The 56,366-nt window shown below is 66.3% G+C and carries 53 protein-coding genes (2 of these 53 only partly in view); 32 read left to right on the plus strand and 21 right to left on the minus strand.

What is annotated here, in order from left to right:
• Positions 1-304 carry the 3' portion of a hypothetical protein gene (locus tag J2S45_RS02170; protein ID WP_296929464.1) on the plus strand. 50 nt of this gene lie to the left of the window's left edge, so 304 of the gene's 354 nt are visible here — the last part of the coding sequence; its start codon lies off the left edge, out of view; it ends in the stop codon at positions 302-304.
• Positions 305-338: 34 nt separating this feature from the next.
• The gene (locus tag J2S45_RS02175; RefSeq protein ID WP_307634401.1) at positions 339-806 is read left to right on the plus strand and encodes a GNAT family N-acetyltransferase; all 468 of its coding nucleotides are present in this window, start codon (positions 339-341) and stop codon (positions 804-806) included.
• Positions 807-823: 17 nt separating this feature from the next.
• On the opposite strand, the gene J2S45_RS02180 is transcribed toward J2S45_RS02175, so the two are convergent.
• From J2S45_RS02180 to J2S45_RS02190, 3 genes are read right to left on the minus strand one after another with little or no spacing between them, the layout of a single operon-like run.
• Positions 824-1,612, minus strand: a complete 789-nt coding sequence (locus J2S45_RS02180; protein ID WP_296929460.1) for an ABC transporter ATP-binding protein — start codon at positions 1,610-1,612, stop codon at positions 824-826.
• Between the two features lie 6 nt (positions 1,613-1,618).
• The gene (locus J2S45_RS02185; protein WP_307634402.1) at positions 1,619-2,689 is read right to left on the minus strand and encodes an ABC transporter permease; all 1,071 of its coding nucleotides are present in this window, start codon (positions 2,687-2,689) and stop codon (positions 1,619-1,621) included.
• Between the two features lie 33 nt (positions 2,690-2,722).
• Complete coding sequence (locus J2S45_RS02190) at positions 2,723-3,709, minus strand: ABC transporter substrate-binding protein (RefSeq protein WP_296929456.1); 987 nt, start codon at positions 3,707-3,709, stop codon at positions 2,723-2,725.
• 306 nt (positions 3,710-4,015) lie between these two features.
• On the opposite strand from J2S45_RS02190, the gene J2S45_RS02195 reads away from it, so the two are divergent.
• From J2S45_RS02195 to J2S45_RS02205, 3 genes are all read left to right on the plus strand, one after another.
• Complete coding sequence (locus J2S45_RS02195) at positions 4,016-4,483, plus strand: putative periplasmic lipoprotein (protein WP_270975018.1); 468 nt, start codon at positions 4,016-4,018, stop codon at positions 4,481-4,483.
• Between the two features lie 81 nt (positions 4,484-4,564).
• Positions 4,565-5,155, plus strand: coding sequence for a nitroreductase family protein (locus J2S45_RS02200; protein WP_307634403.1), 591 nt, complete (start codon positions 4,565-4,567; stop codon positions 5,153-5,155).
• Positions 5,156-5,300: 145 nt separating this feature from the next.
• Positions 5,301-6,761, plus strand: coding sequence for a purine-cytosine permease family protein (locus J2S45_RS02205; RefSeq protein ID WP_307634404.1), 1,461 nt, complete (start codon positions 5,301-5,303; stop codon positions 6,759-6,761).
• A gap of 294 nt (positions 6,762-7,055) precedes the next feature.
• On the opposite strand, the gene mscL is transcribed toward J2S45_RS02205, so the two are convergent.
• Positions 7,056-7,439 (minus strand): large conductance mechanosensitive channel protein MscL, encoded by a 384-nt coding sequence (gene mscL, locus J2S45_RS02210; RefSeq protein WP_307634405.1) that lies wholly within the window; start codon positions 7,437-7,439, stop codon positions 7,056-7,058.
• A 274-nt stretch (positions 7,440-7,713) separates the two neighbouring features.
• Here mscL and def point away from each other — a divergent pair, with 274 nt between their 5' ends.
• A complete protein-coding gene (def, locus tag J2S45_RS02215; protein ID WP_296929448.1) occupies positions 7,714-8,283 on the plus strand; it encodes a peptide deformylase in 570 nt (189 codons plus the stop codon).
• A 3-nt stretch (positions 8,284-8,286) separates the two neighbouring features.
• Here the strand turns inward: def and J2S45_RS02220 are convergent, their stop codons facing one another.
• A complete protein-coding gene (locus tag J2S45_RS02220; protein ID WP_307634406.1) occupies positions 8,287-8,898 on the minus strand; it encodes a cation transporter in 612 nt (203 codons plus the stop codon).
• Positions 8,899-9,010: 112 nt separating this feature from the next.
• Positions 9,011-9,421 carry a DUF4870 domain-containing protein gene (locus J2S45_RS02225; protein ID WP_307634407.1) on the minus strand — a complete coding sequence of 137 codons (411 nt, stop codon included), beginning with the start codon at positions 9,419-9,421 and terminating at the stop codon, positions 9,011-9,013.
• Positions 9,422-9,530: 109 nt separating this feature from the next.
• Between J2S45_RS02225 and J2S45_RS02230 the strand changes: the two genes are divergently transcribed.
• The 3 genes from J2S45_RS02230 (at position 9,531) to focA (ending at position 12,941) form a co-directional block, all read left to right on the plus strand.
• Complete coding sequence (locus J2S45_RS02230) at positions 9,531-10,160, plus strand: TIGR03085 family metal-binding protein (RefSeq protein ID WP_307634408.1); 630 nt, start codon at positions 9,531-9,533, stop codon at positions 10,158-10,160.
• 93 nt (positions 10,161-10,253) lie between these two features.
• The gene (locus tag J2S45_RS02235) at positions 10,254-11,870 is read left to right on the plus strand and encodes a hypothetical protein (protein WP_307634409.1); all 1,617 of its coding nucleotides are present in this window, start codon (positions 10,254-10,256) and stop codon (positions 11,868-11,870) included.
• A gap of 189 nt (positions 11,871-12,059) precedes the next feature.
• Positions 12,060-12,941 carry a formate transporter FocA gene (gene focA / locus J2S45_RS02240; protein WP_307634410.1) on the plus strand — a complete coding sequence of 294 codons (882 nt, stop codon included), beginning with the start codon at positions 12,060-12,062 and terminating at the stop codon, positions 12,939-12,941.
• Here the strand turns inward: focA and J2S45_RS02245 are convergent.
• Entirely contained in the window at positions 12,910-15,114 is a 2,205-nt protein-coding gene (locus tag J2S45_RS02245; protein WP_307634411.1) for an NADP-dependent isocitrate dehydrogenase, read from the minus strand. The two genes, focA and J2S45_RS02245, sit on opposite strands and share 32 nt — an antisense overlap.
• Before the next feature lie 203 nt (positions 15,115-15,317).
• On the opposite strand from J2S45_RS02245, the gene J2S45_RS02250 reads away from it, so the two are divergent.
• The 4 genes from J2S45_RS02250 (at position 15,318) to J2S45_RS02265 (ending at position 19,463) form a co-directional block, all read left to right on the plus strand.
• Positions 15,318-15,788, plus strand: coding sequence for a protein-tyrosine phosphatase family protein (locus tag J2S45_RS02250; protein ID WP_270974999.1), 471 nt, complete (start codon positions 15,318-15,320; stop codon positions 15,786-15,788).
• A gap of 3 nt (positions 15,789-15,791) precedes the next feature.
• Positions 15,792-16,559 (plus strand): alpha/beta hydrolase family protein, encoded by a 768-nt coding sequence (locus tag J2S45_RS02255; RefSeq protein ID WP_307634412.1) that lies wholly within the window; start codon positions 15,792-15,794, stop codon positions 16,557-16,559.
• Between the two features lie 71 nt (positions 16,560-16,630).
• Entirely contained in the window at positions 16,631-17,908 is a 1,278-nt protein-coding gene (locus J2S45_RS02260) for a M18 family aminopeptidase (RefSeq protein ID WP_307634413.1), read from the plus strand.
• Entirely contained in the window at positions 17,901-19,463 is a 1,563-nt protein-coding gene (locus J2S45_RS02265; RefSeq protein ID WP_270974996.1) for a class I adenylate-forming enzyme family protein, read from the plus strand. Before J2S45_RS02260 ends, J2S45_RS02265 begins: the two co-directional genes overlap by 8 nt.
• Before the next feature lie 128 nt (positions 19,464-19,591).
• On the opposite strand, the gene J2S45_RS02270 is transcribed toward J2S45_RS02265, so the two are convergent.
• Positions 19,592-20,629 (minus strand): lipoyl synthase, encoded by a 1,038-nt coding sequence (locus J2S45_RS02270; RefSeq protein WP_307634414.1) that lies wholly within the window; start codon positions 20,627-20,629, stop codon positions 19,592-19,594.
• Positions 20,630-20,672: 43 nt separating this feature from the next.
• Positions 20,673-21,419 carry a lipoyl(octanoyl) transferase LipB gene (lipB, locus tag J2S45_RS02275; protein WP_307634415.1) on the minus strand — a complete coding sequence of 249 codons (747 nt, stop codon included), beginning with the start codon at positions 21,417-21,419 and terminating at the stop codon, positions 20,673-20,675.
• Between the two features lie 218 nt (positions 21,420-21,637).
• Between lipB and J2S45_RS02280 the strand changes: the two genes are divergently transcribed.
• From J2S45_RS02280 to J2S45_RS02305, 6 genes are all read left to right on the plus strand, one after another.
• Positions 21,638-22,648, plus strand: coding sequence for an ABC transporter permease (locus J2S45_RS02280; RefSeq protein ID WP_270974993.1), 1,011 nt, complete (start codon positions 21,638-21,640; stop codon positions 22,646-22,648).
• Positions 22,648-23,646 (plus strand): ABC transporter permease, encoded by a 999-nt coding sequence (locus tag J2S45_RS02285; RefSeq protein WP_270974992.1) that lies wholly within the window; start codon positions 22,648-22,650, stop codon positions 23,644-23,646. The genes J2S45_RS02280 and J2S45_RS02285 overlap by 1 nt, the downstream gene beginning before the upstream one ends.
• Positions 23,647-23,666: 20 nt before the next feature.
• Positions 23,667-25,787 (plus strand): dipeptide ABC transporter ATP-binding protein, encoded by a 2,121-nt coding sequence (locus tag J2S45_RS02290; RefSeq protein WP_307634416.1) that lies wholly within the window; start codon positions 23,667-23,669, stop codon positions 25,785-25,787.
• Between the two features lie 208 nt (positions 25,788-25,995).
• Positions 25,996-27,717 carry an ABC transporter family substrate-binding protein gene (locus tag J2S45_RS02295; RefSeq protein WP_307634417.1) on the plus strand — a complete coding sequence of 574 codons (1,722 nt, stop codon included), beginning with the start codon at positions 25,996-25,998 and terminating at the stop codon, positions 27,715-27,717.
• Between the two features lie 119 nt (positions 27,718-27,836).
• Positions 27,837-29,798 carry an ABC transporter transmembrane domain-containing protein gene (locus tag J2S45_RS02300; RefSeq protein ID WP_307634418.1) on the plus strand — a complete coding sequence of 654 codons (1,962 nt, stop codon included), beginning with the start codon at positions 27,837-27,839 and terminating at the stop codon, positions 29,796-29,798.
• On the plus strand, positions 29,795-31,525 hold the full coding sequence (locus tag J2S45_RS02305; protein WP_307634419.1) for an ABC transporter ATP-binding protein: 1,731 nt from the start codon (positions 29,795-29,797) through the stop codon (positions 31,523-31,525). Before J2S45_RS02300 ends, J2S45_RS02305 begins: the two co-directional genes overlap by 4 nt.
• Here the strand turns inward: J2S45_RS02305 and J2S45_RS02310 are convergent.
• Positions 31,522-32,145 (minus strand): PH domain-containing protein, encoded by a 624-nt coding sequence (locus tag J2S45_RS02310; protein WP_307634420.1) that lies wholly within the window; start codon positions 32,143-32,145, stop codon positions 31,522-31,524. The genes J2S45_RS02305 and J2S45_RS02310 overlap by 4 nt on opposite strands.
• Before the next feature lie 143 nt (positions 32,146-32,288).
• On the opposite strand from J2S45_RS02310, the gene typA reads away from it, so the two are divergent.
• From typA to J2S45_RS02340, 6 genes are all read left to right on the plus strand, one after another.
• On the plus strand, positions 32,289-34,226 hold the full coding sequence (gene typA, locus J2S45_RS02315) for a translational GTPase TypA (protein WP_307634421.1): 1,938 nt from the start codon (positions 32,289-32,291) through the stop codon (positions 34,224-34,226).
• Positions 34,223-34,594, plus strand: coding sequence for a hypothetical protein (locus tag J2S45_RS02320; RefSeq protein ID WP_307634422.1), 372 nt, complete (start codon positions 34,223-34,225; stop codon positions 34,592-34,594). Before typA ends, J2S45_RS02320 begins: the two co-directional genes overlap by 4 nt.
• A 75-nt stretch (positions 34,595-34,669) precedes the next feature.
• The gene (locus J2S45_RS02325) at positions 34,670-36,715 is read left to right on the plus strand and encodes a VanW family protein (protein ID WP_307634423.1); all 2,046 of its coding nucleotides are present in this window, start codon (positions 34,670-34,672) and stop codon (positions 36,713-36,715) included.
• Positions 36,716-36,769: 54 nt separating this feature from the next.
• Positions 36,770-37,093, plus strand: a complete 324-nt coding sequence (gene fdxA, locus J2S45_RS02330) for a ferredoxin (protein ID WP_270974982.1) — start codon at positions 36,770-36,772, stop codon at positions 37,091-37,093.
• 2 nt (positions 37,094-37,095) lie between these two features.
• Positions 37,096-38,220 carry a succinyldiaminopimelate transaminase gene (gene dapC, locus J2S45_RS02335; protein ID WP_307634424.1) on the plus strand — a complete coding sequence of 375 codons (1,125 nt, stop codon included), beginning with the start codon at positions 37,096-37,098 and terminating at the stop codon, positions 38,218-38,220.
• Between the two features lie 103 nt (positions 38,221-38,323).
• The gene (locus J2S45_RS02340; RefSeq protein WP_296929376.1) at positions 38,324-39,655 is read left to right on the plus strand and encodes a citrate synthase; all 1,332 of its coding nucleotides are present in this window, start codon (positions 38,324-38,326) and stop codon (positions 39,653-39,655) included.
• Between the two features lie 12 nt (positions 39,656-39,667).
• Here the strand turns inward: J2S45_RS02340 and J2S45_RS02345 are convergent, their stop codons facing one another.
• The 3 genes from J2S45_RS02345 to J2S45_RS02355 are packed head-to-tail and all read right to left on the minus strand — an operon-like array spanning position 39,668 to position 42,524.
• Complete coding sequence (locus tag J2S45_RS02345) at positions 39,668-40,225, minus strand: NUDIX domain-containing protein (RefSeq protein WP_307634425.1); 558 nt, start codon at positions 40,223-40,225, stop codon at positions 39,668-39,670.
• Positions 40,222-40,845 carry a Maf family protein gene (locus tag J2S45_RS02350; protein WP_307634426.1) on the minus strand — a complete coding sequence of 208 codons (624 nt, stop codon included), beginning with the start codon at positions 40,843-40,845 and terminating at the stop codon, positions 40,222-40,224. The genes J2S45_RS02345 and J2S45_RS02350 overlap by 4 nt, the downstream gene beginning before the upstream one ends.
• Positions 40,842-42,524, minus strand: coding sequence for a DUF885 domain-containing protein (locus tag J2S45_RS02355; RefSeq protein ID WP_307634427.1), 1,683 nt, complete (start codon positions 42,522-42,524; stop codon positions 40,842-40,844). Before J2S45_RS02355 ends, J2S45_RS02350 begins: the two co-directional genes overlap by 4 nt.
• A 329-nt stretch (positions 42,525-42,853) precedes the next feature.
• On the opposite strand from J2S45_RS02355, the gene J2S45_RS02360 reads away from it, so the two are divergent.
• The 3 genes from J2S45_RS02360 to J2S45_RS02370 all read left to right on the plus strand — a co-directional run bounded on the left by J2S45_RS02360 (position 42,854) and on the right by J2S45_RS02370 (position 45,976).
• A complete protein-coding gene (locus tag J2S45_RS02360) occupies positions 42,854-43,894 on the plus strand; it encodes an adenylate/guanylate cyclase domain-containing protein (protein WP_270974976.1) in 1,041 nt (346 codons plus the stop codon).
• 84 nt (positions 43,895-43,978) lie between these two features.
• On the plus strand, positions 43,979-44,656 hold the full coding sequence (locus J2S45_RS02365) for a response regulator transcription factor (protein WP_296929366.1): 678 nt from the start codon (positions 43,979-43,981) through the stop codon (positions 44,654-44,656).
• Between the two features lie 3 nt (positions 44,657-44,659).
• Complete coding sequence (locus J2S45_RS02370; RefSeq protein WP_307634428.1) at positions 44,660-45,976, plus strand: sensor histidine kinase; 1,317 nt, start codon at positions 44,660-44,662, stop codon at positions 45,974-45,976.
• 24 nt (positions 45,977-46,000) lie between these two features.
• Here the strand turns inward: J2S45_RS02370 and J2S45_RS02375 are convergent, their stop codons facing one another.
• The 3 genes from J2S45_RS02375 to J2S45_RS02385 are packed head-to-tail and all read right to left on the minus strand — an operon-like array spanning position 46,001 to position 49,035.
• Positions 46,001-46,468, minus strand: a complete 468-nt coding sequence (locus J2S45_RS02375; protein ID WP_296929364.1) for a GtrA family protein — start codon at positions 46,466-46,468, stop codon at positions 46,001-46,003.
• Complete coding sequence (locus J2S45_RS02380) at positions 46,469-47,857, minus strand: LCP family protein (RefSeq protein ID WP_307634429.1); 1,389 nt, start codon at positions 47,855-47,857, stop codon at positions 46,469-46,471.
• Positions 47,857-49,035 carry an LCP family protein gene (locus J2S45_RS02385; RefSeq protein ID WP_307634430.1) on the minus strand — a complete coding sequence of 393 codons (1,179 nt, stop codon included), beginning with the start codon at positions 49,033-49,035 and terminating at the stop codon, positions 47,857-47,859. Before J2S45_RS02385 ends, J2S45_RS02380 begins: the two co-directional genes overlap by 1 nt.
• Before the next feature lie 95 nt (positions 49,036-49,130).
• Between J2S45_RS02385 and J2S45_RS02390 the strand changes: the two genes are divergently transcribed.
• Positions 49,131-49,991 (plus strand): glycosyltransferase family 2 protein, encoded by an 861-nt coding sequence (locus tag J2S45_RS02390; protein ID WP_307634431.1) that lies wholly within the window; start codon positions 49,131-49,133, stop codon positions 49,989-49,991.
• Here the strand turns inward: J2S45_RS02390 and J2S45_RS02395 are convergent.
• The 4 genes from J2S45_RS02395 to J2S45_RS02410 are packed head-to-tail and all read right to left on the minus strand — an operon-like array spanning position 49,988 to position 53,026.
• Positions 49,988-50,905: a glycosyltransferase family 2 protein gene (locus J2S45_RS02395; protein WP_307634432.1), complete on the minus strand. Its 918-nt coding sequence runs from the start codon at positions 50,903-50,905 to the stop codon at positions 49,988-49,990. The two genes, J2S45_RS02390 and J2S45_RS02395, sit on opposite strands and share 4 nt — an antisense overlap.
• The gene (gene rfbB / locus J2S45_RS02400; RefSeq protein ID WP_307634433.1) at positions 50,905-51,900 is read right to left on the minus strand and encodes a dTDP-glucose 4,6-dehydratase; all 996 of its coding nucleotides are present in this window, start codon (positions 51,898-51,900) and stop codon (positions 50,905-50,907) included. The genes J2S45_RS02395 and rfbB overlap by 1 nt, the downstream gene beginning before the upstream one ends.
• On the minus strand, positions 51,897-52,316 hold the full coding sequence (locus tag J2S45_RS02405) for a DUF2304 domain-containing protein (RefSeq protein WP_270974964.1): 420 nt from the start codon (positions 52,314-52,316) through the stop codon (positions 51,897-51,899). Before J2S45_RS02405 ends, rfbB begins: the two co-directional genes overlap by 4 nt.
• Before the next feature lie 2 nt (positions 52,317-52,318).
• Complete coding sequence (locus J2S45_RS02410; protein ID WP_270974962.1) at positions 52,319-53,026, minus strand: glycosyltransferase family 2 protein; 708 nt, start codon at positions 53,024-53,026, stop codon at positions 52,319-52,321.
• 64 nt (positions 53,027-53,090) lie between these two features.
• Here J2S45_RS02410 and J2S45_RS02415 point away from each other — a divergent pair, with 64 nt between their 5' ends.
• Genes J2S45_RS02415 through J2S45_RS02425 form a run of 3 tightly spaced genes read left to right on the plus strand, consistent with a single transcriptional unit; the run spans position 53,091 to position 55,777 of the window.
• Complete coding sequence (locus J2S45_RS02415; protein WP_307634434.1) at positions 53,091-53,690, plus strand: acyltransferase; 600 nt, start codon at positions 53,091-53,093, stop codon at positions 53,688-53,690.
• Positions 53,691-54,791, plus strand: a complete 1,101-nt coding sequence (locus tag J2S45_RS02420) for a DegT/DnrJ/EryC1/StrS family aminotransferase (protein ID WP_307634435.1) — start codon at positions 53,691-53,693, stop codon at positions 54,789-54,791.
• Positions 54,791-55,777 carry a Gfo/Idh/MocA family protein gene (locus J2S45_RS02425; RefSeq protein WP_307634436.1) on the plus strand — a complete coding sequence of 329 codons (987 nt, stop codon included), beginning with the start codon at positions 54,791-54,793 and terminating at the stop codon, positions 55,775-55,777. The genes J2S45_RS02420 and J2S45_RS02425 overlap by 1 nt, the downstream gene beginning before the upstream one ends.
• A 73-nt stretch (positions 55,778-55,850) precedes the next feature.
• Here J2S45_RS02425 and J2S45_RS02430 read toward each other — a convergent pair whose 3' ends face one another.
• Positions 55,851-56,366 carry the end of a glycosyltransferase gene (locus tag J2S45_RS02430; protein WP_307634437.1) on the minus strand. It continues 729 nt past the right edge of the window, so only the last 516 of its 1,245 coding nucleotides appear in the window; its start codon lies beyond the right edge, outside the window — the gene reads right to left on this strand; its stop codon occupies positions 55,851-55,853.

Below are 56,366 nucleotides of genomic sequence, written 5' to 3' on the forward strand. Positions count from 1 at the left end.
GCCGGCGATCATCGTGGAGGTGGCCCGCACGGGCTTGAAAGTCAACGACGTCCCACAGTACGACATCTACCACCGCGTCACCCCGTCGCGTTCCCCGGAGTTCATTGGCAAGTTTCGGACGCTTGTCCAGCCAAATATGCTGTCTCATCTTGAGGTGGGCAGGCCCATGGTCGTCAGGTATGACCCGGCCAACCCCGACGACCTCCTCCTCGCCGACAAGGTCACCGTCCACTACCTGCCCAGCCACCCGCAGGCCTACGTGGTCCTCTGGGATGAAGAGGAATACCGGAAGAGCCTGTTCTAGCAGCGGCGCGCCCATGGGGTGTTAACTGGTGACCATGAGTAGCGTTCCTTGGCTCGCCACCCGCGATCAGCCCCTTCCCGACGACGTCGCCCGGCTTCTCGACACCCTCCCCGAATGGTTTGGGATCGCGGAGGCCAACGCGGGCTACGTTGACGCGGCACGCACGATGGAGACGTGGTCGGTCCGCGACTCTGCGGGTAGGGTCCTCGGCGTCACGCTCGTCGATCGCCACTTCCCGCATGTCGCGGAGATCCACCTCATAGTGGTCGACCGGGAGGTGCAAGGTTCCGGCGTCGGGACTGCGATGCTGGAGGCCATTGAGGCCGACGCCGTTCGCCGCGGCGTCCGCATGCTCGAGGTCAAGACCCTGGGTGCTTCCGACCCCGATGCCGGCTACGCCCGAACTCGCCATTTCTACGAGAAGTTCGGCTTCCTCGCGCTGGAAGAGACGGATCTGTGGGGCGAGGAATCGCCGTGTCTGATCATGGTCAAACCGCTCTAAAACCGCGCCCCCGTGGCCTACCCCAGGAGTGTGCGATCCGACAGCGCGCCCTTCGCCGATGCGAAACGTTCGAGCAAATCGGCCACGCTCATGGAGGCCTTCTCCTTGCCGGCGACATCGAAGATGATGTGCCCTTCGTGCATCATGATGAGCCGGTTGCCGAGCGCGAGGGCCTGCTCCATGTTGTGCGTGACCATGAGGGTGGTGAGGTTGTCGCGGGCCACGAGCTCCTCGGTGAGCCGAGTGACGAGCTCGGCGCGCTGCGGGTCCAACGCGGCGGTGTGTTCGTCGAGTAGCAGCACTTGCGGCTGGGTAAACGTCGCCATGAGCAATGACAGTGACTGGCGTTGCCCGCCAGACAGAAGCCCCACCCAGTCATCGAGTCGGCCCTCCAGGCCCTGCTCCAGGATCTGCAGCTGCTCGCGAAACAGTGCGCGACGCTTGCCTGTCAACGCCCAGGCCAAACTGCGTCCATGCCCGCGCCGGTAGGCGATTGCCAGGTTCTCCTCGACGCTCATGTGTGGGGCGGTGCCCGCCTGTGGATCCTGGAAGACTCGGCCCACGAAGCTTGCGCGCTGGTGGTCGTTCAGCTTGGTCACGTCCCGCCCGTCGATGCGGACTGTGCCCGAGTCTGTGCGGATCGAGCCGGAGATGAGGTTCAGGAGCGTGGACTTTCCGGCGCCGTTGGAGCCGATGATGGTCACGAATTCACCGCGCTCCATCGTGAAATCTAGGTTCGTCACGGCTCGCCGCTCGTTGACGGTGCCGGGGAAGAAGGTCTTCGATACGTTCGTCAGTTCCAGCATGTGTGCCTACTTTCCAACTTCGGGCCCGTCGGCTGCGTCTCGGCCGCTCGCGCCCACGACGTCGCCCGGATCAGCCGCGCCCACGACGCCGCCCGGATCAGCCGCGCCCACGACGCCGCCCGCGCCGGTCTCGCCGGCCGTGACACGTGCCGCGAGGTCGTCGGGCAGGATGCTTGGATTTTGTAGCGCGTCCTCGCTCTTGGGCCTGAATGCTTTGGGTACACGCCGCAGGAAGCTCATCTGCGGCACGACGAGCGCGATGATGACGAGCACAGCGGAGATGAGCTTGGTGTCAGTGGGGTTGAGGCCGGCGTCGATCGCGAGGGAGAGCACCACGCGGTAGAGAATCGCGCCGAGCACGACGGCGGAGGCGGCCCGGAAGACGTTGAGGCGTCCGATGATCGCCTGGCCAATGATCACGGAGGCCAGGCCGGCCACGATGATGCCGATCCCCATCGACACGTCTGCGTAGCCTTGGTATTGGGCAACTAGCGAGCCGGACAGGGCGACCATCCCGTTGGAGATCGACAGGCCGAGGATCTTCTGCGTGTCGGTGGAGACGCCGAAGGAGCGGATCATTTGGGCGTTGTCGCCGGTGGCGCGCATGGCCAGGCCGAGGTCGGTGTGGAGGAACCAGACGATGAGCCCGAGGATAATGAGCACTGCGGGCAGGAGGATGAGCGAGCCGATCCAGCTGCCCGCCCCGAGCCACCCGGACTCGCGCAGGGGAGACATGAGCGTGTCCTCGCGCAGGAGCGAGATGTTGGGCGCACCCATGATCCGGATGTTGATCGAGTACAGCCCGATTTGGGTGAGGATGCCGGCGAGCAACCCGTCGATGTTGGCCTTCGTGTGTAGGATGCCGGTGACGGCTCCGGCGGCCATGCCGGCGGCGAAGCCCGCGACGGTGGCCAGGATCGGGTCGACGCCGTTGACCACCGTGATCGCCGTCGTCGCCGCGCCGGTGGCGAAGCTGCCGTCCACGGTCAGGTCGGGGAAGTCGAGGATGCGGAACGTCAGGTAGACGCCGAGCGCCATGATGGCGTACAGCAGGCCCAGTTCAATCGCGGTGACCATGATGCTCCTCCGTGGAAGGCGGCGCCCTCCGGGTTACTTGTAGATGTTCTCGGTCTCGGCGCGCCCCACGACGTCGTCCGGGATCGTCACGCCCATGCGGTCGGCGGCCGCGAGGTTGAGGTAGAGGAGGAGGTCTTTCTGGCTCTCCACCGGCATGGATGCGGGGTCGGCGCCCTGCAGGATGCGTACGGCCATCTCCCCGGTCTGGTAGCCGAGGGCGTGGTAGGACAGGCCGTAGGTGGCAATAGCGCCGTTTTTCACGGTGTCGCCCTCCGCGGAGTAGACCGGGATCCTCTTCGATTCGCCGATGGCGAGCACCGAGTCGATCGCGGAGACGACCGTGTTGTCGGTGGGGACGTAGATCGCGTCGACGTCGAGGGAGTCGGCGGCTTGCTGCACCTCGGAGGTGTTGGTGACGGTGGCCTCCTTCACCTCGAGTCCGAGGTCGGCGGCGGCCTCCTTCAACCAGCCCACCTGCACGATCGAGTTTGCCTCGCCGGAGTGGTAGACGACGCCGATCGAGGCGGCGTCGGGTTGGATCTCCTTGATGAGCTCGAGCTGCTGGCGCACGGGGTTGGCGTCGGTGGTGCCGGTGACGTTCGCGCCCGGGGCTTCGACGGAGTCGACGAGCCCGGCGCTGACCGGGTCGGTGACGGCGGTGAAGAGCACCGGGGTGGTGGCCACGGCCTGGGCGACTCCTTGGGCCATGGGGGTGGCGACGGCGAGGATGAGGTCGTAGTCGTCCTTGGCTAACGTCCCGGCGATCGAGGCGACGATCGTCTGGTCGTTGTTGGCGTTGCTCTCGGTGTAGGCGACGTTCAGTCCGGCGTCGGCGATCGCCTCCTTGAAGCCCTCGATAGAGGCGTCGAGTGCGGGGTGGCTGACGATCTGGGTGATGGCGATGGCGTAGTCGGCGTCGCCGGAAGTGCCCGATCCTGAGCCGGACCCCGATCCGCCGGAGCAGGCGGAGAGCAGGAGGGTGGCGCTTGCGATGAGTGCGAGGAAACCGCGTCGTTTCATGGTGGGCCCTTCCTTAGTGCGTGTACAGCAACTTTAGACGCGAGCCAGATATCGGGACACCGGTTTCAGGATGTGGACTCGGTGCGTCGTCGACGACGACGGCCCCCTCACGATGACTGCCCCCCCACGACGGCGGCGCCTAGCCTCCCCACCGCAGCGGCCGCGCGAAACGTGCCGCGCCACTCCAAGGCGGCAGCGCCACTTCAAGGCGGCAGCGCCGTGAGAATTGGGCCAGCGCCGGCTCGTGCGGATGCGCCGGCCGCCTCGGATGTGGTTTTATGGTGACCACCCGTTGATGGAGGACACATGAAGAAGATGGCATTCGCGTTCGCACTGGCACTTGGCCTTACCGCGTGCGCAAACACCGATCCGGGGCCCGCGCAGACGAGCTCGGCGAGCACCCAGGCAACGCCGAGCACCGAGGCCACCACGCAAGCCGCTGAAAAAACCACGGAGCCGGCTCAGGGCCAGACGGGGACGGCCTCCTCGGACGTCGACTCTCAGGGCAATCCGAAGGCCTCGAAGGAGGAGTTCAAGGCGGTGCTTCTTAAGGGCGCGAACGCCGCGCTCGAGCAGCAGGGCAAGACGAGCGACCCGGAGATGACGGCGCAGATCAACGAGGCGGCCCAGTGCATGGCTGACTTCGCCTACGACAAGCTCTCGGCCGACACCCTCAACACGCTGATCAGCGACCCGACGACGACGCCGAGCGACGCCGACCTGTCGGTGCTGTTCGAGGCGGCCATGAAGTGCCAGCCGGCCACCGGGCAGTAGTTCGCCGCCAGCATAGGACCCTACAGCGTAGGTGCTGGTAAAACGTAGACTCCCCTGACGTGTCTACGTTTGGAGTCCGCCATGAAGTTCATCGATGACCCCGTCCTGGATGCAATCGCGCACCGCCGATCCGTCTCGAAGGTCGGGCCGAACACGCCGTCGGACCAGGAGATTCGCACCCTGCTCGCCGCCGTCACACACGTGGCCGACCACAAGTCGCTACGCCCGTGGCGACTCATCCTCATGCGCGGGGAGGACCGACTGACGTTGGCGCGTGCCCTCGATGCCGCCCAGGGAATCGAGCGCCCGGAGGGGGAGGTCAATCCCAAGCCATTCCGCGCCGAGCTTCTCATCGCGCTGGTGGCGAGCCCCGTCGAGCACGAGAAGGTGCCGACGTGGGAACAGCACGCCACCGCGGCCGGCGTGGGGCACCTGCTCGAGCTCGCGCTGTGGCAGGCGGGCTGGGGAGTGATGTGGCGGACGGGCATCTTCGCGAACGCACCGCAGGTGCGCAAGGCGCATGGCCTAGCGGAGAACGAGCTACTCATGGGCTGGTTGTACGTGGGTGACATCGACGCCTCCCACCGTCAGCGCCTGGACGAGTCGCACCGCCCGCCGCTCAACCCCGACCAGTTCATCGGACACATGCCGCAAGGCCGCGAACGCGGGTGATGAAGTCCGTGGAGGACCAGGAGATGCCCGCCGCCATCGCGGCGCGCTGGCTGTCTCAAAACCGCTGATAGTATTGCCTTTCCATTCGCGGCTAGGGTAGAAACAAGCCAAAGGCCCCACGCAAGTGTCCGTGAATGGAGTGAACATGGCAATGGATGATGTGCCCCCTACCGAGAAGTCCCTCGGCATCGAGGTGGTGGGTATCGAGATCGTCAAGGAATCGGAGCGCACGGCCAAGCCGCACAACTTGTTCCTCCCCTGGTTTGCCTCCAACGTGTCCGTTTTCGGCATGTCCTATGGGGCGTGGGTGCTCGGGTTCGGTATCTCGTTCTGGCAAGCCACGGTGGTGACCATCGTCGGCGTGATCCTTTCCTTCTTCCTGTGCGGAGTGATCGCGATCGGCGGCAAGCGTGGCTCCGTGCCCACCATGGTCATGTCGCGCGCCGCCTTTGGCGTTAAGGGCGCGAAGATCCCCGGCGTCATCTCCTGGCTGACCTCGATCGGCTGGGAGACCATGCTCGCGATCACCGCCGTGCTCGCCACCTCCACCATTTTCGCCCGGCTGGGCTGGGCCGAGGAGGGCTCAGTGGGTGTGCGTATCGGCGCCGCCGTCGTCGTAGCAACCCTCATCGTGCTCGGCGCCGTAGCCGGATACCACATCATCATGAAAATGCAGTCCGTGCTGACATGGCTCACCGGCATCACCACGATCATCTACATCTTCCTGGCGGTCGGGCATATTGACATGGGCGCCGTCCTCGACATCCCCTCCGGCTCGCCTGCGCAGATGATCGGTGCAATGACGATGGTGATGACCGGCATGGGCCTGGGCTGGATCAATATCGCCGCCGACTGGGCCCGTTACCAGTCGCGCGACGCCAGCGGCGGGCAGATCGTCTTTTGGAACACCTTCGGTGGCTCGCTTGGGCCGGTCGTGCTGATCACGTTCGGACTGCTGCTCGCCGGCTCGGATCCGGTACTCGCCGAGAACGTCGGCAACGACCCGGTGGGCGCCCTCGCCGCACTGCTGCCCACGTGGTTCCTCGTGCCGTTCCTTATCACCGCGATCCTCGCGCTGCTCTCCGGCGCGATCAACGGTATCTACTCCTCGGGCCTGACGCTGCTCACCCTCGGGATCAAGATCCCGCGGCCGGCGGCCTCCCTCATCGACGGCGTGATCCTTACTGCGGGCACCGTGTTCGTGGTGTTCTTCTCGCCCACTTTCATCGGGCCCTTCCAATCGTTCCTCATCACGCTCGGTGTGCCGCTCGCGGCGTGGGCCGGAATCATGATGGCCGACATCACGCTGCGCAAGCGCGACTACGACGAGGCGGCCCTCTTCGAGCCGTCCGGTCGTTACGGGGCTTACAACTGGGCGTCAATCGCGCTCATGGTGGTGGCCTGCGTGATCGGCTGGGGCCTGGTGGTGAACGGCTTCGCCGAGGACGCCGCGTGGAACAACTGGCAGGGCTACCTGCTGGGCGTGGTCGGCGGCCGCGACTCCGTGTGGGCAGCCGGCAACATCGGCGTGATCGTCGCCCTCGTACTCGGCTACGTCGGCTACCTCGGCCTGGGCAAAGGCAAGGTGAGCGCTCAAGAGCGGTAGGGGTACGCCGCCTAGCGGGCGGCGAGTTCTCCTCCGGGCCTGGTGGCGCGCCAGCCTGGCTTGGTGGTGCGCCGACCTCGGCTCAGCGCCGGGGCTTTGCCAGTGACGGGCCTGGGCCTGTCGTCGATAGTTCACCTGAGGATGTGGGCCACCTGCCGACAGTTCACTTGAATATGTCGGCTGCCGGTTGCTATATGGGCCTGGTTGGCCTGAGATTCATGAGTTGTGTCGGCCCGTGCGGGATGAGGGGCGGCCGTCCGACCGGACAGCCGCCCCTCATGATTCCCCGACGCCCTAGTTCTGTTGGCGGGCGAGCAGGTCGCGGATCTCCTCAAGAAGGACGGCTTCGTCGGTCTTGACCGGGGTCTCCTCGACCGGCTCCGCGGGCTTCTTCAGCTTGTTGATCGGGACGATGATGAAGAAGTAGATCGCGGCGGCGACGATGAGGAAGTTGACGGTGGTGGTGATGAGGGTGCCGGGGAGAATCTTGGCCCCGTTGATGTTGATGGTCCAGATGTGGTCGAAGTTCGGCTTGCCGAAGATGGCGCCGATAAGCGGCATGAGGATCTCCTCGTTGAGCGCCTTGACGATGGCGGAGAAAGCGGTGGCGATGATGACGCCGACTGCGAGGTCGAGCACGTTGCCGCGCGAAATGAATTCCTTGAAGCCCTTAAGCATGATGTTCCTTCTAACGTGTGTGAGAAGGGAGCCGATCAACGCAACAAGTGCGCAACAGGCGCCCTTGCTGCCGTGACCAGCGTAGCCAGTAGGTGCCCGGCGGATGGGATTCCCCATGGCTGTGTCTGTCAATTCACAATGGAGCTGTTCCAGAAATCATTGGCGTGTATGGCAGGTATGGCGCGTATGGGAAGATCCCTTCTCCTCCCGAGTCGCGTCGGCCGTCTTTGCGGCCTGATGACGCTGGCAGCTCGCGATGGCGTAACCTAGTCCCATGATCTATCCGATTCACGTCTATGGTTCCCCCGTTCTTCACAAGGTCTCCGAGCCCGTCACACAGTTCGACGCCGACCTCGCCCAGCTGGTGGAGGACATGTACGAAACCACCGTCGCGGCCCCCGGCGTCGGGCTGGCCGCACCCCAGATCGGCCTGGATAAGGCGATGTTCGTGTGGGTCTTCGACGAGCACGACGGACCCGAGCGCGGCGTCGCGATCAACCCCACGCTACTGATCGAGCCGATTGACACGATTGAACCGGACAAGCACGCCGACTCCGAGGGGTGCCTGTCCTTCCCCGGATACTCCTTCCCGATCCGCCGTTCCCCCTACGCTCTGCTTCGTGCGCAAAACGAGAAGGGTGAATGGTACGAGTTGGAGGCGCGCGGCTGGTTTGCCCGCATCCTCCAGCACGAATATGACCACCTCAAGGGTCGCATCTACGTGGATCGTCTCCAGGGCAAGCTCGCCAAGCGGGTGACGCAGGTGATGAAGGCGGAGAAGTGGAATGTGCCGGGCATTAAGTGGATGCCGGGCCCGGGTTCGCCCTACGAGCCGGAGGAGTAGCCGCTAATCGTCGTCGTCGAGGAGCTCCATCGGGTCGCCCTCGAAGCGGGCAGCCTGCCACACCTCGCGGGAGGCGCTGAAGTTGATGTAGGAGATGATCAGCCCGGCGACGATGTCGAACCACGCGGTGTACACGAACGCGGTGGCGAGCCCGGCGGCGATGATGAGCAGGTTGGCCAGGGCGTCGTTGCGGGCGGCGAGCCAGGCGCCGCGCACGAGGCCAGCGCCCTCGTCGTGGTCGCGGAAACGCATGAGTAACACGGCGCAGGTCACGTTGACGGCCAGTGCGGCGACCGCCGTGACCGTGAGCGCGCCCGGCTCGGGCACCGCGGGATGGATGATCTTCGCGACGGCGGTCACCAGGGCGGCGATCGCCGGTACGAGGATGATGAGGGCGAGGGCGCTACCCGCCCGGCGTCGTGCCGTCGCCGACCAGGCGAGGGCGAAGAAGACGAGCAGGTTGATCGCGGTGTCCTCGAGGAAGTCGACGGAGTCGGCGAAGAGGGACACCGAGCCCAGCTCGATCGCCATGACGAATTCGACGAAGAAGTAGGCCAGGTTGAGGAGGGCGACGGCGAGGATGACGCGGCGAACCGCCTGGGATGGGGAAGTCACGAAGCCAGTATAGACACACCGCCCGCATGCCACCGGGCCGGTTTTCATTCGACGACGGCGGGCGCGTCCTCACCCGTGGGAAAGGGCGCCCGCGGCAACCAGCCGCAACCGGTTAGCTGAGGATCTTGATCTGGTAGGGGTAGTGGTAGGGGCGGTTGTTGGAGGCCGCGATGGTGGCCCGAATGTGGTGCCAGGCGGTGAGGATGAAGCTCGCGATGATGAGGATGACGCCGACGGGCAGAAGGATGAGCGTGAAGATGAGGATCCAGCCGACGACCGACATCAGCCACATGCCTAGGTTGAAGTTGAAGGACTGGGCAGCCGCGCGGCGGACGTAGGGCCGGTCGCTCTTCAGGAACCAGATCGCGATGGGGCCGATGAAGGAGACCCAGCCAGCGGAGACCACCCACGCGATGATGGCGGACAGGTGGGCGAGCATCGCCCACGAGCGGTCGGCGGAGCTGACGGCCGAGGGGTAGGCGTAGTCGGGGTTGGCGTACTTGTAGGGTTCGTACTCAGTCATATTGCTCATTGTTCTATATCTACCGCCCGCACGTATAGGCAGAGTTGCCAATATCGCCTCCGGCCAACTTCCAACCGTGGCTCGGTGGCATCTGGTCTAGGCTAAACCTATGAGCTTTTCTCATGATGAACGACGTCGACTCGCCGACCTCCTGATCGCCAAGGGGCCCGAGGCGCCCACGCTGTGCGAGGGCTGGGCCACACGGGATCTCGCGGCCCACCTGTGGATCCGCGAGAATCGCCCGGACGCGGCGGCAGGGATGTTCGTCGCGGCGGCGCAGGGGCATTTGGACACGGTCACCTCCCAGGTGTTGGCCCGCCCGTACGACGAGCTGGTGGAAGCGTGGGCGGAGGGCCCGGGCAGGTTTAGCCCTGTGCGGATTGTGGATCGGTGGATGAACCTGGCGGAGCACTTCGTCCATCACGAAGACGTTCGGCGAGGTCAGTGGATGGTCGACGGCACGCTGGTCCCGGCCCGGGAACTGAGCGGGCACGAGCAGGCGGCATTGACGAAGGCGGTGATGGTGGCACCGCGGTTCATCCTCCGCCGCGCGCCCCACCCGGTGCAGCTGCGCATCCCTGGCCGTCTTACGCTGGACCTGCATCCGAAGTCGGCGGCAGGCGGCGTCGTGACCGTGACGGGTGATCCGGGTGAGGTGCTCCTGTGGGTTTACGGCAGAGACGCCGCCCACGTCACCATCGCTCCGCAGGGCGCACCCGATCTGCGAAGGGGGCTCTAGCGTCTGCCCCGGCCTGAAGTAGTGACGGCCTGAAGTAGTGCCGGCATGAACTAGCGGCGGACGCGGAGTAGCGTTGAGCGCGAGGGGTGAAGAATGAAGAAGTTGCTCGTGGTGCTGGTCGTCGCGGTGTTGGCCGGGATCGCCGCCATCGCGCTCGGACGCGACGACGCCGCCGTGCAGCTCTCGCCCGGACCCTCCACGACGCCGAACGCTGCAGCTACACCCGACCCGCAGCCTCTTGCCGTGGCCCAACCGGTCAAGCGGGTGATCCTGCCTGCTGATCCCGTCGCGGCATCGATCGAGGCATCCACGGCGGGATTCACTTCGGCGCAGGTGGCGATTGTGGCCGCTGAGGATTCGTGGACGGCGACCTCCTACGCCGCCGCGCTCGGCATCCCCGTGCTCCTGGCCGGCGCCGAGCCGACACAGCAGGTCAGGGATGAGCTCGACCGCCTCGGTGTGAGGGTGGTCCTTGCCGACGGCGTCGCCCCGGATGCGCAGTGGGGCTCAGGTCGGGACGTGTTTCCGCTTGCCGCCGGTGCGCGGGCGGTGGCTGACGGGCTCGGCATTCGCCTGACATACGTGGGTGATCTCGCGGGAGACGAGGGCGTCGAGGAGGCCCTGACCACGCTCGGCACCGTCATTTACGACGAGGAACCCGCCTCCGCTTCCGCCTTCAAAATCGACGTCGGTGCCGCGAGGCGCTCACCCGGCTCGGTTGTGCTGACCGACGGGACTAACCTGGCCGCCGTCGGCACGTCGGTCGGTGCCGGCGGGAGGGCCCTGCTCTCGGGGCCCGACCCGCGCGCGGATGCGAAGATGGTGGCGGCGCTGGGAAAGGCGACGGGAGTGGTGGCGAGCTTCGCCGCCGAGGACCCGGACCTGGACTGGAAGGTCGCGACGGCGGCGTCGGGCGTGCAGCTTCCTGGGGGAGGGCAGCTGGTCTTCGGGGGCAAGCGCTACGTGGCGCTCTACGGTTCGCCCCATAACGGCGCCCTGGGCGTGCTCGGCGAGCAGGGGGTGGAGGAGACGGTCGCCCGCGCGGGGGAGACGGCGGCCTCATACGGCGCCCTCACCGACGAGAAGGTGATCGGTGCACTCGAGATCATCGTGACGGTGGCCTCCGGCGGCCCGGGTGGGGACGGCAACTACTCCACCGAGTGGGATCCCGAGGGCTTCAAGCCGCTCATTGAGGCGGCGCAGGCGGCCGGCCAGTACGTGGTGCTCGATTTCCAGCCGGGCCGTTCCGACTTCCTCAGCCAGGTCAAGGCCTACGAGGAGCTGCTGGCCTACCCGAATGTGGGCGTGGCGCTCGACCCCGAGTGGCGCCTGCACGCCGGCGAGCTACCGCTTGCCCAGAGCGGGCACGTCGACATCGCCGAGGTCAACGCGGTCGTGTCCTACCTGGCCGACTTCGTGCGCGAGAACGCCTTGCCGCAGAAGCTGCTCGTCTTGCACCAGTTCCAGGTGCAGATGCTGCGCGACATCGACCAGCTCGACCAAAGCCGAGCGGAACTGGCCTATCTCATTCACGTGGATGGGCAGGGCACGCAGGAGGCGAAGGCCAGCACCTGGCAGACCTTGCTGGAGAACGCGCCGAGCGTGGAGCATTGGGGCTGGAAGAACTTCTACGACGAGGACCGGCCGATGCTCACTCCCGAGCAGACCTACCAGCTTCAGCCGCGTCCGGACTTCGTCTCCTACCAGTAGCGACGCCGGGCTTCGACACCGGTGACGACGCCGGACTCCGACGCAAGTCATGAATCTGAAGGCGGCCAGGCCCGTATAGCGATCGGTAGCCGGCATATTCAAGTGAAGTGTCGGGGGTGGCTCAATCGCGGATTATACGGCCGGGTAACTTAAGATAGGGTGTCCCCGATACCGAGCAGAAGGTTGGCCATGTCCACGATCTCCCGTACCGCTGATGAAACCGCCGTCTACCTGGCCGAGCAGATGTACCACAAGGCCACCTCCCCGGCGCGTAAATCCTTCGCGCTCGCGGTCATGGCAGGAGTCCTCATCGGGCTTGGCTTCGTCTTCTACACGACGACGCAGATGGGCGCATCCCACGCGTGGTATGGGCTGGCCAAGCTGGTGGGCGGGCTGTCATTCTCGGTTGGCCTGATCCTGGTGATCCTCACGGGAGCGGACCTGTTCACCTCCACCACGATGACCCTCGTCCCGCTTGCCGAGCGCCGGATCGGCCTGCGGCAGTGGGCAAAGCACTGGGGGATCGTCTACCTGGGCAACTTCGCGGGTGCCGTGACGTTGGCGGCGCTCATCGTGGCCTCCGGCACCTACATGCAGGGCGAGGGCGCGTGGGGCGCGGCGGCGATGAGCGCCGCGATGGCGAAGCTCTCCCACACGTGGGGGCAGGCATTCGTACTCGGCATCCTGTGCAACATGGCGGTGTGCCTAGCCATATGGGCCGCCTACACGGGAAAGACCACCACCGACAAGATCCTGGCCGCCTTCGCCCCGGTCGCCCTGTTCGTGGCCACGGGCTTCGAGCACTCGGTGGCGAACATGTTCCTCATCCCGATGGCGATTGCCACGAGGGCGGTGGCGGGTCCGCAGTTTTGGGCCTCTGACGGCGCGGTGGCGCTCGGCCTGGAGCCGAGCGCCACCGCTACCCTCACCGTTGACTCATTCCTGATCGACAACCTCATCCCCGTCACGCTTGGCAACATCGTGGGCGGCGGGCTGCTGATCGGGCTGTTCTTCTGGTGGACGCACGCGAAGGCGGGGGCTACTTCCGCATCGCGTCGATCACGGAATTGAGCGTGGCCGAGGCGCGCATGATGGCCTCCACCTGCGCCTTATCCGGATGGTAGTAGCCCTGGATCCCGGAGTGCTTGCCCTGCGAGGCGAGCAGCTCGGCCTCGATGTCCTCGGCGCCCTCGGCGAGCGCCTTGGCGAAGGGCGCGAAGGTGGCGGCGACGTCGGCGTCGTCGGACTTCGAGAGTTCGTCGGCCCAGTAGATGGCGAGCCACGCGTGCGAGGAGCGGGTGTCGGGCGTGCCGGTCTTGTACTGCGGCGAGTGGCCCTCGCTCAGCAGCGTCTCGGTGGCGCGGTCGAGCGCGTCTGCGAGGATCGCGGCGCGCGGGTTATCAGCGTAGCGGGAGAGCTGCCGTAGCGACTCGGCGAGTGCCAGGAACTCGCCGAGGGAGTCCCAACGCAGGTGCGATTCGTTGATGAGCTGCTCGACGTGCTTGGGGGCCGAGCCGCCCGCACCCGTCTCGAACAGACCGCCGCCGGCCATGAGCGGGACCACGGAGAGCATCTTCGCCGACGTTCCCAGCTCCATGATCGGGAACAGGTCGGTCAGGTAGTCGCGCAGCACGTTGCCGGTCACCGAGATCGTGTCCTCGCCCTTGCGGATGCGCTCGAGCGTGAAGCGCGTGGCCTCCACGGGGGACATGATGCGGATGTCGAGCCCGGTGGTGTCCTCTTCGAGCAGGTAGGCCTCCACCTTGGCACGGATCGTGCGGTCGTGGGCGCGCTCCGGGTCGAGCCAGAACACGGCGGGCATTCCGGAAATGCGGGCACGACTCACGGCGAGGGAGACCCAGTTGCGGATGGGGGCGTCCTTGGTCTGGCAGGAGCGGTAGATGTCGCCCGCAGCGACCTCGATGCTCAGGAGCACCTCGCCGTCCTTGCGCACCTCCACGCGGCCGGGCTCGGAAATCTCGAAGGTCTTGTCGTGCGAGCCGTATTCCTCGGCCTTCTGCGCCATGAGGCCGACGTTCGGGACGGTGCCCATCGTGGTCGGGTCGAAGGCCCCGTTCGCCTTGCAGTCCTCGATGACGGCCTCGTAGACGCCGGCGTAGCTCGAGTCGGGGATGACGGCGAGGGTGTCGGCCGGTTCGCCGTCCGGGCCCCAGGCCTTGCCGCCGTTGCGGATCATGGCCGGCATCGAGGCGTCCACGATCACGTCGGAGGGAACGTGAAGGTTGGTGATGGCGCGCTCGGAGTTCACCATCGACAGGCCGGGGCCGGTGGCGAGCTCACGCTCGAAGGACGCGCGGATCTCGGCGCCGTTCTCCAGCGCCGCGAGCCCTGCGAACACCGAGCCGAGGCCGTCGTTGGGGGACAGGCCCGCGCTCGCGAGCTGGGTTCCGTAGTCGGCGAAGGTCTGGGGGAAGAAGGCTTGCACGGCGTGGCCGAAGATGATCGGGTCGGAGACCTTCATCATGGTGGCCTTCAAGTGGAGGGAGTAGAGCACGTCGGAGAACTTCGCCTCGGCGACGGTGGCGGCCAGGAACTCGTCGAGCGCGCCGGCCTCCATCTTGGTGGCGTCGAAGACCTCCCCGTCGGCCACGGGGAGCTCGCGTAGCACGCGCTCACCGTCCGCGCAGACGAAGACGATCTGTGCCGTGCCCTCACCTTGGACGACGGCGCTGATCTCGTTGGCGCGGAAGTCGCCTCCCTCCATGGTGGCAACTCGGGTGCGCGAGTCGGGCGACCACGGCTTCATCGAGTGCGGGTGGGCCTTGGCGTAGTTCTTGACGGCTTGGGGGGCGCGGCGGTCGGAGTTTCCTTCGCGGAGCACAGGGTTGACGGCCGAGCCCTTGACGGCGTCGTAACGGGCGCGAATCTCGCGTTCCTCGTCCGTGGCGGGGGCCTCGGGGTAGTCGGGCAGCGCGTAGCCTTCGGCCTGGAGCTCGGCGATGGCGGCCTTCAGTTGCGGGATGGAGGCTGAGATGTTGGGTAGCTTGATGATGTTGGCCTCGGGGCGGCCGGCGAGCTCACCGAGTTCGGCGAGCGCGTCGGGCTGACGCTGATCCTGCGGAAGGAAGTCGGACAGGGCGGCGATGATGCGCCCGGCCAGGGAGATATCGCGCTGTTCGACGTCGATGCCGGCTTGGGCGGTAAAGCCCTCGATGATCGGCAGCAGGGAGGCGGTGGCGAGCATGGGGGCTTCGTCGGTGTGGGTGTAGATGATCCGGGTCATGAGGTCTCCTTCGCGGACAACATTTCTCTCGATCTCAAGATTATCTGATTCTTGCGCTCCATGTGAGACACCACGCAATTTCGTGACGCGCGCACGCGGGCGAGTGTGATCTTGCGCTAGATGTGCCTATTTCTTGGGGAGAGCTTTTCGAAAATCTGCCCGCGGTTGGTACGGTGAAATCATCACCAGATCGAGGGAGCACGATGGAGCGAGGGGGCACAGTGGAGCGCTGGTCGAAGTCCCAAGGCGTCGTGGAATTCCCGTCCGGACGTCGAATCCGCGGTCGTTCGTGGCGCAAGCCCGCCGACGACCCGGCAGACCTGTGCATTTTGCTCACCACCGGGGTTGGCTCACGTTACGGCGACTCGGGCCTGGTGACCTCGGCAACCGAGACCATCACGATCGACTGGCCGGACTTCCGCCTGCCGCGTCGCCCCGCCCAAGCCCACGAGGTGCTACGCGAGGCGTGGGAACGCGCGCAAAGCGAGAAGGTGGAGGTCGTCTGCGCCGGCGGTGTGGGCAGAACCGGCACCGCGCTCGCGATCATGGGGGTCCTCGACGGCATGGATCCGCACGCCGCGATCGACTTCGTCAAGGCCAACTATGACGCCCACGCGGTGGAAAGCCCCGCGCAACGCGCCTTCGTCAACGACATGGGTGCCGAAAGCAACTAGGCGATGGAATCTCGACATACCGGGCTCTCCCTCAGGGAAGAGCAGGCCGTGCAGTGGCTGACGGCCTTGCCGGTGGTACCCGACCGCGTGGAGACGTACGGCGACTCGCCGGCACAGGTTATTGAGTGGTACGGCGACCCGGCAGGCCAGCCAGTTTGCCTCGTCCACGGGGCCACATTCGACAACGCCCTCGCCGCGACCCGACCTGCCGCCCGTGCGCTCGCCCGCGCCGGCTACTGCGTGGGCCTGGTGGACTACCGGCGCGTCGACTCGCGCCCCGAGCTCACGGCCCACGACTACACGACGCTCGGCATGCATCCCGTCCTGGGCCAGGCCGTGTGGGTGGGGCACGACGTCGGGGGTACATTCGCGATGAATGTGACGCTCGCACCCGAGACGGGCGTGCGCGCAGCCATCCTCCTGGCCCCGATCCTCGACCTGGCGCGCGACGTGCATGAGGCGGGAGAGGGCGCCACGACGGCCCGCTGGATCGGGGGCACGCCGGAAAGCGTCCCGGACCGCTACGCCATTTACGACCCGCTCTTCGCCTACTACCAGGTCGGCCCCGCGCGCTTCCGCTCTCGGGAACTGACGGTTGACATCATTCACGGCGTCGACGACACGCTCGTGCCCGTTGACCGCTCGCGCGAGCTACGCGCCGAGCCTTTCAACCTCGCCGTCGTGGAGGGCGCTGACCACCTCGACCTCATTCGCCCAGACCGGGACGCTTGGGTCTTCCTCCTCGGCGCGCTTGCCGCGCAAGAACAATAGTTTCCGGAAGCGCTTCATTGGCTCAGGAAATGGATCCAGCCGGTTTGGGCCTGACGCCGTAGAATGTCCTCATGTCTACGTTGATCCAGGATTATGCGTCATTCATTGGTGCCTCCCCCTCCTCCTTCCACGCGGCGGCTGAGATCGCGCGCCGCCTCGAGGCGGCCGGGTACGTCCGCCAGGACGAGCAGGCCGCTTGGGCGGGCCAGCGCAGGGGCTACCTCGTGCGCGGCGGGGCCGTCCTCGCCTGGCACGTCGGCGAGGTGGGGGCAGACTCGGGCTTCCGCATCGTCGGCTCCCATACCGACTCGCCGAGCTTCAAGGTCAAGCCCACCCCCTCCAGCCAGGCTTACGGATTCGGCCAGGTCAACGTGGAGGTCTACGGCGGTGGCTTGCTCAACTCGTGGCTGAACCGGGACCTCGGGCTCGCCGGCGTCGTCACCGACCTGGACGGCAGCGTTCACCTCGTGCGCACACCCGCGATCATGACCATCCCCCAGCTCGCCCCGCACCTCGACCGCTCGGTCAACGACAACCTCACGCTCTCCCGCCAGGGGGACCTCAAGCCGATCTGGGCCGTGGGAGAGGCCGACCTGCTGCCCTACGTGTGCGGGCTCGCCGGCGTCGACCCCGAGCGCGCCGCAGCCTTCGATCTGTTCGCCTACGACGTGCAGGAACCCGCCGTGTTCGGCGGGGTGAGCGGGCAGGACTTCTTCGCATCCGGCCGCCAGGACAACCTCTCTTCGGTCTTCACCTCGCTGACAGCCTTCCTCGCGCCCGAGACGGAGGCGGCCGTCGCGGCCGGCCCTGACGTGGCGATCTTCGTGGCTTTCGACCACGAGGAGGTCGGATCGTCCACCTACTCCGGCGCGGCCGGTCCCCTCCTCGAGACCGCGCTACGCCGCATCGCCGCCAGCCTCGATCTCGACGCCGTCGGCGACGAGCGCTTCGCCCGGATGATCGCCAACTCCACGTGCGTCTCCGCCGACGCCGGGCACTCGATCAGCCCCAACAAGGCGGGAATGCACGACCCGGACCACCACCCCGTCCTCGGGGGCGGCCCGCTGCTGAAGGTGAACGCCAACCAGCGCTACGCCACCGAGGCGGAGGGCACCGCGCTCTGGTTGCGCTCGGCCGCCGCCGCGGGGGCCGCGACCCAACAGTTCGTGTCCAACAACGACGTGCCGTGCGGCTCCACGATCGGCCCGCTCACCGCCACTCGGCTCGGGGTACTCACGGTCGACGTGGGCGTGCCGCTGCTGTCCATGCACTCGATCCGCGAGATCTCCTCGCCGGCCGACATCAAGGCCATGACTTCGATTCTGCGAGGATACTACGCCGGTGCATAAGAAACCCATCTACAACGCCGCTCACGCCCTCGACCGGGCGGCCCGCGCCCACCCGCAGCGCGAATCGATCGTCTACGCCGGCCAGACCCTCACGGTGGTCGAGGCCGCGGTGCGCACCCGCCAGCTCGCCCAGATGCTCGCCGCGGCCGGCGTCTCGAACGGCGACCGGGTCATGCTCATCTCCCGCAACTCGCCCTACCACCTGCTGCTCCATGTGGCGTGCGCGCGGCTGGGCGCCGTCTTCGTCCCCGTCTCCGCCCGACTCAATCGCGCGGACCACCAGGCGATCGTGGACTTTAGCGGCCCGCGCGTCGTGGTGCTCGAGGCGGAGCTCGCGGACCTGGGGATGTTCACCTCCACGGGGACGCTGCTCCACCTCGTGGTCGACGACGACGCCGCCTCGGTCTCCACGGCGATCTCCAACGGGTTCATCGGGATCGGGGCCGCGATGGAGGCGCAGAACGGCAAGTTCATCACCACGATAAAGGACGGCTCGACCGCCCTGAACTCCCGGCAGTACCCGGAGGGGCCGGCGGCGATGCTGTTCACCTCCGCCTCGGCGGGCCACCCCAAGGCAGTGGAACTGACCCACGAGCAGCTGTGGTGGGCCAGCCGGAACTTCCGCGAGGGCTTCGAGTATTCGAACCTGGACAGCGTGCTCACAGTCGCGCCGATGACCCACATCGGCGGCTTCAACGGCACCACCCTCGACCTCTTCTCCCACGGCGGGAAAGTGGTGCTTGTGCGCGACTTCAACCCCGGCGTCGTGCTCGACCTGCTCGAGGAGCACCGGGTGAACATCATGTTCGGCGTGCCAACCATCTACGCCGCTCTCCTCGACCATCCCAGCTTCGCCGAGCGCGATCTTAGCCACTGGCGCCTGCCCCTCATCGGCGGGGGCGTAGTGTCGCCGGCGTTGCTGGGCCGCCTCGTGGATCACGGGTTGAGGCCGCTGAACGTGTGGGGGATGACGGAGATGGCCGCGTCCGGGGCCTACCTCCCGGCCGAACAGCTCGAGGATCGGCCGGGCTCGATCGGGCGGCCCTTCGCCCACGTGGAGGCCCGCATCGTCGACGCCGACGGCAACGAAGCGGGGGAGGGCGAGCTGATCGTCCGCGGCCCGAACGTCGTGTCTAGCTACTGGCACGATCCGCTGATGACGGCGCAAACCTTCCGCTCCGGCTGGTTGCACACGGGCGACCTGGTGCGCCTGGACGAGGACGGCTTCATGTGGGTGACCGGGCGCCTACACAACGTCATCAACTCCGGCGGGGTCAAGATCCAGGCCGAGGAGATCCAGGCGGTGCTGGCGCAGATGGAGGGCGTGTCCGACTGCGCGGTCGTGGGAACGCCGGATGAGAAGTGGGGAGAGACGGTCTCGGCGGCACTGGTCATGCAGGCCGGATACGCGCCGCCCACTCTCGAGGACGTCCAGAACTACGTGGGCGCCCACCTGGCCCGCTTCAAGGTGCCGCGCAAGGTCATCGTGGTGGACGCGCTGCCGATCAACGGCAACGGCAAGGCCGACCGCAACGCCCTGGTGGCGTTGTTCTGACCCGGTGCGCCGCCGCTTTAGGCGGGGAGGCCGTCCCTTCACGGGCCGATTTGAGCCGTATCTTTGTATATACGAAGATACGGCTCAAATCGGCCCACGAACGGCCCCCTGCTAGCTCTGCCGCGCGGTCAGCTGTGGCGGGCGACGACGGCGGCCGCCTCCTGGCGGGCAAAGAGCGGCTTATCCTCACCCGCACCGGCGATAGCGCGCAGATTTTCGGGGATCTCCCAGCCCTTGTGCTTCATCGCCCGCGACCACAGCGAGCCCGAGCGATAGGAGGAGCGCACGAGCGGGCCGGCCATGATACCGGCGAAGCCCATCTCGTAACCGATCTTCGACAGTTCAACGAATTCCTGCGGCTTGACCCACCTGTCGATCGGGTGGTGCAGCTTGGAGGGGCGCAGATACTGGGTGATGGTGAGGATGTCGCAGCCGGCCCCGCGCAGGTCCGCCATCGTGGCCAGCACCTCGTCGTAGGTCTCGCCCATGCCAAGGATGAGGTTCGACTTCGTGATGAGGTTGTTTTCCGAGGCGAAGGTGATGAGGTCGAGCGAGCGCTCGTAGCGGAAAGCCGGGCGGATCTTCTTGAAGATCCGCGGAACCGTCTCCAGGTTGTGCGCGAGAACCTCGGGGCGGGAGTCAAAGACCTGCTGGAGGGCGGGGGCGCCGCCGCGCATGTCGTCGATGAGGAGCTCGACGCCCGTGTTCGGGCACAGTTCGTGGATCTTGCGGCACGTCTCGGCGTAGAGCCAGGAGGCCCCATCCTCGAGGTCATCGCGGGTCACGCCCGTGATGGTGGCGTAGTTGAGCTGCATCTCGCGCACGTTCTCCGCCACGCGGCGCGGTTCGTCGACGTCGTAGTCGGTCGGTTTGCCCGTCTTGATGAAGCAGAAGTCGCACCGGCGGGTGCACACGTCGCCGCCGATGAGGAAGGAAGCCTCACGATCCTCCCAGCACTCGTAAATGTTGGGGCAGTTGGCCTCCTTACACACCGTGTGCAGTCCGGCGCCGTCCACGCGGTTGCGCATGTCGGTGTATTCCTTGCCTACGGTAGCGGTGGTCTTGATCCACGCCGGCTTGGACTCGATCGGCGTTTCAGCGTTGCGTTCTTCGACGCGCAGCAGCTTGCGCCCTCCGGGGTTTCGCGGGTCGATGCTGAGGCTCACGTTGTCTCCTTTATAGGTATGTCGTCATTCTAAGCCCGATCCGTTACGAGTGCCGGGGTTGCCAGCGTGAGCCGGTCTCGGCGTGCGGGGTGGGGTGGAAGTCGCCCATCTGCGCGATGATCGCACTCACGTCCGCCTCGATCAGCCCCTCCGAGGGGCGCAGCGCGAATTGCTGATAGGCACGCGCGAGGTGAGGCAGGAGCGTGGCCGCGGCGTCGTCGAGCGTCGTGGCGTGCCCGAGCTGGGCGAGCGAGGTGACGCCGGCATCCGCCAGGCCGCAGGGGATCACCCGCATGAAGTCCTCCAGGTTGGTAGTGACGTTGAGGGCCAGGCCGTGCATGGTGGCGTCGTCGGCGAACTTGATGCCGATCGCGCACACCTTGCGGTCGATCGTGCCCGGCTCGCAAATCCACACCCCGGAGCGGCCCTCGACCTGAACCGAGTCGATGCCGCGCTCGGCCAGCGCCGCGATGATCGCGCTCTCCGTGTTGCGCACGAAGGCGACCACGTCCCTCGGGGGCCTGACCTTGACGATGGGATACACCACAAGTTGGCCGGGACCATGGTAGGTGACCGAGCCGCCGCGATCCATGCGAATGACCGGGACGGAAGTATCCGGGATGTCCTTATCCTCTGTTCGTCGCCCCGCAGTGTAGGTGGGCTGAGCCTCCCACACGATAAAGGTGTCCGGCATACGGAGCGCCGCCACCTCGTCGTGAACGTAACGCTGAAGCCTGTCGATGCTCATATAGTCGACGGGACCGCGATCTAACATGTTGACGATCTGCACGGATTCAGCCTAGTTTGGAAGCGGTCAGTTATCGACTTGAGCGCGAGTTTGATGCTTTTGGGGGAATACCTGGCGTGATTTTTAACTGATTTTGGTAAGCGCGACAGGCCCAAAAGTGATTAGCTCAATGCTTGGGTATAGACTGCCTGACCATAAGCGAAGAAATGACGTCCATCGTCCAAGCGAGGCGGAGGGCGTCACTCTAGAGAAGGCCTCGCATGACAAAGTATCTGATTCGACGGTTGCTGAACTATGTAGTTCTGCTGTTCGTTGCCGTCACTATCGCCTACTTCTTGGCGGGTACGCAGTTGGATCCACGCTCGATGCTAATCGAGAACGAGCTGACCAAGATGGCTAACCGTTCCTACACGGAGGTTGTCCAAGCGGTTGACGTCCGCCTCAACGGCTGGAATATCAACCCGCTCGAGCCCATCTGGAGCCGTTACACCGACTGGCTCGGAATGGTCTTCGGGCATTGGGATTGGGGCTACTCGCCGCTGGGCGAGTCCGTCAACGACCAGGTGGCCAACCGCATCCTGCTCTCCCTCCAGCTGGTCTTCCTCGGCTTCTTCATCGGTATCATCGGTGGCGTGGCCATCGGCGCGTGGGCGGCCGTCCACCAGTACTCGATCGGCGACCGCATCGTCACCATCGTCGCGATGATCATCATCTCCACCCCGGCCATGGTGATCGCGATCGGCCTGCAGATGAGCGCCGTGTGGTTCAACAACAGCTTCGGCTCGGACTTCTTCCAATTCCTCGGGCCACAGTCGGCGGTTCCGCCCGCAGACTTCTGGCCAAACCTCCAAGATCGCCTCACGCACCTTCTCCTTCCCACCATCGCGATCTCGGCGGGCGGCCTGGCCACCTACTCGCGCTACCAGCGCAACCTCATGCTCGATACGCTCGGCGCCGACTACGTGCGCACCGCCCGCGCCAAGGGCCTGCGCTTCGGCACCGCGGTTCGCCGCCACGCCGTACGCACCTCCCTCATCCCGATCGCCACCTACTTCGCCTTCGGCATCACCGGCCTCGTGCTGGGTGCGGCCATCACCGAGCAGGTCTTCGGCTGGGAAGGCATGGGTATCTACGGCGTGAAGACCATCCAGGCGCAAGACATCAACGGAACCGCGGCCGTGGTCGCGTTCTCCGGTGCCGCCACGCTGACCGGAGCATTCCTCTCTGACATTCTGATTGCAGCAGTCGATCCCCGAGTGAGGGTGAACTAATGGAGCATCTCGATCACAAGACTGAGACAGTTCTGCCTGAGCAGATTTCCCCGATGGCCGACGCGGCCCAACTGAGCTCCGTGCGCACCCGGATCGCGGAGCAGAACACCGAGCGGGCCGCCATGACCAAGCGCTACTCGCGCCGCCAGATCGTCCTGCGTCGCTTCTGGCGCAACAAGACGGCCGTCATCGGCGTCATCGGCCTCATCATCGTGCTGGCAGTGGCGATCATCGGCCCGCACCTATCGGACTGGACCTACCTCGAGCGCGATCGCGGCCGCTACCTGGAGGGCCCGAGTGCGGAGCACATCTTCGGCACCGACCGGCGCGGGCGCGACATGTTCGCCATGACCCTCGAGGGGCTGCGTAAGTCGATCATCATCGGCTTCGCCGTGGCGCTCATCCAGACCGGATGGGCCGCGCTCTTCGGCGCCGCCGCGGCCTACTTCGGCGGCTGGGTGGACAAGTGCGCCACGTGGTTCATCGACCTCATGCTCGTCATCCCCTCCTTCCTCATGATCGCCATCATCTCCAACCGCTTTGGCGCGGAGAACAAGGGCGTGTTCATCTTCATCCTGCTCCTGGCGGGGTTTGGCTGGATGCTGACGGCGCGCGTGGTCCGCTCGTTGACGATGTCCGTGAAGAACCTCGACTACGTCAACGCGGCCAAGTTCATGTCCGTCCCCTCGGGCACGATCATCGTCCGCCACATCATCCCCAACATCTCCTCCCTCCTCATCATCGACTTCACACTCGGCGTGGCCACCGCTGTGCTGTCCGAGACCTCGCTGTCCTACTTCGGCTTCGGAATCAAGGACCCGCAGGTTTCCCTGGGCTCACTCATCGGAGCCGGCCAGGCCTCGGCAATCACCCACCCGTGGCTCTTCCTGCCGCCGGCCGTCGTGCTCGTGCTCATGCTGGCGTCGGTAAACTTCATCGGTGACGGCCTGCGCGACGCGCTCGACCCGTCCTCGAAGGCCGGGGGTGGCAAGGCGTGACATCTACGAAAGAGACCAACGTGAGTAAAAAGATCGACGACCACCAGTTGCCCACCCCCACGCCCGGCGTGCCGGTCGTTGAGGTGTCGGGACTGAATGTTCGCTTCCCCTCTGAGGACGGCATCGTACACGCCGTTCGTGGGGTCGATCTCACCGTCAACGCGGGCGAGGTGCTGGGAATCGTGGGCGAGTCCGGATCGGGCAAGTCCGTGACCTCGATGTCGATCATGGGTCTGCTCGACCCGGCGGCAGACGTGGAGGGCTCGGTGAAGATCCATGGCACCGAGATCCTCGGCAAGCCGGACTCCTACCTGTCCAAGATCCGCGGCAAGAACATCGCAATGGTCTTCCAGGATCCGCTCTCGGCCCTGACCCCGGTCTACACGATCGGCGACCAGATCATCGAGGCCCTCCAGGCCCACGACAAGAAGATCTCGGAAAAGAGCGCCCAGGCGCGTGCGATCGAACTGCTCTCTATCGTGGGCATCCCGAACCCGGAGATCCGGGTCAAGTCCTTCCCTCACGAATTCTCCGGCGGCATGCGCCAGCGCGCCATGATCGCCATGGCGATCGCGAACAACCCCGACCTCATCATCGCCGACGAGCCGACCACGGCGCTTGACGTGACCATCCAGGCTCAGATCCTCGACGTGCTACGACGCGCCCAGAAGGAGACCGGCGCCGCGGTCATCATGATTACCCACGACCTCGGCGTCGTGGCCGGCATCGCCGACAAGGTGGCCGTCATGTATGCGGGGCGCATCGTCGAACGCGGCGCGGTGGACGAGATCTTCTACCACTCGGCCATGCCCTACACCATCGGCCTGCTCGGCTCGCTGCCCAGGCTCGATTCGAAGAAGGATAGCCAGCTCGCCGTCGTCGAAGGCAACCCGCCGTCGATGCTGTACGAACAGACGGGCTGCCCGTTCGCCGCCCGTTGCCCGGTGGCGGTGGAGGCCTGCCTTGACGGAGAGCCCACGCTCGAGGCCGTCAAGACCGACTCCCCGGACATCCCGCACGAGGTGGCCTGCATCCGGCGCGGGGAGATTCGCGACGAGTCGAAGCGCTACACGGACATCTACCCCAAGCCCGCACCCGTCATCCCGCCTTTCGACGGCACGCCGCGCAACGAGCGTGAAGAGGTGCTGCGACTGGTGGATATGAAGAAGCACTTCCCGCTCATGAAGGGCTCCGTCTTCCGCCGCCGCGTGGGCACAGTCCACGCCGTGGATGGCATCTCGCTCGACATCCGCGCGGGCGAGACGCTCGGCCTCGTCGGCGAATCGGGCTCGGGTAAGACCACGACCCTCATGGAGGTCCTCAACCTCGTCAAGCCGATCGCGGGCAAGATCGTGGTGCTCGGGGAGAACACGGAGGGCATGACGCGCGCCGACCGCAAGCGCGTGCGCAACGACCTCCAGGTGGTCTTCCAGGATCCGATGGCATCCCTCGACCCGCGCATGCCCGTCTACGACATCATCGCCGAGCCGCTCAAGTACGCCGGCTGGAAGAAGGCCGACATCGAGCCGCGCGTGACAGAGCTGATGGACATGGTGGGCCTCGAGCCCGCACACGTCAACCGCTACCCGCGCAACTTCTCCGGCGGCCAGCGTCAGCGCATCGGCATCGCCCGAGCGCTCGCGGTCCAGCCCAAGCTGCTGGTGCTCGACGAGCCGGTCTCCGCGCTCGACGTGTCGATCCAGGCCGGCGTTATCAACCTGCTGGACGAGCTGCGCGCGAAGCTGAACCTGTCCTACCTGTTCGTGGCACACGACCTCTCGGTCATCCGCCACATCGCCGACCGCGTGGCCGTTATGTATCTGGGCAAGCTCGTGGAGGTGGGCGACGTCGACGCCGTGTTCGAGGCGCCGCGTCACCCCTACACTCAGGCCCTGCTCTCTGCGATTCCGATCCCGGATCCGGCCAAGGAGCGCAGCCGCCATCGCATCCTGCTCAAGGGCGATCTGCCCTCGCCGGCCAACCCGCCCACGGGTTGCCGCTTCGTCACTCGGTGTCCAGTCTATGAGACGCTGACGGAGGGGGAGCGGCAGGTCTGCCAGGGATCTCACCCCGAGTTCACGAGCATGGGCGAGGATCACGACGTGGCGTGCTACTACCCGCGCCATCTCAATGTTTTCTAGCCGTTCCGAATGAGGGTTGGGCCCGCGATCGTCGATCGCGGGCCCAACATCATGAGCGGCCATAACGGGCATTTTTCGTTCGAAAAACCAGATAACGCTTCGGTAACGGATAGGTCGAAGTTTTCGTGATCGCGAGTTTTTGGTCTAATCTGGCTCCATGAACTTTCGCACGTCCGGCGAAAGGCAAGTCCTGAAGGAGGACACATTTATGCGATTGAAGAAGGCAGGCTTTGCACTGGTTGCCGCGGCGGCGCTCACGCTGAGCGCCTGCTCGTCCGGAAGCCCGGAGAAGGGCTCGAGCGGGTCCGCTTCCGGTGACACCAAGGTCCTTCCGGCGTCCGACTACAACAAGGTCGATCCGGCCGAACTCGCTGACGGCGGCACGCTCCGCCTCGCGATCTCCTCACTCCCGGAGCAGTACAACGCGAATCACGTCGACGGCAACACGGTCGACGTCGCTACGACCATCTACTCGTATGTCGCCCCCGTGAACTGGATCTACGACGAGAACGGCAAGTTCGACGTCAACCCGGACTACATCGAGTCCTACGACGCGAACCTTGAGGGTGACGGCGACAGCGCCATGGTCATCACCCTCAACCTCAACCCGAAGTCGCACTGGAACGACGGCACCCCGATCACCGCAACCGACTACCAGGCGGTATGGAAGGCCTGCTCTGGCCAGATCGACGGCGTCACCTGTGCATCCGCGGATGGGTGGACGCAGATCTCCTCCATCGAAGCGGGCGATTCCCCGCAGCAGGTCGTGGTCCGCTACTCGGAGAAATACCCCGACTGGTCCGCGAACTTCTCCACGGTTGAGTCCGCCGCCGGCCTGTCCGACGCCGACACCTTCAACACGGGGTGGATTGATCCGGTCGAGGCGAGCAAGTACCTCGCCGGCCCGTTCCGCGTGGCGAGCTCGAATGCCGCGCAGAAGGTTCTCACCCTCGAGCGCAACCCCGACTGGTGGGGTTCGAAAGCCAAGCTTGACACGGTGACCTTCTCGGCGCTGAACCAGCAGGCTACCGCCTCCGGCTTCGCCAACGGCGAGATCGACGCCATCGACTTCCTCGTCGACGCCGCCTCCTACGCGACCGCGCAGAACCGCCAGGACGCTGACATTAAGATGTCCTCCTCGGTTCAGTGGCGTCACTTCACCTTCAACTCGCGCGCCGGTGCGCTGCAGGATAAGAAGGTCCGCCAGGCGGTTCAGCTCGGCATCGACACCAAGGACATCACCTCCTCCGACCTGTCCGGTCTGCCCTCGCAGGATTACGATCTGAACCTGGGCAACCACTTCTTCATGCCGAACCAGGAAGGCTACGAGGATCACTCGGTCGGATTCGATCCTAAGGCGGCCAAGGCTCTGCTCGAGGAAGCCGGCTACACGATGAACGAGACCTCGGGCTACTACGAGAAGGACGGCAAGGAACTGGCGGTGCGCTACCTGCGTATCCCGGGTAACGCCGCGAACGAGAACGAGGGCGCGATGTTCATGGAGATGATGGCTGACATCGGCATCCACGTGACCTACCAGGACGTCGAGTCGGGCGACTTCTTCAAGCACGTCATCGGCGGCGAGTACGAGGTCACCTCCTTCGCTTGGAACGGCACCCCCTACCCGATGGCGAACGTCAGCCAGATCTACGGCAACCCGTTCGACGACGAGGGCAACCTGCTCAACTCGAACTTCGCCGGCCTCAAGGTCGACAAGGTCGATGAGCTGATCCCGCAGATCGCCCGCGAGACCGACGCCGCCAAGCGCCGTGAGCTGACCAACGAGGCCGACAAGGCGATCTGGGACGAAGTCATGGTTCTGCCGCTGTACTACCGCGCGAACATCACCGCTATCCCCTCGAACCTGGCGAACTACGGTTCGACCACCTTCGAGACCCTGCTGAGGGAGAACGTGGGTTACACGAAGTAACCGCTCGTTACCAACGCAGCTAGCACGGGAGGGCCACCCACAGGGGTGGCCCTCCCGCATTTTGTGAGGTGAGACGAGGTTTGACACGAGCTTGGCTACGGTGTTGAATTGCGGAAGCTATGGCACATCACACGTTTTTTCAGCGCGCTGAGCGCGCGCAGGCAAGGCGCAGCCGAACCCGCGCGGCCCGCGCCCGGGCCAGGGCGGAGCGCGGATCACGTTCCATCAACCAACGTCGCTTCGAGGTGGGCCCGCAGCCGAAGCGGTGGCCGGCCGCCTTCGAGGTGGATTCGGTACCCGAAATGGACTCGCGCCACCTTTTGCGCTCCACTCTCACGGCGAACTGGAAGATTGTTGTGCTGGGCGCGCTGGCGTCCATGGCGGCCTACGGCGGCGGGGTGCTCATCTCGTGGGCGCTCGGCCGCGCCCTGGACGGGGGCATTGAGGCCGGCCTGACCGTGTCCCTCCTGCCCGGCATCGCCCTCATCTTCGCCGTCATGGCGTTCCGGATGCTCGGCGCGGCCGCCGAACCCGTGCTCATTGTCGCCGAGCTGCGCGCCCACGTTGGTTGGGCATTGAAGATGGTCGCCAAGGTGGCGGGCGTGCGTGGGGGAGGGCGCACCGCGATCCCGTCGGGCGAAATAGTGGCGGCAGTGACCACCGATACCCAGAAGCTCGGCGCCTACACGTACATGGTTGGCGACGTCACGGCGGCGCTGTTCTCCTTCGCGCTGACTGCCTTCCTCATGCTCCGCATCAACGTCTCGTTGGGGCTTGTGGTGGTAATCGGGGTGCCGGTGACGATCGGGATCATGACGGTATTCGTCCGCCCGCTCCAGCGTCGCCTTGACGCCCAACGCGAGGAGCGTGGGAAGCTGACCACTCTGGCCTCGGACGCCGTGGTGGGACTGCGCGTGCTGCGCGGCGTCGGCGGGGAAGGCATCTACAACGCCCGCTATACCCGCCAGTCGGAAAGGGTACGCGAGACGGGGATCCGCGCGGCGGCGCTACAGGCCTTCCTGAATGCGATGTCGACTGCGGTGCCGGGCATCTTCACGGTCCTCATCGTCGGGGGCGGCCTGTGGGAGGTGTACGCCGGCGCGATGACACACGGCGAGCTTGTCTCCTTCTACGGCTACACGATGTTTATGAGCTCCCCCATTTTTATGGTGCTCGGCTTCCTGCAGATCTACACGGACGCCCGCGTCTCGGCGGGGCGCGTGGCGAAGGTCATGGCGATCGAGCCGCTGACCTCCGACGACGCCGCCGACCCGGCCCGCGCCGATGCCGACTGGTCCCGGGCCTACCTGCGCGACGTCACGAGCGGGGTGGAGATCAAGCCTGGGCTTCACACGGCAATCGTCTGCGGCGCCCCAGAGGTCTCCGCCAAGCTGCTTGAGCGTTTGGCGCGCACCGACGACGCCGACGCCGTCACGGCCCGCTGGGACGGCGCCGACCCGGTTCCGCTCACGGAGTTTCCATTGGAGCAGGTGCGGCGCGGGGTGGTGCTGTCCGACGCGATCGCCCAGCTTTTCCAGGGCCGGCTGCGCTCGAACCTGGAGGCGAATAACGCCGCCTGGCCGTTGCCGCGCGACGTCGGGCGCCAGATGGCCGACACCGGTGATGGCTCCGGCCTGGCCAACCGGGATCACAAGGACAACCCGGTCGCGATCGACGAGCGCGACCTCATGCTCGCCCTGATCGCCGCCGACGCCGCCGACATCGTCGACACCCTCGAGGGCCTGGACGGCTACGTGGCCGAGCGCGGGCGCTCACTGTCGGGCGGGCAACGTCAGCGCGTGGCTCTCGCCCGCGCGATCCTTACCGAGGCTCCCGTGCTCCTGCTGGTGGAGCCGACCTCCGCCGTCGACTCGCATACCGAATCCCGCATCGCCCAGCGGTTGCGCGCCGAACGTGCGGGGCGCACCACGGTGATTGTCACGACGTCGCCAATCGTGCTCGGCGAGACCGACGAGGTGATCCTCCTGGACACCGATGGCACCGAGTTGGCGCGCGCCGCGCACGCCGAGATGTTGGACGATCCGCGCTACTTCGACGTCGTGCACCGGGAGGCCCGATGAAGCTGCCTATTGCAACGAACCGGACGGTCGGGGCGAAGATCCTCGAGCTGTTTTCCGCCCACAAGGGCGAGTTCCTCCTCGTGATCGCCACGCAGATCGCGGTGGCGGTGGCGGCCGTCGTCACGCCGTGGATCATCGGTCGCTCTTTTGACGCGCTTGCGGGTGGGGCCGAGGCGGCGGTCATCCGCACCTACGTCGCCGTCATCGCCGCCTCGGTGCTGGTCAACGTGGTGGCGAACTGGTTCGCGGACTTCCGCAGCCGCGTGCTGGGGCAAAAGGTGTTCCATGAGTTGCGCGTGCAGCTGGTCGAGGCGGTCATGCACCTGCCGCTGTCCACGGTCGAGGCGGCCGGCACGGGCGACCTCCTGGGGCGCACCACCTCCGACATCAACCGGGTGGAGTTCATCATCCGCCAGGGCGTCTCGCGCATCATGGTTCTCACCTTCCAGGTGATCGTCACGGTGGTGGCGGCCTTCCTCGTGGAGTGGCGGGTCGGTTTCGTCGTGGTCCTCAGCTTCGTGCCGATGTACTTCGTGGTGCGAAAATACCTGCGCCGCACGATCGCGGTGTACCTGGCGGCTTCCGCCCTCAACGCCGAGGTCTCGGGTGACATCACGGAGACGGTGGAGCAGTCGGCCACGGTGGATTCCCTTGCGATGAGCGAGGTGCGTGTCTCGCGCACATCGGTCCTGCTTCGCGAGTATTGGGATAACGAGCGTTATTCGAGCCTCATGCGCGCCCTCCTCGTGGTTTCCCTGCTCGCGGTGCTCTACGCGCCGATGGTTATCTCGATCCTGTGGGGCGCCTGGCTTGTGGGGCTTGGCTACGTCACCGTGGGCGCGGTCATTTCCGTCACCCTGTATGCCCAGCAGCTCCGCGTGCCGCTCGACGAGTTAGCCTGGTGGTTTGACGAGCTACAGTTCGCCGCCGTCGCGCTGGCCCGCATCTTCGGCGTGGCGGAGGTTGCACCGGACCGGACCGCCGGCGACGACGCCCCCGCCAGCGCCGCCGTCAGCGTCGAGGGCGTCTCGTTCAGCTACCGCGACGGGCACCCGGTGCTGCGTGATGTGAGCCTCGAGGTTTCTCCCGGCGAGCGGCTGGCAATCGTCGGCCCCTCGGGCGCGGGCAAGTCGACGCTCGGCCGCCTCATCGCGGCGGTCAACCCGCCGGACGCCGGCTCGATCCGCGTGGGTGGGGTGGAGGTGACCTCGCTGCCCGAGGCGCTCCTGCACCGCACCATCGCGCTCGTGACCCAGGAAAACCACGTCTTCGTCGGCACGATCGCTGACAACCTGCGCTTCGCCAAGGAGGATGCCACCGACGACGAGCTGCTCGCCGCGCTCGCCACCGTGGACGCCACCTGGGTTGAGCGGCTCGACAACGGCCTGGAGACCCTGGTCGGTTCGGGGGAGAGGGAGCTCGCGCCGTCGCAGGCCCAGCAACTGGCCCTGGCCCGCATCGTGCTACTGGATCCGGACGTGCTCATCCTCGACGAGGCCACCTCGCTTCTCGATCCGACGGTGGCGCGCTCGGCGGAGCGGGCCCTGGTGCGGCTACTCGAGGGGCGGACCGTGATCTCCATCGCCCATCGTCTCTACACCGCCTACGACGCCGACCGCGTGGCCGTCATGATCGACGGCGAGGTGGCTGAACTCGGCTCACACGACGATCTGGTTGCGCTCGGCGGGGAGTACGCCTCCCTGTGGGAGGCCTGGCAACAGGACTAGCCGATAGCGGGTGCGAGGGTGAGCACCGCGCCGAGCAGGGTCACTCCGAGCACGATGATGGGCAAGGGCTGGAGGCGGGTTTCGGCCTTGTCGGGCCAGTAGGTGGCGGGCTGGAGGCTGGCGCGCAGGTTCGCGTCGCCCTTGATGCGGCCGAGACGGAAGGTGATGACGTCGGCGGCGAAGCCGGAGGAGACGATGCGGGTCACCCGGCCGGATTCCTCCCACACGATGTCCGGGTCCTCGTAGTCCTTATCCTTCTTGCGGTCACGCCAGGAGTTGTTGAAAATGCCCACGGTGGAGGGCACGCCCCACACGCTGATCTTGCGGTCGGCCATCGTGTAGAGGTAGAGCCCCCAGCGATTCTCGGCCAGCGCCAAGTCGGACCAGGGGATGAGGTGCTCGCGGAGGACGTTGACCACGCGTAGGCCGCCGGGTCCCACCTCGAGGCGGGGGTTGAAAAAGACCACCCAGCCGAAGGCGGCGATGAAGGCGGCGATGGGGATGGACCAGATCGCCTCGCCGATTCCGCCGTTGACCGCCGAGGCCACGAGGGAGATGACGGCGAGGGCGTAGAGAAGGTAGGCGTACATGCGGGTCTTGCCACGCAGGATCAGAGTCATGGGGGTATTGTCTCACGCGCCCGGCACCCGCGTCCGCCCGCCCCCGAGCCGTGTACTTTCCCTCGCATTTGTTACCCTTCTCTACGTCCGTTTCGCGGCGGGGGTTTAGGATGAGACGTTGGCTACCTACCCAAAGGATTTTTATGACCGTAACCGTCCGCAACGATCTGCGTAACGTCGCGATCGTGGCCCACGTCGACCACGGCAAAACCACCCTCGTGGACGCCATGCTTTGGCAGGGCGGCGTCTTCGACCCGCACACCACGGTGGAGTCCACCGGCGAACGCGTGATGGACTCGGGCGACATCGAACGCGAGAAGGGCATCACGATCCTGGCCAAGAACACGGCCATCTCTTACGTCGGCCCGTCGGCCGCCGAGTTCGGTGCCCCCGAGGGGCTGACCATTAACGTCATCGACACCCCCGGCCACGCGGACTTCTCCGGCGAGGTCGAGCGCGGGCTGTCGATGGTGGACGGCGTCGTGCTCCTCGTCGATTCCTCCGAGGGCCCGCTTCCGCAGACCCGCTTCGTGCTACGCAAGGCGCTCGAGGCCGGCCTGCCCGTCATCCCGGTCATCAACAAGGTCGACCGCCCAGACGCCCGCATCAGCGAGGTGGTGCAGGAGACCCAGGAGCTGCTCCTCAACCTGGCGGCCGACGTCGAGAGCGAGACAACCCTCGATCTGGAGGCAATCCTCGAGATCCCCGTGGTCTACGCCGCCGCGAAGGCGGGCCGCGCCTCGCTCAACCAGCCCGCCGACGGCGAGCTGCCCGACTCGCCGAACCTCGAGCCGCTCTTCCGCGCAATCCTGCACTACGTTCCCGCTCCCACCTACGACGAGAGCGCGCCGCTTGTGGCGCAGGTGACCAACCTGGATGCCTCCCCATTCCTCGGCCGCCTCGCGCTTGTGCGCGTCTTTTCCGGCGAGCTGAAGAAGGGTGCCTGGGTGGGTCTGGCCGACGGCCCCGATTCCCCCATCGAGCGAGTTCACATCACCGAGCTGCTGCGCACGAAGGGCCTCGAGCGTCAGCCGGCCCCGTCCGCCGGGCCGGGCGACATCGTCGCCATCGCCGGGATCGCCAACATCACGATCGGTGAGACGATCGTGGACCTGGAAGATCCGCGCTCGCGCCCGCCGATCCACATCGACGACCCGGCCATCTCCATGACGATTGGCACGAACACCTCCCCGCTGGCCGGTCGGATCTCCGGCCACAAGCTCACCGCCCGGCAAATCCGGGACCGGCTCACCCAGGAGCTCGTGGGTAACGTCTCCATCCGGGTGTTGCCCACCGACCGCCCCGACACCTGGGAGGTCCAGGACCGCGGCGAGCTCGCCCTGGCGGTGCTCGTGGAGACGATGCGCCGCGAAGGCTTCGAGCTGACCGTGGGCAAGCCGCAGGTGGTGCGCAAGGTGATCGACGGCGTCGTGAACGAACCGTGGGAGCGGGCGCAGGTCGACGTGCCCGAGGAGTACCTCGGCTCGGTCACCCAGCTCATGGCGTTGCGCAAGGGCCACCTGGAGACGATGGCGAACCGCGGCTCGGGGTGGGTGCGCATGGAGTTCGTGGTCCCGGCGCGCGGCCTCATCGGCTTCCGCACCCAGTTCCTCACGCTCACTCGCGGCACCGGCATCTACACGTCGATCTCGGAGGGCTACAAGCCGTGGGCGGGGGACATCGTCTCGCGCCAGACGGGTTCGCTGGTCTCGGATCGTCAGGGTCAGGTCACCGCGTTTTCGCTGCAACGCCTCGAGGACCGGGGCACGTTCTTCGTGGATCCGGGCGAGGAGGTCTACGAAGGGCAGGTTGTGGGGGAGAATCCCCGCAACGAGGACATGGACGTCAACGTGGTGCGCGCCAAGGAGATGACAAACATGCGTTCGTCTACTGCGGACGTCTTTGAGACACTCCAGGCACGGCGCTACCTCACGCTCGAGGAGGCGATCGAGTTCGCCGCCGACGACGAGTGCATCGAGGTCACGCCCGAGACGGCCCGCATCCGCAAGGTCGAGCTGTCCGCGATGGTGCGCGGGCGGGAGGCCGGGCGGAAGAAGGCTGCGGCGAGGGCCGGCAAGTGAAGACTCTGTTCGCCGCGGTGATCGGGTTTTTCACCGGCATGCTCGGCGTGGTCGTCTCGGCGGGGCCGCTGGATCTGCCGTGGGTCGGCGTCGCGCTTGGCGTTGGGATGCTTGCGGCGGGCGCCTGGTTCATGTGGGAGTGGGGCTCGTTTGGGGCCTGGATCGGCTATGTGGTCACGGTATTTGGCGCGACGGCGTGGCTGATCTACTTCCCGCCCGGCGACGACACGCTGAGCGTGGCCGGCGCCGGAGTCTCGCCCACGTGGATTCTCATCGCGGCGTTCGCGGCGGCCTTCCCCGTGCCGCTCGCGATTCGGTACGCGCGATGGCGCAAGGGCGAAGACGCCGACGACGCGCGTGGCGCGTGAGCTTCGCGGCCTTTTCAGCAACGGGCGGCGCTGGCTTAGTAAGATCGGCGTGGACAGGTGAACAAGGGAGAACGCGTGGCTGACAATCAGGACGACAACCTCGTCGATGCGTGGCACAAGCGCCTCGGCGACGAGCCCGGCGAATCCGACGCGCAAGACGCGGCGGGCGAGGAAGCAACCGCCGAAGTGCCGGGCGAAGAGCAGGCGCAGGGCGAGGCACGGGTAGAGGCGCCGACGCAGCGCATCGTCTCCGCGCCCGCCGCGGAGATGGGCGCGGCAGATGAGGCCCTCACCGCTGAGTTTGATGGCACACCTGAGACCACCCAGTTCGCCACGCCATCCGGCGAGGAAACCACTCGTTTTGACACCCAGCCGAGCCAGCCGGCCCCGGCCTTCGTGCCGGCGGGCCAATCGGCGGGAGAGCCCCCGGCGGAGGATGAGGGAGAGCCCGTGAAGAAGAAGCGGCGCAGGTGGCCCTGGATCACGGCGGCGGCCGTGCTGATCCTTTGCGGGGCATACGGAGGGGCGGCCTACGCCTATCAGGACAAGATCCCGTCCAATACCTCGATCTCCGGCGTCCAGGTGGGCGGAATGGATGAGGCCCAGGCGCGCGAGACCCTCGCCGCGGGCCTACAGGAGGCCCTGGCGACGCCGCGGCAGGTGGTCGTGGTCGGGGAGGAGAAGTCCGACGCCGTCAACCCCGGCAACATTTCCCTCGAGGTTGACTACGACAAGACCTTCGACGGGCTGACCGGCTTCTCCCTCGACCCGCGCCGGCTGTGGGCCCACATCTCCGGCGCCGCCAACGTCGACGCCGTCCTCACGGCCGACGAGGGCGCGCTGACCTCCGAGGTGGGGCGCCTGGCGGAGGTGTTCAAGAAGGACCCGGTCAATGCGGAGCTCACTATCGCCGACGCCGCCACCCGGGTGACCGACAGCCAGGAGGGCCTCGCCCTCGACGCGGATTCGGCGGGGGAGAAGATCTTGGGCGGCTGGCTCGCCGGCGACGCCCCGATCGAGCTTCCCACCTCCACTGTCGATCCCGACGTCACCACGCAAACCATGAAGGACTTCGCCGCATCCTCGGTGGACCCGCTGCTCAGCGACGCCATCTCGATTACGGTCAAGGATTCCCTCGTCGAGCTGCAGCCGGCTCAGACTGCCGAGCTGATCAGCGTGAAGACGGCGGAGGGCGCGCCCTCGCTCGTCGTCGACGAAGACAAGCTCAACGCCCTGGTTCAGGACAGCGCGGGGGCGGTTTTGAGCCAGCCGAAGGACGCCACGATCGCGATCGTGGATGGCGCGCCGAAGATTACCCCGTCCGAGGCCGGGGAGTCGATCGACGCCGCGCAGATCGCCTCGGCCCTGCTGGAGCTACCTAAGAAGTCGGACCGCACGCTCGTCGCCGACGTCACGGTCCAGGAGCCGGACTTCACCACCGAGGACGCGGAAGGCCTGGGGATCAAGGAGGTCGTCTCCGAGATCTCGACCCCGCTAACGAACGACTCGGTGCGCACCACCAACCTCGTGGTCGGCACGCGCAACGTCAACAACACCCTCGTCAAGCCCGGCGAACAGTTCAACCTCGAGGAGGCGCTCGGGCCGATCGATGCGGAGCACGGCTTCGTCTCCTCCGGCGTCGTCTCCAACGGCTTCAACTCCACCGCGATGGGCGGCGGCCTGTCTCAGCTGTCCACGAACACGTTCAACATCGGCTACCGGGCCGGCATGGTGGACGTCGCCCACCAGCCGCACTCGAAGTACTTCTCGCGCTACCCGATGGGCATGGAATCCACCCTGTGGAGCGGGCAGATCTCGATGATCTGGGAAAACAACACCCCCTACGGCGCGCTGGTGGAGACCTGGGTGGCGGACGGCCGGGTCTACACCCGCCTGTGGTCCACCCACTACTGGGACGTGGAGGTCTGGCAGGGCCAGCCGTTCAACTACGTCCAGCCCGAGACGAAGGTCAACACGGCCGCGGACTGTGAGCCCTCGCCCGCCGGCGGGCCAGGTTTCTCGGTCACGGTGGGCCGCGTGGTCAAGCTCAACGGCGAGGTCCACGAGGATTCGCAGTACACGTGGACCTACCAGCCGGTTCACGCCGTCAAGTGCGGATAGGCCGGCGTTTAGTATTAGGATGAGAGCAGTAAGTAGCAACGGAAAGAGGATAGCGTGACATACATAATCGCTTTGCCCTGCGTGGACGTGAAGGATCGCGCCTGCGTCGACGAATGCCCGGTGGACTGCATCTATGAGGGCGAGCGCATGCTCTACATTCACCCGGATGAGTGCGTGGATTGCGGCGCCTGCGAGCCGGTGTGCCCGGTGGAGGCGATCTACTACGAGGACGACACCCCGCAGGAGTGGGCCGATTACTACAAGGCGAACGTCGAGTTCTTTGACGACCTCGGCTCGCCGGGTGGGGCCTCCAAGATGGGGCCGATCAAGAAGGACCACCCGCTCATCGCCCAGCTTCCGCAGGGCATCAACGATTAGCGGTGGGATTCTACGCTGATTCGCTGCCCGATTTCCCGTGGGACTCGCTGGTCCCGGCGCGGAATCGGGCAGCGCAGTATCCGGGGCCGGTCTGCGACCTGACGATCGGCACCCCGGTCGACGACACGCCCGCAATCATCCAGAATGCCCTCGCCGGGGCCACGAACGCCCACGGCTACCCCGCGGTGCTCGGCAGTACCGAGCTGCGCGCGGCGATCGGGGCGTGGATGGCGCGGCGCGGGATCACCTCCGACGTGGCGATCCTGCCCACGATTGGCTCGAAGGAGATGGTGGGCCTGCTGCCCTCGCTCATGGGCCTCGGGGCGGGTGCGCGCGTGGGATTCCCGGACGTCGCCTACCCCACCTACGACGTCGGGGCGCGGCTCGCGGGGGCCACTCCCGTCCTCATCGACAGCGACTCCGATCCAGCCAGCTGGCCGACACTCGACCTGCTGTGGCTCAACTCGCCCGGCAACCCTAACGGCCACGTGCTCTCCCGCCCGCAGCTTCGCGCGATCGTGGCGTGGGCGCGGGGGTGCGGCGCCGTCGTCGCCAGCGACGAATGCTACGCGGAACTGTGCTGGGACGTGGCCGAGGCGCCCTCCCTGTTGGACGACGCCGTGTGCGGGGGCGACCCGGCGGGCCTGCTCATGGTCTACTCCCTGTCGAAGCAGTCGAACATGGCCGGCTACCGCGCCTCCTGGCTGGCGGGTGACCCGGCGATCGTCTTGCCGATCGCGGAGCTACGCAAGCACCTGGGCTTCATGATGCCCGCGCCCGTCCAGCACGCGATGGCTATCGCCCTCGGGGACGCGGAGCACGTGAGCGTCCAACACGACGTCTACCGGCGGCGTCGTGACACCCTGCTCGGTGCCCTGGACTCGGCGGGGTTGGTGGGCGACCCGGCGTCGGTGGCGGGCCTGTACCTGTGGGTCACGGCGGAGGGGGCGACGTCGTGGGACATCGTGGACGCGTGCGCGCAGCTGGGGATCGTGGTGGCCCCGGGGATCTTCTACGGCGAGGCCGGGGACGGGTGGGTGCGCATGTCGCTCACAGCCACCGATTTCGCGATCAACGAAGCGGCCAAGCGTCTCGAAAGGCTTCCTGACCTGCTCAAACGATCCTGACGAAATTATCTTGACTTTAAGGGATCACTTTTTCTTCTCGATCGGGTAGTGTGACTTGTACCTACCCGGCAATGGCGTCGGGACGAAACGCGAAGGAGACCCGATGTCTAACAATGCGCAATTGACGGTCGACGGTACCACTGTTGAACTCGAGCGCGTCAGCGCCACCGAAGGCAACGACGGCTTCAAGATCGGCCAGATGCTCGGACAAACCGGGGCCACGACGCTGGACCCAGGCTTCACCAACACCGCCTCGTGCGAATCCTCCATCACCTACATCGACGGCGGCAACGGCATCCTGCGCTACCGCGGATACCCAATCGAGCAGTTGGCCGAGCGCGCCTCCTTCCTTGAGGTCGCCTACCTGCTCATCTACGGCGAGCTGCCGGACGCGTCCTCGCTGGCGTCCTTCACGCGCCGCATCAAGAGGCACACCCTCCTCCACGAGGACTTCCGCAGCTTCTTCACCGCCTTCCCGTCCTCGGGACACCCCATGTCGATCCTGCAGGCCGGAATCGCGGGCCTAGGAACGTACTATGAGAGCACGCTCGACCCGAACGATCCCGAGCAGCGCGACCTCGCCTCCGTCCTCCTGCTGGCCAAGGTGCCCACCATGATCGCGTTCATCTCGAAGCGCGCTACCGGCCTGCCGCTCATCTACCCGGACGCCTCCAAGTCCTACACGGAGGACTTCCTGCGCATGACGTTCGGCCTGCCTTACCAGACCCACGACGTCGACCCGACCATCGTCAACGCCCTAGACAAGCTCTTCATCCTGCACGCCGACCACGAGCAGAACTGCTCGACGTCGACCGTGCGGCTGGTTGGTTCCTCGCGGGCCTCCATCTACGCCTCGGTCGCGGCCGGCGTGGGCGCACTATCCGGCCCTCTCCACGGCGGTGCGAACGAGGCGGTGCTGCGCATGCTTGACGATATCCGCGAGGCGGGCATCCCGATCAAGGAGTTCGTCCAGCAGGTCAAGGACAAGACGAACGACGTCAAGCTCATGGGCTTCGGCCACCGCGTCTACAAGAGCTACGACCCGCGCGCGAAGATCGTCAAGGGCCTGGCGGATGACATCCTCGGCCGCCTCAAGGGCGACACGGAGCTGTTCGACATGGCGATGGAGCTCGAGCAGGCGGCGCTGGAGGACGACTACTTCGTCGAGCGCAACCTCTACCCGAACGTCGACTTCTACACCGGCCTGCTCTACAAGGCGATGGGCTTCCCCACGAAGATGTTCACCCCGCTGTTCGCCCTCGGCCGCCTACCCGGATGGATCGCGCAGTACCGCGAACTCGTGCTCGATCCGACCCAAAAGATCGGACGCCCGCGCCAGGTATACGTGGGCGAGACCGAGCGGGACTGGGTGAAGATGTCGGAGCGTACCAGGCAGGATCGTGCCTTCGACGAGAACATGGACTACGTCGTCTAGCCCGCTGTCCGGCTACGCCGGAAGATAGCTCAGCAGCTCGGGTAGCGCCTGCCGGAAGGGCGCGATGAGGTTGAGGTCGGCTAGCTGGCTGACCTTTACCCACCGCAACGCCGCCGACTCGGGGTTGGCAACGACGTCGGCCCCCGGGTCGGCGATCTTTGCCACGAACGTGGTGTAGCTCCAGTCGGGGTGGGCGAGGACGTGGCGGCCGCTGGGCGGCTCGAGCTCGCGGATGCCGGTCTCTTCGAAAAACTCGCGTAGCGCGCCCTCCCACGGGCTCTCGCCCACGTCGATCGCGCCGCCCGGCACGCCCCACGTGCCGCCGTGGTGGGACCAGTCCACGCGCAACTGCATGAGCACTTCTCCCTCGGCGCCAGGTTCTCCCTCGGCGCCAGGTTCGCCCTCGGCGCCAGGTTCGCCGCTCGCCTCGCGACCGCTCGGCGTACCCGCGCGACCGGCGTCGTTACGCGGTGCGCCGGGCCGCCAGGCCATGATGCCGGCCGCGCCGAACAGCCCCCAGTGCCGCTGCCCGCAGCGGCACTCGACGAAACTGTCCCCGGCTCTCCTCATTGCCAAAAGTCCGTGATCGCGTGGCCGAGCTCGGCGAGCAAGTCACGCAGGAGCGGCAGGGAGATGCCGACGACGCCGTGGTGGTCGCCCTCGATCCGCTCAACGAAAGGCCCGCCGTAGCCGTCGATGGTGAAGGAGCCCGCCACCACGAGCGGCTCCCCGGTCCCGATGTAGGCCTCGATCTCGGCGTCGGTGAGGTGGGCGATGTGGACGGTGGCGGTGGAGGTGGCCACGGCCATCCTGCCGCTCGCCACGTCGATCACGCAGTGGCCGGTGTGGAGGTCGCCGGCGTTGCCGCGCATGGCGCGCAGGCGCTCGCGAGCGACCTCGGGGGTGTGCGGCTTGCCGACCACCTGCCCGTCCATCTCGAGCATGGAGTCGCATCCGACGATGACGGTGGGCTGGGTGCCCGCGTCAAGCTCGGCGGCGACTTTCTTGGCCTTGGCGACGGCGAGCAGCTGGACTTGCTCGGCCGCGCTGACCGGCCCGCGCGCCTTCGCGGCGGCGAGCAGGGCGTCCTCGTCCACATCCGCCACCGCAACGAGGGGCGGGATGTGGGCGGCGATGAGTGTAGCCTTTCGGGCGGGTGACGCGGAGGCAAGGAGTAGGGTCTGCATCATTCCGCCAGGGCGTCGCGCAGGATGTCGAGGCCGACCGAGCCGATGGAGAGCGCCCGCATGTGCCAGTCCTTCACCGAAAACGCTTCGCCGCGGGCGGCCGCCCGGGCCGCGGCGTCGGCGCGCAGCTGCTTCCAGATCCGGTGCCCGATCTTGTACGACGGCGCCTGCCCGGCCCAGCCGAGGTAGCGATCGAGCTCGAAGGCGAGGAAGGAACGGTCCATGGCCACGTTGTCCTGGAGGAACTGCCAGGCCACCTCTCGCGTCCAGGTCGGCGAGATGTGCTCGTAGCCCTTCGGGGAGGGTTTGCCCAGGTGGAATCCGATGTCCAGGGCGACGCGCGTGGCGCGCAGGCGCTCGGAGTCGAGCACGCCCATGCGGTAAGCGGGCTCGTCCTGGTAGCCGAGCTCAGCCATGAGTCCCTCGGCGTAGAGCGCCCAGCCTTCCCCATGTCCGGAGTTCCAGCACAGGTGGCGCCGCCAGTCGTTGAGCGAGTCCTTCATGTAGGTTGCCATGCCCACCTGCAGGTGGTGGCCGGGCACACCCTCGTGGTAGACGGTGGTCTTCTCCTGCCACGTGTGGAACACGTCCGTCCCCTCCGGGACGGACCACCACATGCGCCCGCCGCGGGAGAAATCATCCGAGGGGCCCGTGTAGTAAATGGCGCCGGTGCCCGAGGGTGCGATCATGCACTCCAGCTTGCGCAGCGGGGTGGGGATGTCGAAGTGTGTGCCGTGCAGGTCGTCAAGCGCACGGTCCGAGGTCTCCTGCATCCAGGCCTTGAGCGCGTCCGTGCCGTGAATCTGGTAGGCCGGGTCGGCGTCGAGGCGGGCGAGCGCCTCGGGGATGGACACGTCCGCGCCGTAGAGCTCGGCGACGATCTCCTCCTGCTCAGACACGATCCGGGCCAGCTCCTCCAGGCCCCACTCGTAGGTCTCGTCGAGGTCGAGGGTGGCGCCCGTGGATTCGCGCAGGCGGGGGGCGTAGCGCTCGCGGCCGAAGGCTTCGCTGGCGGCCCCGTGTGGCAGGATCTGCTCGCGCAGGAAGGCGGCGAGCTCGCCGTAGGCCCGTTGCGCCGAGTCGGCCGCCTGGCGCAGTGAGTCGGCAAGTTCGGGGTGCGCCGCGCCTCCGCGCGCGGCGAGGTCCGCCAGCGGAGAGCGGGAGCCGGCCTTGTGCTCTGCCTGTGCGATGGCGAGCTCGACCTGCTTGGTGGCCGTGGGCGGGCCGGACTGGGCGCGGCGCAGCAAGGTTTCTTGCCAGCCACGCAGGGCGGATGCGGTGTTACCCAAACGGCGCGTGATGAGCTGCCAGTCCGCGGCGCTGTCCTGGGCCATGTTGTCGTAGATCTCCTGAATCGACTGCAGTGGCGAGGCGATGACGTTGATCTCGCCCACCTCCCCGCGCTCGAAGTAGTCGATCTCTGATTCCAGGCTTGTGGCGAGGGCGGCCTTGGTGACGCGGTCGACGTCGTCGGCGGGCTCGAGCGCGTTCAGTTTGCGTAGGGTGGCGACGTTGAGGTCGTTGAGGTCGGCCAAGCCCGCGGGGGAGTAGTCGGAGAATCCGCCGTCGTCCTCGCGCCCCAAGCCGAGCGCGGTGACCAGCTCGGGGGTGCGATCGAGGAGATCGGAGACGTAGCGGTTGGACAGGTTGTCGATGTCAGTTACAGGTCGGGAGACAGTCATGACTCCACACTAGTGGCTCTTCTCAATTCGGGCGTAGTTCGGGGCTTGAGACGTGGGCGTGTCGGGCAATGGGGCTGGAAGCAGGTGCCGGGGGCTCCTGCGGCGACGGGCGCGGGCCTGTCTTCGGCAGTTCACTTGAGGATGTGGGCCACCTGCCGGTTGCTATATGGGCCTGGGTGGTCTCAGGTTCATGAGTTGTGTCGGGCCCGAATGGCCAGTTTAGTCGTTTGGCGTGAGACAGGGCTCGTCGATGCGGGTAGTATTGTGCCAGTTGAGTAAGTTGCGAAAGCTGTTGGCGGACGAGAATGAAAGTTGCTAAGCTAGCGCATGTGACCCATAACACAGAACATGCGGGGTCCTCCGACGAGAATCCAACCACGGTCGAGGCGCACGTGCGCCGGCTGTTGGACGGACCTGCAAAGTACCGGCTTCGCGAGGCGGCGGAATTGGCCAATATGGACACCGATTCCGTGCGTCGCTTTTGGCGTGCCATGGGCTTTCCCTATATTCAGGATCCGGACGTGCGGCTCTTCACCGAGTACGACGTCGACGTCATGCGTGCCCACCAGGACATGGTGGAGATGGGCCGCACGGATGAGGACACACAAAACTCGCTCGTGCGCGCGCAGAGCCACCTGGCCGACCGCCTCGTCCTGTGGCAATACGAGGCCCTCGTCGAGGAGGCCGAGGCGCGCCACGGGCTCGACGAACTCTCCGCCCGCTACTGGGTGCTCGACCACATCGGCGACTACGAAGAGTTTCTCATCTACCAGATGAAATATGCTTGGCGGCGCCACCTGGCCTCCTTCCTGCGCCGCACCGAGGTGGAGCTGGAAAACCTGCGTGCCGGCAATGACGTCATCCTCCTTTCTCGCGCGCTCGGTTTCGTGGACCTTGTGGCCTTCACCGACCGCTCGGGCCAGCTCTCCCCGCACCAGCTGGTCGACTTCATCCAGACCTTCGAGTTCACCTGTCGCGACGTCATCTCCGGGCTCGGGGCGCGCGTGGTGAAGATGGTGGGCGACGCCGTGCTCTACATCGCTGACGACCTCAAGACGGGCGCCAAGGTGGTGTCCTCCATTCGCGACGCGCTCCACGCCACGCCAAACATGCCGGAGGTGCGGGCCTCGCTCGTGTGGGGCGGGGTCGTATCCCGTTTCGGTGACGTCTTCGGCCCGAGCGTCAACCTCGCCTCGCGGCTGTGCGCGATCGCGCCGGAGGGTGCGATCCTGGTTGATCGGGACACGGCGGAGGCGTTGCGCGCCCTGGATCCGAAGAAGTATCTGTTGGAGGAGAACATCGGATCCGAGCTACGCGGAATTGGCTTTATCGAGTCAGCCAGGCTCACAGTCATGCGTGATCAGGAGTAGAACTTGTATAGTTCCACTTTTGCCATGGAAGTTTCTTTACTAGGCTGAGTCCCAACGGGGTTCACTTCACGATTGGACGGAAAATTGACAAAGATTTTGCTAGTCGAAGATGACGCAGCGATTTCGGCCCCTCTCGTTCGTGCCTTCTCACGCGAGGGATACGACATCGAGGCGGTGGAGACGGGGCGGGGAGCCCTGGAAAAGATGGACGGCCATATCGACCTTGTGGTTCTCGATCTTGGTCTGCCGGACATGGACGGCCTCGACGTGGCGCGCACGGCGCGTTCGCGGTCTAAGACCTTCCCGATCCTCATTCTGACTGCCCGCTCGGAGGAGGTGGACATGGTTGTCGGTCTCGACGCCGGGGCGGACGACTATGTGACCAAGCCCTTCCGGCTGGCCGAGCTCCTGGCGCGCGTGCGCGCGCTGCTGCGCCGCTCGGTGACGGGCGAGGATGGCTCGGATACGCTCAAGGCCCAGGATGTTTCGATGGACGTGGACGCCCACCGTGCCTACGTCGGCTCGCGAGAGCTGCAGCTGACGGGCAAGGAGTTCGAACTGTTGCGCGTGTTGCTACGTGACGCGGGCAACGTCGTCGAACGCGACAAGCTGATGCTGGAGGTGTGGGGGACCGAGGCGGATTCCTCCACGAAGAAGCTCGACATGCACATCTCGTGGCTACGCCGAAAGCTGGGCGACGACGTCAACGATCCCCACTACATCACCACCGTCCGTGGAATGGGCTTCCGCTTCGAGGTCTGACCCATGCGGCGGCGCGCGATTACGATGACGACGGCGGCCGTTGCGGTCGCCGTCCTCATCTTGGGCCTGCCGGGAATGCTATTCGCCATCTCGCTCGTGTGGCAGCAGGTTCACACGGAGCTGTCCGACCGTGCCACGGCCGCCTCCACGGTGGTGGACCGCATGGCGGCGGACGACCTGTATATTTCGGAGGCGCTGCTGACCCGGCTCGCCACGAACGGGACGCCCGATAACGCGCACATCGTGGTGAACTATCCGGACGGCACCCGGGTGGAGTCGGACACCAAGGCGCCTGAGAACTCCCTCGAACAGTCGGTGGTTAACGCGGCGGGCGTGCTCGTGACGGCGTCGGTGCCACGATCGGACATCATCCAGACAATCTCGCTCATGGTGGCCGCCGCGATCGGGCTCATCCTCGTGGCCTTCATGGCCGGAGTGACTCTCGCGATGAAGCAGTCGCGCAAGATATCGGCGCCGCTCATCTATCTGGCGGCGGCAGCCGAGCAGCTGGGCGCGGGGCGCGTACGCCCCCAGATACGCCAGTCGGGGATCGAGGAGATCGACCTCATCAGCGACGAGATTGCCCGAAGCGCCGACCGCATGGCGGGCAGGCTCGCCAAGGAGCGCCAGTTCGCCGCCGATGCCGCCCACCAGCTCCGCACGCCCCTCGCGGCACTGTCGATGCGGATCGAGGAGATCGAATACCTCACCGACGATGAGGAGATTATCGAGGAGGTTCACAAGTCCCTCGAACAGATCGACCGACTTACCGGCGTCGTGAGTGAGCTCATGGCCACCTCCCAGTCCGAGGCGGGTGGCACCACGGAGGCGATCGCGGTCTCGCGCGCGTTTTCCCGGATCAGGGACGAGTGGACGAAACCGTTCGAGCGCGCCGGTCGCGAGCTCGTGCTCGACCAGGGTTTCGACGGCGCCGTGCTGGCCACCCCCGGATCGCTGTCCCAGATCCTCGCCACACTTGTGGAGAACTCGCTGAAGTACGGCGCGGGTACGACGTCGGTGTCTGCCGCGGCGGCCGGCAAGTCGGTCATCTTCAAGGTGCGTGACGAGGGGCCGGGTGTGTCCGCCGAGGACGCTGAGGAGATCTTCGAGAAGGGCTTTTCCACGGGAGGATCGACCGGCATCGGCTTGGCCGTGGCGAAGGAGCTGGCCGAGATCGACGGCGGGCGCCTGAAGCTGACCAATCGAGAGAAGGCCGAGTTCACGCTGACCCTCTCCGCCCTGCCGAAGTCGTTGGACCCGAACAAGGTGCTGCCTCACGGGGCGATCATGACGGTGGGTGCGCGCCGCGGCCGGCGCTAAGAATTCGGCGTGAGCGCCCGGCCACTAGGACTGCGGTGCTTTGGTAAAGACGAGGTAGCGGTAGCACACGTAGCGGAACGCGGTGCCGAGCACGAGGCCGACGATGTTGGCCGAGATGTTGTCAGCGAGCTGAGAGTCGAGTCCGAGGATGTATCGCGAGAAGCCGAGGCATCCGAGGGCGATGAGCAGGCCGCCGATGTTGATCGCGAGGAAGAGAACAAACTCCCGCCCCCGGCTCTTATCAGACTTGTTGTGGAACGTCCACATCCTGTTGACCACCCACGAGAAGATGATCGAGACGAAGACGGACAGGGTCTTGGCCACCATCGGCGCGTCCCACGGCAGGTGGATCGCCCCGGAGTAGGCGAGGAAGTTAAACAGGCCCACGTCCACGACGTACGAGCCCAGCCCGACCGTGCAAAACTGTATGAACTCCACCAGCCACTGCCTCAACGTCTGACCGCGTAGGAGCTTGGCCACAAGGTCGTGCATCTAGAAGCTCGCGAAGGAATCGGGGGTGAGGCTGCCGTCGCGCAGGTCGATCCAGAATTGTTCGGCCTCGTCCGCCAGGAGAACCGTGGAGGATCCGCCCGGGCCGGGGTAGTTCAGCGAGGCGATTGGGGGCGCTCCCTTCAGCCCATCGGGGCCGATCGTGTCGCGGAGGGCGAGGCCGGCGTAGCCGACGTCCATGAGTGAGGCGTCGTCGTCGACCGTGAGGGTCTCGGCTACCGAACCGACCAGGCGGCGCTGGGCAAACGGGTTGAGAACGGTGGCCGGAGAGAGCGCCTTGTCGATGATCTTCGCCACCACCTGACGCTGGCGTTCGGTGCGGCCGATGTCGCCGAGCGGATCCGAGTAGCGCATGCGGGAGAAAGACAGGGCGGTGGTGCCGTCCGCGACGTGGCAGCCGGCGGTCCATTGGAGGCCGGAGTACTCGTCGGAGACGTCGTAGTCGAGGCAAAGCTCTACGCCGCCCACCGCGTCGGTGAGCTCCTTGACGCCGTCCATGCCGATTTGAATGTAACGGTCGATGGTCAGGCCGGTGAGCTCCTCGACGGTCTGGACAAGGTATTGCGCCCCGCCGTAGGAAAATGCACCGTTGAGCTTGCCGTTTGCGTCGGAGTCGGGATAGTGGACGAGCGTGTCGCGCGGGATGGACACGAGCGCCGCAGGGCCCGACTCGGGCTTGTGCAAGAGCATGATCGTGTCGGCGCGATGGCCCTCCGTGGGATCGTTGACCGCCTCACCGCGCTCGTCGGAGCCGACGATGAGGTAGGTGGTTCCCGGCGTGTCCGGCGCGCCGGAGAGCGCGGAGGCGTGGGTGAGCTTGTCGTTGCCGTAGCCGTAGAGGTAGAAGACCCATGCGAGGATCGCGATGAGCACCGCCAAGATCAGCGCCAGGATCCTCTTTCCCCACGAGCGCTTTTTGCGCGGGCGAGCCGGACGCTCGGGTAACCCGGGCTGGACGACGTTCGGGTGATCCACTGACTGCACGCGGCCCTGGTCCGCGCGGTACCGGCCTTCAGAAAACTGGCCCTGGGGGAGATAGGACGGGGGAGGCGTGACCGGGCCCTGCGTCGGGCGCGCCGATTCGGCCGCGGGTGCGGGGGCGGACGCGGAGGCCGACCCGGACGCGGAGGCGGGTCCGGAGGATGGTGCAAACGAGGCCGGCCTGGCCTTGTTCGCAAACGCTGAACGACGAACGGGCCGCCGGGGCGCGCCCGCGCTAGGAGCGGACTTACCGGCGTCGGTGCGGAGGGGGCGGCCCTGGCCGGCACGCGGCTGGCTGGCCTGCTCACGGCTCTGGCCGACCGGGCGGGCACCCTCAACGGAAGGGCGCTGGCGGCGATTGCGGGGCTCGAAAGACGGTGGCTGGCTCATCAATCCTCCAACCGCAGGCCTCCGCCGATGGCCTGCTGGAAAGCGTTGATCTCTTCCTCAGTGCCCTTCATGATAGGGCTATCCGTGTTGCCCATTGCCGCGATCTCGGGCAGCGGCTGGTCGTTGCGGATGGCCTCCCACACGTCTGTGGCGGCAGGCGCCGGCCGAACCCGGTTGCCCTCCGGGATGAACGGCATGGTGACGAAGTGGACGTTGTCCAAAGACAGCCCGCGCAGGGAGTAGGCGAGGCCGCCAAGGTAGGTGATGGAGCCGAGGCTGGGGGAGACGTCGATATTCTCGGTGACGTCGTTGAGCACGCCGTACAGTGTGGGCAGATCCGAGACGATATTGAGGGAAAGCGCCTTGGACATGATCGCTTCGACCATTTGCTGCTGGCGCCCGATACGGCTGATGTCGGAGCCGTCGCCTAGCGACTTACGAGCCCGGGCCAGAGCGAGGGCCTGCTGGCCGTCAAGGACCTGGCATCCCGCCTCGAGGTGGAGGCCGGCCGCCTCGTCGTTCGCCGGCTCTGACAGGCAGATGTCCACGCCTCCGAGGGTGTTGACGATGTCCTGGAAGGAAGCGAAGTCGACCGCCACAAAGCCGTCGATGTAGATGTTCGACATTTCCTCGACCGTGCGGATCGAACAGGCGGCCGCGCCGGCGACGTCGCCCTGCTGACCGCCCGTCTGGAAGGCCGAGTTGAACATCGCGTCGTGCTGCTCGTAGGTGCGCGAGCCGTCCGCGAGGATGCAGGAGGGGATCGTCACCAGCGTGTCGCGCGGGATCGAGACGACGTCGACGCGCTCGCGGTCCGCCGAAATGTGCATGAGCATCGCGGTGTCCGAGCGCATGCCCGTGATGTAGCCCGAGGCGCCCGCCCCGTCAACGTCGCTATCTCCGGCGCGCACGTCCGAGCCGAGGACGAGGATGTTGAGTGCCTTGCCCGCGGACTCGTCCGCAGGCGGCGGCGAGGTGGGCCGTTCCTCCGGATCGAAGAACTGATCGACGTTGTGCACGTTGATGTTGCCCTGCAGGTTCTGGTAGAGGTAGCCGACCGCGGTGCCGACGCTCAGGAGGAGTGCGAGGAGGACGAGGAGCACCCAACGGAGTACGGGAACGGCGCTCCCGGCCCGGGAGCGATGTGATGGGCCGCGCTTGGCGGGTGCGAATTCCATGTGTCGATCATAGCCGCCGGCGTGCGTGGGAGGCATCAGCCCGAAGGATGTGCGTCGAGTTTAACGCTGACCTCGGCGTTGACTAAGGTTGAGGCATGGCAGGTAACGAGCAGGGTTCGCCCCAGATTCGCGTGGTGTGTGTGGCGTACAACCCTAACGACGAGCTGACGGACATGCTGGATTCGCTCCCCGCCGCCGTGGGAGGGATGGCCTTTGAGACCGTGGTGGTGAACAACGGCTCATACACGCCAGCGCTGGAGGCGGCTCGCTCCCGTGCCACTGTCATCGACGCCGCGGCGAACCTCGGCTACGGCAAGGCCAACAACCTGGGCGCTCGTGGCTTTGCGGGGCCGTGGCTTCTCATCGTCAACCCCGATGTCCGGTTCGAGCCGGGTAGCGTGGAGCGCATGATCGCGGTGGCGGCGAACTACCCGCGCGCGGGCGCCCTCGGCCCGAAGATCATGACGCCCGAGGGTGAGGTCTACCCTTCCGTGCGGCAGTTCCCGCGGCTGGTTTCCGGCACGGGGCACGCGATATTTGGGCGGGTGTGGCCGGGTAACCCGTGGACGAAGCGCTACCACGCGAACGGCGCCACCGATTCCACGCACTCGGTGGACTGGCTCTCCGGCGCGTGCCTGCTGGTCCGCCGGGAGGCCTTCGAAGCCGTGGGTGGCTTCGATACGGACTTCTTCATGTTCTTTGAGGACACGATGCTGGGGGAGGACCTCGCACGCGCCGGCTGGGAGAGGATCTTTGTCCACGACGCCGTGGCGGTCCACGACCAGGGCAAGTCCTGGCGTGAGCGTCCCGAGCCGATGATGCGCGAGCACCACGAGTCGGCCTACCGTTACCTGTCCAAGGTCTACGCCGAGCCCTGGCAGGCCCCTCTCCGCGCGGCGATCAAAGTGGGGTTGAACGTGCGCCTGGCTCGGGAGCTGAGGGCGCAGCGGGCTTAGCGGTGGCCGCCGCGGCCGAGCAACCCGTCGCGCAGGCCGGCGGCCAGCTGGGCGATGCGCTCGCCCCGGCGGTCTGCGAGCAGGGAGTGGAAGGCGGCGAACTTGGCCAGCCACACCACGTAGCCGACCTGCCAACGCCAGGGCAACAGCCCCGAGCGGAGCAGGAAGATCGTGTTGCGAGCCAGGTAGTAGCAGCGGATGGGTCCGTGGACGTGGACGGGCTGGGCGCGCCCGGGCAGGCGCACCGTCTCGTCCCCGAGGCAGTGCTCCAGCCGCGCGGCCGTGTCCACCACCATCCGGTATCCGCGCTTGCGGGCGCGCAGACACCACTCAAGATCCACGTGGTCGATGAAGTAGGCCTCGTTCATCGGGCCCACCTCCTCCAGCACCGACATCGGAATGAGGCAACCGGAGGCCAGCAGGAAGGCGGCGTCGAGGGTGGGCTCGGCCAGCTCGCGGGCGCTCGCGCGCCGCGGCCCCCAGCGCCGGTCGACGTAGACGAGCTCGTCCCCGCCGGGCTTGTTCTCGGCGATGTACGGACCGGCGGCACCGATCGGCGCGCCGCCGGCGCCCGCCGCGTCCCCGGCGCCCGCGTCCAGCCGCTCGACAAGCGTGGCGACCATGCGCGCACTCGGAAGGGAATCCTGGTCGGAGAGCAGCACGTAGCGCGCGCCGAGCTCGCGGGCGCGCAGGATCCCCACGTTCTGGGCGTGGGCGATCCCGGTGTTAGCGCCGAGCTCGATGAGCTGCGCTCCCGCCTCCCGCACGGCGTCGTCGATCAGCTCGAGCGCTTCGGGCGCCGAGCCGTTGTCCACCACGACCACCGCGCACTGGCGCCCCAACGCCTCGATGAGGGCGCCGGTGCGCGCATCCGGGCCATAGGTGACGACGACGGCCGCGGCGGCCGGGTGCACTACTGGCCAGCCTTGCGGTACTTGGCCTCGACCTCGGCCTTCTGGGGGCGCCACCACTCCTCGTGGTTCTTGTACCAGGAGATCGTGTCGCGCAGACCGTCGCGGAAGTCGGTGAAGGTGGGCTGCCAGCCGAGTTCGGCCACCAGTTGGGAGTTGTCGATCGCGTAGCGCTGGTCGTGGCCGGGACGGTCGGCCACGTGCTCGAAGTCGTCGCGTCCGTAGCCGAACTCCTCGAGGATCAGCTGCGTGACCTCCAGGTTCGTCTTTTCGCCATTCGCACCGATCAGGTACGTCTCCCCGATGCGGCCCTTGTTGATGATGTCCCACACGGCCGTGTTGTGGTCGTGGACGTGGATCCAGTCCCGGATCTGCTCGCCCGTGCCGTACACGCGCGGCTTGGCCCCGTCAATCAAATTGGTGACCGTGCGGGGGATGAACTTCTCGATGTGCTGGTAGGGCCCGTAGTTGTTCGAGCAGTTCGAGAGGGTGGCCTCGATTCCGAAGGAACGCACCCACGCGCGCACCAGGTGGTCCGAGGACGCCTTGGAGGCGGAGTAGGGGGATGAGGGTATGTACGGATCGCCTGCCTTGAACTTGCGATCCTCGCCGATCTCGAGGTCTCCGTAGACCTCGTCGGTAGAGACGTGGTGCAGGCGCCCGCCGTGGCGGCGCAGTGCCTCGAGGATCTGGTAGGTGCCGATGATGTTGGACTGGATGAAGGGCCACGGATTGCGCAGCGAGTTGTCGTTGTGCGACTCGGCGGCGAAGTGGACCACGACGTCGGCGTCGGCCACGAGCGGGTCGATGACGTCGGGGTCGGAGACGTCGCCCTCGACGAGCTTGACCCCATCCCCGAGCTTCTCGATCGAATCCTTGTTCCCGGCATACGTGAGCTTGTCGATGACCGTGACGTCGGCGTCGGGCATCTCGGATGCGGTGTAGTTGACGAAGTTGGCGCCGATGAAGCCGGCGCCCCCGGTGACGAGTACCTTCACTCTTCTTCCTCCTCCTTGAGGGTTTCGCCGTGGAGGATGGCCTCCGCGGGGTTGGTGGTGGGCGTGAATTCGCCCGCGCGGGTAAGCGTGTCGGGGTGGGTGCGGGCCACGGCGAGTTCGCGGGCGAGCTCAACAAGCCTGTTTTCGAGGATGACCATACGCCGGTAGGAGACCACCGAGTAGGACAGGAAGGCGATGATCGTCAGGTAGAGAAGCAGATCCACCCCGCGCCCGACGCCGACGAAGTGTGCCACCTTGGTGGTGATCTGCGGGAAGAGGATGGTGGCAACCGCGAGGGCGACGAACACGAGCAGGAGCAGGCGCCGTAGCGCCACGTTCTTCGTATCCTGGGTGCCGCGCACGAGGTAGGCGGCGGCCACGAGGATAACCGCGAGGAGAATGATCTGAATCAGCATGTTTATCGACTCTCTCTTGGTGCAAAGATCATATCGGTCAGGATGTTGACGCCGTTGAGCAGGCTCTGGCCCTTAGAACGAGAATAGTCGGTGTAGTCGATCGTCACAGGCTCTTCCGCCCACGGCAGGCCCATGGAGGCGAGCTGGTTGATGATCTGGGAGGCGTGGGCCATGCGGTGCATGGTGAGGTCGAGCCGGGTGGCGGCGTCGCGGCGCAGGACGCGCAGGCCGTTGTGGGAGTCGGTCAGGTTCATGCCGGTGCGTGCCCGGGTGACCTTCGCCGCGGTGGAGAGGATGAGCTTCTTTAGCCAGCCGGCCTGGTGCTCGCCAGTCAAAAAGCGTGAGCCGAGTACGAAGGCGAGGTCCTCGCGTTCGGCGCGCTCGATCATTCGCATGGCGTCGCAGGTGCGGTGCTGGCCGTCGGCGTCGAAGGTGACGAGGTACTTGGCGTCGGTGTAGGTAAGCACCCACGTGATCCCGGTTTGTAGCGCGGCGCCCTGGCCGAGGTTGATGGGGTGATCGACGACGACGGCGCCCGCGGCCCGCGCCAGCGCGGCCGAGTCGTCTTTTGAACCGTCGTTGACGCAGACGATGTTGGGGAAGGTCTCGCGTGCGTGGCGTACGACGTCGTAGATGACGGTCGCCTCATTGTACAGGGGGACCACGAGCCAACTCACCCGCGCTAGGTCCTGAAAACCGGCGTCTTGCATGGGCTATATTATTGCATAAGGTTCTTCGAACCGGATTTAGGCCTGCCTATACAAGGAGAAGCGGATGGCAAAAGCGCGGATCGTCGATTCGGCTGACGTGTCGGATGAGGCGAAGATTGGTGATGGATCCAGCGTCTGGCACCTCGCACAGGTTCGAGAGCACGCCGTGATCGGCGAGAACTGTGTGATTGGTCGCGGGGCGTACATCGGCGAAGGCGTCGAGATGGGCAACAACTGCAAGGTGCAAAACTACGCGCTCGTTTACGAGCCGGCCAAGCTCGCCGACGGCGTCTTTATCGGCCCGGCCGTAGTGCTGACCAACGACCACTACCCGCGCGCGGTCAACCCGGATGGCACGCTGAAGTCGGCCTCCGACTGGGAGCAGGTGGGTGTGACGTTGGAGACGGGCGCGTCGGTTGGCGCCCGCTCGGTGTGCGTGGCTCCCGTGACGATCGGCGCGTGGTCGCTTGTGGCGGCCGGCTCGGTGGTGACCCGCGACGTCGCGCCGCACGCCATCGTGGCGGGCGTGCCGGCCAAGCAGATCGGCTGGGTCGGCCACGCGGGCGTGAAGTTGGAGGACAACGGTGACGGCACCTGGACGTGCCCGGCCACCGGAGATACATACGAAGAATGTGACAACACAATCCGAAAGGTTGCTAAGTAAATGGAACGACAGATGATCCCGGCCGCTAAGCCGATCGTGGGCGAAGAGGAGCGCGCCGCGGTCGACGCGGTGCTCGCATCCGGCATGCTGGCACAGGGCGCGGAGGTCGCGTCCTTTGAGCAGGAGTTCGCCGAGCAGCTCACCCCGGGCGCCGAGGTGGTGGCCGTCAATTCCGGCACCTCCGCCCTCCACATCGGCCTGATGGCCTCCGGCATCGGCGAGGGTGACGAGGTCATCGTGCCCTCCTTCACGTTCGCGGCAACGGGCAACTCGGTGGCGCTGACGGGGGCGAGCCCCGTGTTTGCCGACATCGAGCCGAACTACTTCTGCCTCGATCCCGATTCGGTGCGTGCCTCGATCACGGAGCGCACCAAGGCCATCATGCCTGTCCACCTCTACGGCCACCCGGCGAACATGGTGGAGCTCCGCAAGATCGCCGACGAGTTCGGCCTGCAGATCTTCGAGGATGCCGCACAGGCCCACGGGGCCTCCCTTAACGGCGAGATGGTGGGAACCTTCGGTTCGTTTGCCGGCTTCTCGCTCTACCCCACGAAGAACATGACCTCCGGCGAGGGTGGCATGATCTCCACGAAGGATCCGGAGATTGCCCGCCGCGTACGCCTGCTGCGCAATCAGGGCATGGAGGTCCAGTACCAGAATGAGCTGGTGGGCCTTAACAACCGCATGACGAACATCCACGCCGCGATCGGCCGCGTGCAGCTGCGCAAGCTCGCCGGCTGGACGAAGACCCGCCAGGAGAACGCGGCGTTCCTCAACGAGAACCTGGAGGGCGTCGTCACGCCGCCGGTGGCCGAGGGCGCCGTCCACGTCTACCACCAGTACACGATCCGCGTCGCCGAGGATCGCGACGGCTTCGCGAACGCGTTGCGCGAGGAGTACAAGGTGGGCTGCGGCGTGTACTACCCGATCCCGAACCACCGCCTGCCCTCGCTCGCGCACTTCGCCCCGGGCCTAGAGCTGCCGAACACGGAGGCGGCTGCCAAGGAGGTCATCTCCCTGCCGGTTCACCCGTCGCTCAGCCAGGAGGATCTCGACCGCATCGTCGAGGCCGTTAACGCAGTGGCAAAGGCTGGTGCCTAATGACCCTTCGCTATGGACTGATCGGCCTGGGCTCGATGGGCCGCCACCACGCGCGCAACATCCGCGCGCTTGAGGGCGCCGAGCTCGTGGCCGTTGCCGACCCGTATGGCGACAGGTTCGGCGTGGCCGAGGACTTGGAGGTCCTGCCCGACGTCGACGCGCTGATTGACGCCGGCATCGACGCCGCGATGGTGGCCGTCCCCACCGGCCAGCACGCGGAGGTCGCCCTCAAGCTGGCGGAGGCCGGCGTCCACACGATGGTGGAAAAGCCGCTAGGCTCCACGATCGAGGAGGGCAAGGCGATGGTGGAGGCCTTTGAGTCCAGGGGGCTCGTCGGCGCGGTGGGCTACGTGGAGCGCTGCAACCCGGCGTTGCTCGAGATGCGTCGCCGCATCGCCGAGGGCCAGCTGGGCAAGGTCTACCAGATCACCACCCGCCGCCAGTCGCCGTTCCCGGCGCGCATCGCGGACGTGGGCGTGGTCAAGGATCTGGCCACTCACGACGTCGATCTCACGGCTTGGGTGGCCGGCGCGAAGTACGTCTCCATCTCGGCTCAGACGGCCCACCGCGCCGACCGCGAGTACGAGGATCTGGTCACGGCGTCGGGCAAGCTGGAAAACGGCGTGCTCGTCGACCACCTCGTCAACTGGCTCACCCCCTACAAGGAGCGTCAGACGGTGGTGTTGGGCGAGCACGGTGCGCTCGTGGCGGATACGACCATGGGCGACCTGACGTTCTACGAGAACGGATCGTTGCCGCTGGGCTGGGATCAGATTTCCGCGTTCCGTGGTGTGTCTGAGGGGCAGGTCATCCGCTACGCCTTCGAAAAGCGTGAGCCGCTGGCCGTGGAGCACGAGCACTTCCGCGACGCCATCCTGGGTACCGGCTCGGAGCACGTGACGATGAAGGAGGCCCTGACCACCATGGAGGTGGTGCAGGCGATCCTGGATTCGGCCGCGGCGGACGGCGAGGTTCAGCACTTCTAACGAAGCAAGTGCGGTGGGCGGGAGCTGCGGCTCCCGCCCACGTGTGTTTGCGGCCTCCCCGGGCGCTTTGCGGTTACGGCTCGAGGAGGCGGGCGAGGGTTGCGGCGAAGTGGCTGTAGTTCTCGTCCGCGCGAGCCATGGACTCCCATGTGGCTCGCGCGCCGGCGCTCAGCCTGTCGTATTCTGCGGGTTCCATGTCGATCAACGAGGACAGGGCGTCGGCCAGGTCGCCGACCGCGGCGTCGCCGGGGATGAGGCGGCCGTTGTCGGCGTGGCGCACGAGCTCGCCGGTTCCTCCCACGTTCGTGGCAATGGCCGGGATGGCGAAGGAGAAGGCCTCCATGATCGAGACGGGCACGCCCTCGGTGGTGGAGTAGTTGACGAAGAAGTCCACGGGCTGGGTGGCGTAGTGCTCGAACAGGTCTGGGTTCGAGATCTGCCCGATGAGGGTGGTGATGTCCGCGATGCCGAGTTCGTTCACGAGCGCGGCGAGTTCGTGGGCGGACGCCTCGCCGGAATCGCCGATGTGGGTCCATCGGAACTCCCCTGGCCGCCTGCGGTGAAGCTCGGCCATGGCGCGCGCGATATC

Source organism: Trueperella abortisuis (assembly GCF_030811095.1).
Taxonomy (GTDB): Bacteria; Actinomycetota; Actinomycetes; order Actinomycetales; family Actinomycetaceae; genus Trueperella; species Trueperella abortisuis.

Excerpts from the sequence above, each read along its gene's own strand:
- J2S45_RS02175 (WP_307634401.1), top strand. The coding sequence starts at position 339 with ATGAGTAGCGTTCCTTGGCTCGCCACCCGCGATCAGCCCCTTCCCGAC.
- J2S45_RS02180 (WP_296929460.1), bottom strand. The coding sequence starts at position 1,612 with ATGCTGGAACTGACGAACGTATCGAAGACCTTCTTCCCCGGCACCGTC.
- J2S45_RS02185 (WP_307634402.1), bottom strand. The coding sequence starts at position 2,689 with ATGGTCACCGCGATTGAACTGGGCCTGCTGTACGCCATCATGGCGCTC.
- J2S45_RS02190 (WP_296929456.1), bottom strand. The coding sequence starts at position 3,709 with ATGAAACGACGCGGTTTCCTCGCACTCATCGCAAGCGCCACCCTCCTG.
- J2S45_RS02195 (WP_270975018.1), top strand. The coding sequence starts at position 4,016 with ATGAAGAAGATGGCATTCGCGTTCGCACTGGCACTTGGCCTTACCGCG.
- J2S45_RS02200 (WP_307634403.1), top strand. The coding sequence starts at position 4,565 with ATGAAGTTCATCGATGACCCCGTCCTGGATGCAATCGCGCACCGCCGA.
- J2S45_RS02205 (WP_307634404.1), top strand. The coding sequence starts at position 5,301 with ATGGCAATGGATGATGTGCCCCCTACCGAGAAGTCCCTCGGCATCGAG.
- mscL (WP_307634405.1), bottom strand. The coding sequence starts at position 7,439 with ATGCTTAAGGGCTTCAAGGAATTCATTTCGCGCGGCAACGTGCTCGAC.
- def (WP_296929448.1), top strand. The coding sequence starts at position 7,714 with ATGATCTATCCGATTCACGTCTATGGTTCCCCCGTTCTTCACAAGGTC.
- J2S45_RS02225 (WP_307634407.1), bottom strand. The coding sequence starts at position 9,421 with ATGACTGAGTACGAACCCTACAAGTACGCCAACCCCGACTACGCCTAC.
- J2S45_RS02230 (WP_307634408.1), top strand. The coding sequence starts at position 9,531 with ATGAGCTTTTCTCATGATGAACGACGTCGACTCGCCGACCTCCTGATC.
- J2S45_RS02235 (WP_307634409.1), top strand. The coding sequence starts at position 10,254 with ATGAAGAAGTTGCTCGTGGTGCTGGTCGTCGCGGTGTTGGCCGGGATC.
- focA (WP_307634410.1), top strand. The coding sequence starts at position 12,060 with ATGTCCACGATCTCCCGTACCGCTGATGAAACCGCCGTCTACCTGGCC.
- J2S45_RS02245 (WP_307634411.1), bottom strand. The coding sequence starts at position 15,114 with ATGACCCGGATCATCTACACCCACACCGACGAAGCCCCCATGCTCGCC.
- J2S45_RS02250 (WP_270974999.1), top strand. The coding sequence starts at position 15,318 with ATGGAGCGAGGGGGCACAGTGGAGCGCTGGTCGAAGTCCCAAGGCGTC.
- J2S45_RS02255 (WP_307634412.1), top strand. The coding sequence starts at position 15,792 with ATGGAATCTCGACATACCGGGCTCTCCCTCAGGGAAGAGCAGGCCGTG.
- J2S45_RS02260 (WP_307634413.1), top strand. The coding sequence starts at position 16,631 with ATGTCTACGTTGATCCAGGATTATGCGTCATTCATTGGTGCCTCCCCC.
- J2S45_RS02280 (WP_270974993.1), top strand. The coding sequence starts at position 21,638 with ATGACAAAGTATCTGATTCGACGGTTGCTGAACTATGTAGTTCTGCTG.
- J2S45_RS02285 (WP_270974992.1), top strand. The coding sequence starts at position 22,648 with ATGGAGCATCTCGATCACAAGACTGAGACAGTTCTGCCTGAGCAGATT.
- J2S45_RS02295 (WP_307634417.1), top strand. The coding sequence starts at position 25,996 with ATGCGATTGAAGAAGGCAGGCTTTGCACTGGTTGCCGCGGCGGCGCTC.
- J2S45_RS02300 (WP_307634418.1), top strand. The coding sequence starts at position 27,837 with ATGGCACATCACACGTTTTTTCAGCGCGCTGAGCGCGCGCAGGCAAGG.
- J2S45_RS02305 (WP_307634419.1), top strand. The coding sequence starts at position 29,795 with ATGAAGCTGCCTATTGCAACGAACCGGACGGTCGGGGCGAAGATCCTC.
- J2S45_RS02310 (WP_307634420.1), bottom strand. The coding sequence starts at position 32,145 with ATGACTCTGATCCTGCGTGGCAAGACCCGCATGTACGCCTACCTTCTC.
- typA (WP_307634421.1), top strand. The coding sequence starts at position 32,289 with ATGACCGTAACCGTCCGCAACGATCTGCGTAACGTCGCGATCGTGGCC.
- J2S45_RS02340 (WP_296929376.1), top strand. The coding sequence starts at position 38,324 with ATGTCTAACAATGCGCAATTGACGGTCGACGGTACCACTGTTGAACTC.
- J2S45_RS02345 (WP_307634425.1), bottom strand. The coding sequence starts at position 40,225 with ATGAGGAGAGCCGGGGACAGTTTCGTCGAGTGCCGCTGCGGGCAGCGG.
- J2S45_RS02350 (WP_307634426.1), bottom strand. The coding sequence starts at position 40,845 with ATGATGCAGACCCTACTCCTTGCCTCCGCGTCACCCGCCCGAAAGGCT.
- J2S45_RS02355 (WP_307634427.1), bottom strand. The coding sequence starts at position 42,524 with ATGACTGTCTCCCGACCTGTAACTGACATCGACAACCTGTCCAACCGC.
- J2S45_RS02370 (WP_307634428.1), top strand. The coding sequence starts at position 44,660 with ATGCGGCGGCGCGCGATTACGATGACGACGGCGGCCGTTGCGGTCGCC.
- J2S45_RS02375 (WP_296929364.1), bottom strand. The coding sequence starts at position 46,468 with ATGCACGACCTTGTGGCCAAGCTCCTACGCGGTCAGACGTTGAGGCAG.
- J2S45_RS02380 (WP_307634429.1), bottom strand. The coding sequence starts at position 47,857 with ATGAGCCAGCCACCGTCTTTCGAGCCCCGCAATCGCCGCCAGCGCCCT.
- J2S45_RS02385 (WP_307634430.1), bottom strand. The coding sequence starts at position 49,035 with ATGGAATTCGCACCCGCCAAGCGCGGCCCATCACATCGCTCCCGGGCC.
- J2S45_RS02390 (WP_307634431.1), top strand. The coding sequence starts at position 49,131 with ATGGCAGGTAACGAGCAGGGTTCGCCCCAGATTCGCGTGGTGTGTGTG.
- J2S45_RS02405 (WP_270974964.1), bottom strand. The coding sequence starts at position 52,316 with ATGCTGATTCAGATCATTCTCCTCGCGGTTATCCTCGTGGCCGCCGCC.
- J2S45_RS02410 (WP_270974962.1), bottom strand. The coding sequence starts at position 53,026 with ATGCAAGACGCCGGTTTTCAGGACCTAGCGCGGGTGAGTTGGCTCGTG.
- J2S45_RS02415 (WP_307634434.1), top strand. The coding sequence starts at position 53,091 with ATGGCAAAAGCGCGGATCGTCGATTCGGCTGACGTGTCGGATGAGGCG.
- J2S45_RS02420 (WP_307634435.1), top strand. The coding sequence starts at position 53,691 with ATGGAACGACAGATGATCCCGGCCGCTAAGCCGATCGTGGGCGAAGAG.
- J2S45_RS02425 (WP_307634436.1), top strand. The coding sequence starts at position 54,791 with ATGACCCTTCGCTATGGACTGATCGGCCTGGGCTCGATGGGCCGCCAC.